Genomic DNA, 56,557 nt, shown 5'->3' with positions numbered 1-56,557 from the left:
AGGGTCAGAAACGGCTCGTGGTTGACCTCGACGGGGACCCGGGGGCGACCGATGGCACCAGAGACGGCCAGGTCAGCGCGTTCCCGAAGCAGACCGGCGTCGAGAAGAGCGGTGACCTGCCGGTTGACGGTGGCGATGGACAGCGAGGTGACCTGGGCGATCACATCGCGGGCGATGGGCCCACGCAGTCGCGCGGCGGCGAAGACACTGGCCGCGGCGCCGTCACCTATGCGCAGCGACGGGGCGACGATGTGGCGGCCGCGGCGGCCGGACTGTCCGCCGGCGGGCCGGGCGGTCGAGCGCGGCTTGGTGGTGGACTTCGCCGACAGGGCTGTCCGGGTGGAGGTGGAGGAAATTGTGGGAGTGCTCACGATGGATGTCCTTCGAAGTCGGGATGGTGGGACCGGGCCACACCGAGCGACTTGGAGGATGAATTCGCAAGCGACGTCAGGCGCGGCAGAAGCCGGGACAACAACACAGTCCCGTGCGCGCACTCATGACATCCGTCAACACAGTGGAGAACTTAGCACGGTTACTAAGGTTGACTCCATGACGACTTCTCAATCGGAAAACCGGGTGGCAGTGGTGACGGGCGCGAGCGCCGGCATCGGGGAGGCGACAGCGAGAACCCTTGCCGCCCTTGGCTTTCACGTGGTCGCGGTGGCGCGCCGGGCTGACCGCATCGAGGCGCTGGCAGACGAGATCGGCGGCACCGCGATTGTGGCAGACGTCACAGACGATGCGGCGGTGGCCAATTTGGCGACGGCGCTGGACAGCATCGCCGGGACAGTTTCGGTGCTGATCAACAATGCCGGCGGGGCCAAAGGACTCGAACCGGTGGCCGACGCCGACCTGGAGAACTGGCGCTGGATGTGGGAGACCAACGTCCTGGGCACCTTGCGGGTCACCCGCGCTCTGCTGCCGAAGCTGGTCGACTCCGGGGACGGCCTGATCGTCACGGTCACCTCCATCGCGGCTTTCGAAACCTACGACGGCGGCTCCGGCTATACCGCCGCCAAGCACGCCCAGGGGGCCCTGCACCGGACGCTACGCGGCGAGCTGCTCGGAAAACCCGTGCGGCTCACCGAGATTGCGCCGGGCGCAGTCGAGACGGAGTTTTCGTTGGTGCGGTTCGCCGGCGACCAGAAGCGGGCCGATTCGGTGTACGCCGGGATCACTCCGCTGGTCGCCCAGGATGTCGCCGACGTCATCGGCTTCGTCGCGGCCAGGCCATCACACGTCAACGTGGACCAGATCGTGATCCGGCCGCGCGATCAGGCGCCCAACGGCCGGTTCAACCGCCGGGCGCAGTAGGAATCGACGTCGCGGCGCCGGTGGAGGTCGGTGCCGTGGCGGAAGTGCTGGTGGTCGTCGTCGGCGTCCCCGAGTAAGTCGGGGCGTCGGTCGGCGTCGCCGGAGCCGTACTCGGGATGTTCGACGGCGCTTTCTCCGCCGACAATGCTGACATCGAAGTCCACTCATCCCAGGGCACGGCCCAGTCCCAAATGTCGCCGTCGGCGTAGGACAGGTCGATCGAGGTGCCGGTGACTTCCACCGGATCGCCGTACAGGGCGCTGTTGTAGTACTCCTGCGCGTTCTCGGTCGACAGGTTGATACAGCCGTTGGTCACGTTGCTGCTGCCCTGTGCACCCGCACTCGAGGGGTTGGCGTGGATGAACTCGCCGTTGTTGGAGATCCGGACGGCATACCGCTCGTGCGCGTTGGTGTAGCCGGCCGCAGGGTTGGACATGTAGAAGTCTTCGTACTTCTCCGTCACCACGTGGATCCCGCTGCGGGTGATGTTGCGTGGCAGGTCCGCCTCGCCGTAGCTGCACGGGAAGTCCATGATGACGCCCGCGTCGGTGATCACCTGGATGCGGTGACTGGAAGCCTCGGCCTTCACCACCTGCCTGCGGCCGATCGTGATGTCGAGCGTCGAGTCCGCAGCGCCGAACGCGCCATCCCCGAACGGCACTCCGTAAAGCTTGGAGTCGACGTGCACCGTGGTGCCCGCCGGGTAGTAGTCCTTGGTCCGCCAGTGCACCCGGGACCCGCCGACCTCGTCGGGCAGCCACGCCCAACCACCCTCGACGGGCGGGTTGGTGGTGACTTTCAGTGCGCGTTCGACGGTGGCTTTGTCACTGATGGAGGCGTCGAACTGCAGGATGATGGGTGCCGCGACGCCGACGGTCTGCCCGTCCGACAGCTGGAACTGACCGTTGACGGTGGCGACCGGCGCAACGGTGCTGAAACCGCCGGTGACGGGCACAGCCTTGCCGTCCTGCCCCACCACGGAGCCGGCCCACGTATAGCTGACGCCGAAACCGAGCGGCTCGGACGTGCTGAAGCTGGTGCGGTCCGGGTTCAGCACACCCGCCACGACCTTGCCGTCCGGGTTGGACAGCGCGATGTGCTGGAACCAGCCGTCGGTCACTTCGACGCGCACGGGCGCCGTCGGGACCACATCGGTGGCCGCGTTGGCGGGGGTGAGCTTCACCGACGGGGCGGGTGGCGGAGGCGGCGGCTCGTTGGTCAATTTGCTCTTCACCTGCGAACAGGCGGCGAGCGCACCGGGGGCGGCCAGACCCAATGCCAGCACACCCAGCGCCCTGCGCCGGGTGACCGGCGACACGGCGGAAGCGTCATGGGCAGGTCTCACGTATACCCAAGATACGGAACGCGCGGCCGGGCGCTAAATCCTGACGGTCAGATCACACAGCCGACCAGCACCGGTTCCGGCGTCAGCACGATGCCGAACGCGTCGCGAACACCGTCGCGCACCCGTCGCGCCAACCCGATGACATCGGCGCTGGTGGCCGTCCCACGGTTGGTCAGTGCCAACGCGTGTCTGGTGGACAGGCGGGCGGGTGCCCCTTCGCCGGGGAAGCCTTTTCCGAAGCCGGCGTGCTCCACCAACCAGCCTGCGGCCAGCTTCACCTGGGTGCCGGCGGGATAGTGCGGCACCGGACCGGCCGTCCGGGCGGCCAGGTCGGCGTAGACCTGTGGGGACACCACCGGATTGGTGAAGAAGGAGCCGACGCTCCAGGTGTCGTGGTCGGGCGGGTCGAGCACCATCGCCTTGTGGCGACGCAGCGCGAGCACCGCCTCGCGCACCGCGACGGCCTCGGCCCGGTCCCCCGGCCGAGCCTCGAGTGCGGCGGTCAGCTCGCCGTAGCGCAGCGGCGCGCTGCGCCCGGAGTCGTCGAGAGCGAATTCGACCTCGAGAGCGATCGCGTCGCCGGAATGCTTGAGGACGCTGGTCCGGTAGCCGAACTCGAGCGCCGGTCCCGGCACCCAGCGCACCTCACCGGTCCGCCGGTCGAGCAGCCGGACCCGGCTGATGGTGTCCGCCACCTCGGCGCCGTACGCCCCGACGTTCTGCACGGGCGTGGCCCCGGCCGAACCGGGGATACCGGACAGGCATTCCAGGCCACCCAGCCCGGCGGCCAGCGATGCGCTCACCACGTCGTCCCACACTGCGCCGGCCTCAGCGCGAATCACGTTGCCGTCCACCGTGATTCCCGGGCTGGCCAGTCGCACCACCGTCAGATCGGCCAGGTCGTCGGCGAGCACCACATTCGAGCCACCCGCCAGGATCAGGGGTCGTCCACCCACGGCGTCGAGTTCGCACACGGCGGCGACGATCTGTTCGGTGCTCACACAGGTGATCACCCGCTGTGCCACCGGTCCGACCCGCAGCGACGTCAACGGCGCCAGCGGCACCTCTTCGGTCACCGCCGCGCCCGCGAATTGCGAACCGGCCACGGCCGGTAACGGTAGCCTGGCCAGCTATGCCGAGATCATTCGACATCTCCGTGGACTACGACGGCAGCGTCGAGCACGTCCACCGCGCGTTCGAAGACAAGCAGTACTGGCTGGCCAGGCTTGCCGATTCCGGTGTCGATGACGCGTCACTCGATTCGCTGGAACTCGACCCGGATGGCGGGGTCACCGTCGCCACCACCCAGGTGCTCCGCAGCGACCGCCTGCCGGCCGTCGTCGTGCAGTTCCACAAGGGTGACCTGCGCATCGAGCGCCGCGAGAGCTGGCGCCCGGTTCGCGACGGGCAGGCCTCGGCGACCGTGGCCGGCGCGATCACGGCGGCGCCGGTCTCGCTCACGGGTGCGGCCACCCTGAAGACGAGCGCCGGCGGCGCCGGTGCGAGGCTGGATTTTCATGTCACCGTCGAGGTCCGGATCCCGCTCGTGGGCGGCAAGATCGAGAGTCTGATCGGCAAGCAACTCGTCGACCTGGTGGTCGCCGAACAACGATTCACGACGAAGTGGATCGCCGAGAACTCCTGATACGACAGTAAAGTCACCGGTCATGGGCCGCCGTATGGACTACACCATCGCCTTCGACGCCCCTGCCGAGAAGATCTACCGGGATCTGACGAGCCGCCCGTACTGGGAGGCGCTCACCGACGTCTACCTCGCGCTGACTCCGCAGGCCGAGGTCGCGGACTTCGCTTCCGCAGAATCCGGCACCGATATCGTGATCAAGCTTTTCCTGCCGCGCTCGGAGTTGCCGCCGATGGCGCGTGCGGTGCTGCCCGTCGACCTGGTGATCACCCGCGTCCAACACTTCGATCCGTTCGACACCGCCGCCAACCAGGCGACCGGCACCTACCGGGCCACCGTGCCGGCCGGACCGGGACACCTGGACGGCCGCTACTTCTTGACCGAGGCCGACGGCGGCGACCGCAGCCAGCTGCGCCTAGCCAGCGAATGCAAGGTGCACCTCCCGCTGGTCGGAGGCACTCTCGAGCAGTTGATCCTGTCGAATATCACCACGATGTTCGACGCCGAAGAAGCCTTCACCGCCGACTGGATCACCGACCATCACTAGTCCTTCAGATCCGCTGCGCCCGCAGGGGTCACCGCGACGCCCGGTGGGGTCCATCACCCGCGGCACGACGGGGCACAACCGGCTCCGCCGCTGCGATCGGTGGCTGGTGCATTCACCCCGGATACGCGAGCTGCTGGAATCGACCGCGCACCCGCTTGTCGTCGACCTCGGCTACGGCGCGTTGCCGGTGACGACGCTGGAACTGGCCACGCGGTTGCGCACCGTGCGCCTCGACCTGCACGTCGTCGGCCTGGAGATCGACCCGCAGCGGGTGGCAGCGGCGCGATCCGCCGTGCTGCCGCCGCGCGTCGAATTCGCCAGGGGCGGGTTCGAGCTGGCCGGCTTGCGGCCGGTGCTGGTCCGGGCGTTCAACGTGCTGCGCCAGTATCCGGCCGAGGCGGTGCCGCAGGCCTGGTCGACCATGCAGGCCGCACTGGCCCCCGACGGTCTGATCGTCGACGGCACCTGTGACGAGCTGGGACGCCGGTGCTGCTGGGTGCTGCTGGACCGCACCGGACCGGTCAGTTTGACGCTGGCCTGCGACCCACATCAGATCGAGCGCCCGTCGGACCTGGCCGAGCGACTGCCCAAGGTCCTCATCCACCACAACGTGGCGGGCCAACCCATCTACGAGTTGCTCAGTGCCGCCGACCGCGCCTGGGCCGCAGCGGCCGGCCACGGGGTATTCGGCCCCCGGGTGCGGTGGCGGGCGATGCTGGCGGGACTGGGTGAGGCCGGCTTCACGGTGGAATACCCCCGCCGCCGGCTGCGGGACGCGGTGCTGACCGTCCCGTGGTCGACGGTGGCGCCCTAGGCTGGCGGTATGCGGATTGCCCTTGCGCAGCTGATGTCCGGTACCGAGCCCGCGGCCAACCTGCGCCTCGTCGAGGATTACACCCGAAAGGCCGCCGACCAGGGCGCTGCCCTGGTGGTGTTCCCGGAGGCCACGATGTGCCGGTTCGGCACATCGCTGGCCCCGATCGCCGAGCCGCTGGACGGGCCGTGGGCCGACGGAGTGCGCGCCGCTGCTGCCCGGGCCGGGGTCACGGTCGTCGCGGGCATGTTCTGCCCGGCCGGGGACGGCCGGGTCACCAACACCCTGATCGCGGCAGGCCCCGACACGGACGCGTCATACGACAAGATCCACCTCTACGACGCGTTCGGGTTCACCGAGTCTCGCACTGTCGCCCCCGGCCACAATCCGGTCGTGATCACGGTCGAGGGCGTCGGCGTCGGCCTCACCACCTGCTACGACGTCCGGTTCCCTGAGCTGTACGTCGAACTGGCTCGCCTCGGGGCCACGCTGATCACCGTGAGCGCATCCTGGGGTTCGGGGCCGGGCAAGCTCGAGCAGTGGACGCTGCTGACCAGGGCCAGGGCGATCGACACCGCCGGCTTCGTTGCCGCGGTCGGTCAGGCCTATCCCGGCGACGAGGTCGCCGCACTCGGCCCGACCGGGGTCGGCGGCAGCGTGGTGGCGTCGCCGTTCGGCGATGTCGTCGCCTCCGCGGGCGCGGATCCGCAGCTGTTGCTCTGCGATATCGACGTCGATTCGGTGGAGAAAGCGCGGGAGACGCTCGGGGTGCTCCGCAACCGCTCAGAGCTCGCTCAGGCTGATAGGGCAGAATCGCGCGAGTGACGCAACCGCCACAGGGTCCCTCCTATCCCGGTGGGCAGGACGACCCCTCCGGGTGGTCGCGCCCTACCCCGCCGACCGAGCGCATCCCTGCCCAGCAGCCTCCTGTAGCCCCGACCGAACGAATTCCGAGTCAGGGCCAGCGTCCCGAGCAGCCCACGCAGCACTTTCCGCGCGCGGGCAGCCCGATGGACAACCCGACCGTTCAGTACCCGTCGGCTCAGCAGCCGCCGGTTCAGCAGCCGCCGGTTGCGCCCTACCCGGAAGAGCCCGCCGAGCCGGGCGGGCGGCTGCGCCGGTTCATCACCGATCCGCTGTCGATCGTGCTGATCCTGGTGATCGTGGTCGCGCTCGTCGCGGCCGGCCTCCTCGGCGGGGAGCTCTACGCGCGGCACCGCGCCGACTCCGTGGTCGCCTCCGCCGTCGAGTGCGTCGTGCAGGACAACGCCACCGTGTCGTTCGGTGTGACACCGCCGTTCCTCTGGCAGCACGTCACCGGGCACTACACCAACATCTCGGTCGAGACCGCGGGCAACCAGATTCGCGAAGCCAAAGGGATGAAGGTCAATCTTCAGATCGACGACGTTCGACTGCAGAAGACCGCGGACTCCAACGGCACGATCGGCTCATTGCAGGCCGTCATCAACTGGACCTCCGATGGCATCAAAAACACTGTGCAGAGCGCTATTCCGCTGTTCGGCGGCATCGTGTCGAGTGTGAAGACCAATCCAGGCGACGGCACGATCCAGTTGGAGGGCATGCTCGGCAGCGTGACCGCCAAGCCGCAGGTCGTCGACAACGGATTGGGCCTACAGGTCCTCAGCGTCACCGGTCTGGGTTTGACGCTGCCGAGCGAGACGGTCCAACCCGCGTTGGACGCGTTCACCTCGCAGCTGACGAAGAATTACCCGCTGGGGATCCACGCCGACAGCGTGCAGGTCACGGATTCTGGTGTGACAGCCCAGTTCTCGACGCAGAACGCCGCCATCCCGGCCGGCCAGCAGGACCCCTGCTTCGCCGGGGTGTAGTTACTAGCCCAAGCCCTCGAGCACGGCCCGTGTCCCGGACAGACCGAGGCGGGTCGCGCCGGCGTCGAGCATCGCGACCGCATCGGCGGCGGTGCGGATACCACCACTGGCCTTGACCCCGAGGCCCGGACCGACGGTGTCGGCCATCAGGGCGACCGCGGTCACCGAGGCCCCGCCGGCCGGATGAAAGCCCGTCGACGTCTTCACGAAATCGGCTCCGGCGTCGGCGGCCGCCCGGCAGACCGTGACGACCGTCTGCGGGTCGGCCAAGCTCAGCAACGCAGCCGATTCGATGATGACCTTGAGGACGACTCCGGGTATCGCCCCCCGCACAGCGGCGATGTCGAGGTGTACCGAGGCGAAGTCCCGGGCGAGCGCGGCACCGATGTCGATGACCATGTCGATCTCCGTTGCGCCTGCCTCGACCGCCAGCGCGGCCTCCTGCGCCTTCACCGCCGACTGGTGCTTACCGGACGGAAATCCGGCGACTGCGGCAACCGCCAGCCCGACAGGGCGCAGCGACGCCGCCGCGGCGACCAGCGAGGGCGAGACGCAGACCGCGTAGACACCGAGGTCGGCCGCTTCATCGACCAGGGTGGCGATGTCGGTGGTCATCGCTTCAGGTTTGAGGAGCGTGTGATCGACCAGGGCGGCGACGCTCTCCCGCGTCCAGGTGGTGCTGCTCACTCGACTCCCACTAGAACGGCTCTTCGGTACCGCCGGGGTTGCACCCGGCGTTGATCATCGCGTCTGGGCTGACGACCGGACGCCACGGTTCCAGGTTCCAGCTGACCTTGCCGGGCTGGCCCAGCTCGGCCAGTTGCCAGTGGCAGATGAACTGTTCACGCATGCCGGGCTGATCGGCGTCCGGCGAATCGGCCAGGACCTCCGTCCACGCCTCGTCACCGTTGGCTTTGGTGCCGATCACGCCACTGGCTTGCCGGCCTGTGGGGGTCGGGTACACCCGAAGGCTCGACAGATCGCCCCAGTGCACCCACTCGGTGTGATCGATGAACGGCGGGGCATACACCTGATCGGCTTGGGCCTGGCTGCTCAGCGGCACCGCCAGCGCCACGGAGAACGGCACCGCAAGCGCAGCGGTCAATAGACGTCGCATGCGCTCAGCGCGACTTTCCCTGAATCTCAAGAAGTTTCGGCCGAACATCGACCAGGTAGACGCCTGAGGCGACCGCGGCGATGGCCACCCCGGTGATGCCGAGGACCAGCGCCACCAGGATGCCGGCACCGAGGATGATCAGCCAGACCGGTTTGGTCAGCTTCTCTGCCGCGGTGTAGGCGTCCGGCCGTTGGAGCGCCGCATGCACCAGCGCGTAGAGCGCCATGATCAGGACGGCGGCCTGAACGAAGAAAAGGACGGTACCCACAAGCTGGTTCACACCAGCAAGCCTAGGCGGGTACCGTCCTGGACGTCGAGCTCACCCGGTGCCGATGGCGGCCGGGCGGGCCTGACATTACTTCTGCGTGACCTTCTTGGCCGGCGCCTTCTTGACCGGAGCCTTGGCAACCGGGGCCTTGGCCGGAGCGGCCTTCTTGGCCGGGGCCTTCTTTACGGGGGCCTTCTTGGCGGCGCGCTCGACGGCGATTTCGGCGTCGAGCACCGCCTCGTCGACCCTGCCGGGGAATTCCACACCGACCAGCTTGGCGGCCCGCTCCCCGACTGCGCGGGTCTGCGTGGCGACGGTACCCAGGGCGTCCTGGGTCAGCTCGACGGCCTGGTCGACGTAGCCCTCGGCGCGCTCGGCGGCCTCTTCCAGAGCCGGCTGGTTGCGCAGGCGCTCGAGCGCGGCCTCGCCACGCTCGATCAGCTTGCCGTAGGTGCTCTGCGCCTGCTCGGCGTAGCCTTCGGCAACCTTGCGCAGCTCTTCGGCGGTCAGCTTCTCGCGGAGCTCACCGATCTCCTTGGGCAGGTCTTCCTGCAGCTTGGTGATGCGGCCGCGAGTCTCGTCGACGGCGGTGGTGAGCTTGGCACGACGCTCGTCGGCCCGGGCGGTCGCCTCCGTGCGGGCTTCCTCGGCGCGCTCACGCAGCGTGGCAACGATTTCGTTGACGGTGGCCAGGGCCAGGTCGGCAGCACCGACAGCGGCAAGCAGTGGGGCCTTCAGTTCTTCGATGGTCGGGTTCTCGGCCATGGTGATCTTCCTTTCGACAGTTACAGACGTTTTGGGTGGTCAGGAGACTTCGTTAGTGATCAGTCGTCATTGATCAGGCGTGGTCTCCTCTGGTGGCACTTCGCCGGCGGTGACCGCCGTCAGTTCGCTGGTCATCTCGGAGGCAGCCTCGTTCTGCTGGAGAAACGAGGCGTAGATGTCGAGCAGCACCTGCTTCTGCCGCTCAGTGATCGCCGTGTCTGTGACGACGGCGTCCCGCACCTGGTTGGCCTCGCCGGGTTCGAGCATCCCGGCTTGCACGTAGAGCACTTCCGCCGAAACACGCAACGCTTTGGCGATTTGGTTGAGCACCTCGGCTGACGGTTTCCGCAATCCGCGCTCGATCTGGCTGAGGTACGGATTACTCACCCCGGCGTTGGTGGCCAACTGCCGGATCGAAACCTGCGCCGCCTCCCGCTGAGCCTTGATGAAACTGCCGATATCGGACGCGGCATGGGTCACCACAGCGGCAAGATTTTCTTCCTGCGGCATGGGTTTCCCTCTCGGCGGGTCGGGTAACCAACTCCGGTGAGTCGCTGGTTATCCGGCATGTCAAACACTGACAAATCCCACCGTACGGGACGGTGCTAACTTTTGCAAGCACTTGTTAGCGCAGGTCAGAATATGATTTGCACCACAGAGTAGATCACCAAGCCGGCCAGCGCGCCCACCACAGTGCCGTTGATCCTGATGAACTGAAGGTCTCGTCCGACATGCAATTCGATGCGCCGGCTGGCCTCGTCGGCATCCCAGCGCTCGATGGTCTCGGTGATGATCGCCGTGATCTCCACGCCGTACTGCGACACCAGATGCTGCGCCGCGCGCACGATCCAGTTGTCGACCTTGTCCCGCAATTCGACGTCGTCACGCAGCGATTCACCGATGAGCACAACGGAATCCGCAACGCGCGTCCGCAGCGCGCTCGACGGATCGTCGACACCCTCCAGGATCAGACGTTTGATGGTGCGCCACGCGGTGGCCGCGGCGTGGTTCACCTCATCGCGCGCCATCAGCTGGGCCTTGACCGTCTCGGCTTTGGCGATCGTCGCCGCATCATGTTGCAGATCGTCGGCGAATTCGAAGAGGAAGCGTGTCGCGGACTGGCGCAGCTCGTGGTTGGGGTCGCGACGCACCTTATCGGTGAAGTCCATCAGTTCCCGGTGGATCCGGTCGCCCACCAGCTGGTCGACGAAGCGCGGGGACCAACTGGGCGAATCCCGCGAGATGACGCGCTCGATCGTTTCGCCCGCGTTCAGCGACCACTCGAAGGCGCGGTCACACAGCAGCTGGATCAACGCCTCCTGCCGATGCTCGGCAAGCATCGTCGCAAGCACCCGGCCCACCGGCGGACCCCACTGCGGTTCCGCGATGCGCCGCACGATCATCTTGTCGATGACCTGCTGGACATCCTCGTCGCGCAGAAGCTCCACCAGCACCCGCAGCACAGTGGCCGTCTCCGCCGCGACGCGCTCGGCGTGCGCACGATCCGAGAGCCATTTACCCAGCCGGCCCGCGACTTCCGCCTCCCGCAGCTTCGTCTCGATAACCGCAGGAGCGAGGAAATTCTCGCGGACGAAGGTGCCGAGGCCCTCCCCCAGCTGATCCTTCTTGCGCTTGATGATCGCCGTGTGCGGGATCGGGATGCCCAGCGGATGTTTGAACAGTGCGGTCACCGCGAACCAGTCGGCGAGCGCACCCACCATCCCCGCCTCCGCGGCGGCCCGGACATAGCCCACCCACGGGGCGGCCCCGCGCGATTGCGCCCACGCGCAGGCCAAGAAGATCACCGTCGCGCCGAGCAGGAAACTGAGCGCCACCAGCTTCATCCGGCGCAGTGCGCGCAGGCGCTGCTCATCGGCCTTGGGGTCGACACCGGCGAAGGACTCCGCGAACGATCCGCGGGTCATCGCCGCTCCAGCCAGCAGCGCGGACAGATCCGAACCGTTGCCAGGTCCGCCCGGGCCTCCCGATTGGGGGGCAGGCAAATTTGCTCGTGGCGCCACTCCAACATCATCCGCTATCGCAGGCGCGGCCCTCTTCCTGCGCAACACCGAGGTGCAACCAGTTACTGTGACCCCCTTTTCGAGGCGGCGCGGAGCCGCCGTCTTCGCCGAGTGCCGGTTCGGGTCGTACTATTGAGTCCAACTAGTGAATGGAAATGGCGACAGTGGCCCAGACCCAGCCCGGAACCGTCAAAATCGACGGACGTAAACGGCGTTGGCATCAGCACAAGGTGGATCGTCGCAACGAGCTCGTCGACGGCACCCTCGAAGCGATCCGCACCCGTGGTCGTGACGTCAGCATGGACGAGATAGCTGCGGAGATCGGTGTCTCGAAGACCGTGCTGTACCGCTATTTCGTCGACAAGAACGACCTCACGACCGCAGTCATGATGCGCTTCGCGCAGACCACGCTGATCCCCAATATGGCCGCCGCACTGTCTGCGAAATCCGATGGTTTCGAACTGACCCGCGAGATCATCCGCGTGTACGTGGAGACCGTTGCGGCGGAGCCCGAAATCTACCCATTTGTCTTCGCAAACAGCTCGGCAGGCAAACAAAAGGTGGTTGCCGATTCCGAGCGGATCATCGCCGGGATGCTGGCGGTGGTGCTGCGTCGGCGCATGCACGAAGCGGGGATGGACACCAAAGGCGTCGAGCCCTGGGCATACCTGATCGTCGGCGGCGTGCAGTTGGCCACCCACTCGTGGATGTCCCATCGCCGGATGAGCTCGGACGAGCTGATCGACTATCTGACGATGCTGTCCTGGAGCGCATTACGCGGGATCGTCGAAGTGGGCGGTTCGCTGGAGACGTTCATCAACCAGCCGCATCCGTCGCCGGTCGTGCCGCCAATGCTGGACTGAACGGGCACTGCGGCGGTTAGTGTCACCGTCATGGCCGACTTACCCTCGCTGTGGACCCACGAACCTCACGACGTCCTGGTGTTCAAGCCCGGCGAGAAGGTGGCCGATATCGATGCCGGCTCCACCCCTGGTTTCACCGGCTCCAAAGGTGACGCACCCGATCTGCAGGACGAACGCAATGAACGTTTCGCCGGCCTGCAGGAGATGCTCTACGCCGGTAGCCGCGAGGGCGACACCCGATCGGTCCTGCTGGTCCTGCAGGGCATGGACACCGCAGGCAAGGGCGGAATCGTCAAACACGTTGTCGGCGCAGGTAATCCACAGGGAATCCGGTACAGCAGTTTCGGGGTGCCCACCGAGGAAGAGCGCAAGCACGACTACCTGTGGCGCATCCGCAAGGCACTCCCGACCGCAGGGCAGGTCGGGGTGTTCGACCGTTCCCACTACGAGGACGTCCTGGCGGTCCGCGTCCATGACCTGGTGCCGCCGGAGGTCTGGGGCGCGCGCTACGACGAGATCAACGCCTTCGAGAAGGAACTCGTCGAGGCCGGCACCATCATCGTGAAGGTCGCCATGTTCGTCTCGTTGAAGGAGCAGAAGAAACGGCTGTCCAAGCGTCTCGACCGGCCCGACAAATACTGGAAGTACAACCCGGGCGATATCGACGAGCGCCTACTATGGCCCGCCTACCAGGAGGCCTACCAGGCCGTGCTGGACAAGACGTCCACCGACTACGCGCCCTGGCATGTCGTGCCCTGCGACAGGAAATGGTACAGCCGTCTGGCCATCACGGAGTTGTTGATCGAGGCACTGAAGACACTCGACTTGTCCTGGCCGCCAGCGAGTTTCGACGTCGAGGCAGAGAAGAAGCGGCTCAAGGACGCGTGAAGCTCGACGCGCTACTTGGTCAGCGTGAACTGACCGATGTTGGTGATCCCGCGCCGGAAGAAGTCCGCGCAGCCCGTCAGGTACTTCATGTAGCGGTCGTAGACCTCGACCGACGTGACCTCGATGGCCGCGGCCCGGTTGGCCTGGAGGTTCTCGGCCCACATATCCAGTGTGCGGGCATAGTGCGGCCGCAGTAGATGGATACGTTCCACCCCGAAGCCGGCGGCCTGTGAGTAGTCGACGATGTCTTCCTTCGAGGGCAGTTCGCCGCCGGGGAAGATCTCTTTGCCGATGAACTGCATGAACTTCAGATCACTGAACAGCAGCGGAATATTGTTGTCCCGGAAGAATTTCTGTGTATGCGCGAGGATCGTGTGCAGAAGCATGCGGCCGTCGTCCGGCAGGATGTCATACGCCTTTTCGAAGAATGCCGGGTAGCGCACCTTCTTGAAGGCTTCGAAGGCGCCGATGCTGACGATCCGGTCGACCTTGTCGTCGAATTCCTCCCAGCCCTGTAGCCGAATCTCGACGAAACGCTGCGTCGAGATACCCGCCAGACGCTTCCTGCTGTACTCAGACTGGTTGCGGCTCAAGGTAATACCGATGACGTTGACGTCGAAGTTCTCGACCGCGCGTTCCAGCGCGCCACCCCAGCCGCAGCCGATGTCCAACAACGTCATGCCGGGCTTGAGGTCCAGCTTGTTGAGTGCGAGGTCGAATTTGGCATTCTGCGACTCGTCGAGGGTCATGTCATCGCGCTCGTAGTAGCCGCACGTGTATCCCATGGTGGAGCCCAAAAAGAGGGCGAAGAAATCGTCGGATAAATCGTAAATCGACTGCGATTCCTCGTAGAACGGCAGCAACTCGGACTTGACCTCAGACATTAACCCAATACCTTTTTGACGTCGTCCTGCTGACGATGGAAGGGGTGCCGTAGAAAGGCCGGCACTGCGAAAACGCTGCACCGGCCATGTTTCCCCGACCCAGACCGCAGGTCTTACCGATAGCTAGCTTAACTACTGACCAGGATACTTGCCAACGCGACTACCGGTGAATCGCAACGCCGCCGGGTGGGCCACCTATCTCAGTACGTGTAGAAACCCCGACCGGATTTCTTGCCGAGCTGACCTGCTTCGACCATGCGCAGAAGCAACGGCGGCGGCGCGAAGTTCGCGTCTTTGTACTCGTCGTACATCGAGTCCGCGATGAGCTTCATCGTGTCCAGCCCGATCAGGTCCGAGAGTCGCAGCGGGCCCATCGGATGCGACAAGCCGGCGACCACGGCGGTGTCGATGTCCTCCACGGTGGCCACCCCGGCCTCGGCCATCCGGATGGCCGAGAGCAGATAGGGAACCAGCAGGGCGTTCACGATGAATCCTGAGCGGTCCCCGCAGCGCACGACCTTCTTGCCCAGCGTGTCCGAGGCGAAGCTCGCCACCCGCGCCACCGCGGCATCGCTGGTGACAAGCGTGCTGATCAGCTCCACGAGCGGCAACACGGGCACCGGGTTGAAGAAGTGCAGGCCCAGTACGCGGCCCGGATTCTTGGTGGCCGCGGCGATCTTCATGATCGGGATGCTCGACGTGTTCGACGCCAGGATCGCGTCTGGATCGGTGACGATTTCGTCGAGTTGGGCGAACAGCTTGGCCTTGACGGCCTCGTTTTCGACGATCGCCTCGATGACCAGCTGACGATCCGCCAGATCCGACAGCGTCGAGGTGGAGGTCAGCCGCCCCAGCGCCGCGTCACGGTCGGTTTCGGTCAGCTTGCCTTTGCTGACGCCACGCTCAAGTGACGTGGTGATGCGGCTGCGACCCGCCGCTGCCAACTCCTCGGTAGGTTCGAAGATCACCACGTCGACCCCGGCGCGCAAGGACACCTCGGCGATTCCGGCGCCCATCTGTCCGGCACCGATGACGCCCACTCGCTCAATACTGGTCACGGTCACACTTTCTACTCCATTGCCGACCAGACGCAAAAGTCCCCGAAAACGCGGGGTTTTCAGGGACCTTTACGACTGCTCGCGCAGAGATGGTGCCTAGTGGAACTGGCCCTCTTCGGTCGAGCCCGCGAGCGCGGTGGTCGACGAGGTGGGGTCCACTGTGGTGGCGATCCGGTCGAAGTAGCCGGCGCCGACTTCGCGCTGGTGCTTCGTGGCGGTGTAGCCCCGCTCCTCGGCGGCGAACTCGCGCTCCTGCAGGTCGACGTAGGCGCTCATCTGGTTGCGGGCGTAGCCGTGGGCCAGATCGAACATCGAGTAGTTCAGGGCGTGGAAGCCGGCGAGGGTGATGAACTGGAACTTGAAGCCCATGGCGCCGAGCTCGTTCTGGAACTTCGCGATGGTGGCGTCGTCCAGGTGCTGCTTCCAGTTGAACGACGGGCTGCAGTTGTAGGCCAGCATCTGGTCCGGGAACTCGCTCTTGACGCCCTCGGCGAACTTCTTGGCCAACTCCAGGTCCGGGGTGCCGGTCTCCATCCAGATGAGGTCGGAGTACGGCGCGTAGGACTTGGCGCGGGCGATGCAGGGCTCGAGACCGTTCTTGACGCGGTAGAAGCCTTCCTTGGTCCGCTCGCCGGTGATGAACGGCTGGTCGCGCTCGTCGACATCGGAGGTGATCAGCGTGGCCGCCTCGGCGTCGGTACGGGCGATGACGACCGTCGGGACGTCAGCGACATCGGCCGCCAGACGGGCCGAGGTCAGGGTGCGGATGTGCTGCTGGGTGGGGATCAGCACCTTGCCACCGAGGTGGCCGCACTTCTTCTCCGATGCCAGCTGGTCCTCCCAGTGCGATCCCGCGACACCGGCGGCGATCATGGCCTTCTGCAGCTCGTAAACGTTGAGCGCGCCACCGAAGCCGGCTTCACCGTCGGCGACGATCGGGGCCAGCCAGTTCTCGACGGACCGGTCGCCCTCGACCTTGGCGATCTGGTCGGCGCGCAGCAGCGCGTTATTGATGCGACGGATCACCTGCGGCACCGAGTTGGCCGGGTACAGGCTCTGGTCCGGGTAGGTGTGACCGGAGAGGTTCGCGTCACCGGCGACCTGCCAACCCGACAGGTAGATGGCCTTGAGGCCGGCCCGGACCTGCTGGACGGCCTGGTTGCCGGTCAGCGCGCCGAGGGAGTTGACGTAGTCCATATCGTGGAGTTGCTCCCACAGCACCTCGGCACCACGGCGGGCCAGCGTGCTCTCCTCGACCACGTGGCCCTGCAGGGCGACGACGTCTTCTGCGGTGTAGGTGCGCTCGATGCCCTTCCAGCGCGGGTTGGTGTTCCAGTCGTGCTGGATCTGCTCGGGGGATTTGGGGGTTCCGACAGTTGACATGCGGGTCGAACTCCTAGCGTTCTTGGCTGTGTACTTTGCAAGTCGCTGGACGCTGCCGGGATCGCCGGGTTGTTAACGTCGCTGCGACTTCACTGGTGTGCTATTTACACAGTGCCATCACGCATACACGCAGGTCCACCCGTTTCAGTTGCCAATTTTCGCAACGACTTGGCAGAAATTTGCAAATCTTGTTAAGGATCGCTTGGGCTTGACCGGTTCAGTAGCTACCCGCTGGTAACATCATCGGCGCAGGTCAGTGCCCAGAAATACGGGACAGTTGTACTGCTAGAGCGGGAAGATCGACGCGATCGCTTTGGTCTCGTCGCCGACGACATATGTGAGCGTGGTAACAGTGCGGTCGACGAGATCGGCCCCGAACTTGTCGGTGGATCCGGCCGGGTACACATGCGAAAGGATCTCCAGCTTGTCCCCCAGCGCGACCGGGGCATCATGCTCGATCGTGACGCGCAGCGGGGCTTTGAGCAGCTCGGGGTACGAGAACAGGTAGTCCTCGATGACGGTCCAATACACCGAATTGTTCATGTGGTCGAACAGGTCGATATCGGTAACCCGCACCGGGTAGTCGCGAATCTCGTGGGCGTCCTCGCGGCTGCCGGCCTTCAGGTAGGCCTTCCATCGCAGCCGGTCCACCTCGGTGGTGCGCTGGAGTCCGGTAAGGAAGTCGTCGGAAATCCGCGCCGGGCCCTGGGTCTCCCGGTTGATGTTGATCCAGAACGCCTCGGATTCCATCAGTCCGCCTCCGCGTCGTCCGTCGATGCGGACCCGCATCTCGCACCAGCGGTTGGAGGTGCCCGAGCACCAGCGGCGCATCCGCAAGATGTCCTGGAACTCGATCGGCCGGATCAGATCCACCATGGTGCGTCGCACGATCCACAGCGGGTGGGTCTCCTCGAAACCCAGCTCGCGCAGTTGGTCGGAGCCGACGTCCTGGATGTGCCGGCAGGCGGCATCGAACCGCAGCCGCCCGACCCGGTCGATATCGCCCACCCGCAGGGGCCACTGCCGGTCGAAGACATCCGGATGCGGGTCGGGAACCGGCATCATCACCTTGCCCAGACCAGGTGCGGTTGGCTTGTCGCTGCTCATCGAACGCCCTTCTTCGGGATGTCCACGGGGTGGTCTTCTCTGCTGCTCAAAGGCACACCCGCGCCCCCGCGCGATCATGCCAAACGACCAGGCATACGGCTAGCACGATGCCAGTGCCAAGAATGCGAAGCCATGCTTAACACCGCGAGTACCCTGGTCGCCGTGTCCAAAACCTACGTCGGTTCGCGGGTTCGACAACTGCGTAGCGAACGTGGTTTCAGCCAGGCTGCGCTGGCGCAGATGCTGGAGATCTCCCCTAGTTATCTCAACCAGATCGAGCACGACGTCCGCCCGCTGACCGTGGCGGTGCTGTTGCGCATCACCGAGGTATTCGGCGTGGACGCCACGTTCTTCGCCTCGCAGGACGACACCCGCCTGGTCGCCGAACTACGCGAAGTCACCCTCGACCGGGATCTCGATGTCGAGGTCGACATGTCCGAGATCGCCGAGGTCGTCAGCGCGCATCCCGCAGTGGCCAAGGCCATGGTGAACCTGCACCGGCGCTATCGGCTGACGTCGGCCCAGTTGGCGGCCGCCACCGAGGACCGCTTCCACGACGGCGGCGGCATGAGCTCAGGATCGGGCTCGATCGCCATGCCGCACGAGGAAGTCCGCGACTACTTCTACCAACGCCAGAACTATCTCCACGAACTCGACACCGCCGCCGAGGACCTCACGGTGCGCATGCGTATGCATCGCGGCGAGTTGGCCGGCGACCTGGCCCAACGGCTGACCCAGGTGCACGGCGTGCGAATCGTGCGCCGGATCGACATCGGCCACAACGTGCTGCACCGCTACGACCCGGTCACCAAGACACTCGAGATGAGCAGCCATCTTTCCGGCGGGCAACAGGTCTTCAAGCTGGCCGCTGAGCTGGGCTACCTGGAGTTCGGCGATCTGATCGATTCGCTGGTCACCGAGGGCAAGTTCACCAGCGACGAATCACGCACGCTGGCCCGCCTGGGCTTGGCCAACTATTTCGCCGCGGCAGCGATCCTGCCGTATCGCCAGTTCCACGACGTCAGCGAGAAATTCCACTACGACGTCGAACGCCTCTCGGCCTTCTACTCGGTGAGCTACGAGACCGTCGCGCACCGACTGTCCACGCTGCAGCGTCCGTCGATGCGCGGGGTACCGTTCTCATTCGTCCGGGTCGACCGGGCAGGCAACATGTCGAAACGCCAGTCCGCCACCGGTTTTCACTTCTCCTCCGCAGGCGGCACCTGCCCGCTGTGGAACGTCTACGAGACATTCGCCAACCCCGGCAAGATCGGGGTGCAGATCGCCCAGATGCCCGACGGGCGGCACTACATGTGGGTGGCCCGCACCGTCGAGCGCCGCGCATCGCGGTATGGGCAGCCGGGCAAGACGTTCGCCATCGGGCTAGGCTGCGAGCTACGGCACGCGGGACGGCTCGTGTACTCGGAAGGCCTTGACCTCTCTGGAGATAACGCCACACCGATCGGTGCGGGCTGCCGGGTGTGCGAACGGGACAACTGCCCGCAGCGCGCCTTCCCCGCGTTCGGCCGGGCGCTGGATCTCGACGAGCACCGCAGCACCGTATCGCCCTACCTGGTGAAGGATTGAGTGCCTGGATGACCGCCGAACCCGCCCGCATCCCCGCGTCCAGCAGCATCCGCGATATCGGACTGATCAACTGGGCGATCTGCCGTCTCGGCGCCAGAGGGATCCGCGCCCCAGAGTTCCACCTCTTCAACGCGCTCGCCACACACAAGACGCTGTTCTGGACGTGGCTGCCGTTCTCCGGGGTGCTGCTGTACTGGGGCCGACTGTCCCGCAAGGATGCCGAACTGGTCATCCTGCGGGTCGGGCATCTACGCGAGTGCGAATACGAACTTCAGCAGCACCGGCGACTGGCCCGCAGCCGTGGCGTCGACGCTGCACAACAACAGCAGATCTTCGAAGGGCCAGACGCGGCGGGATTGAGTGAGCGAGATCGGGTATTACTCAGCGCCACCGACGAATTCGTCCTCGACCGCGCCATCACGGCGAAGACCTGGACCGCGCTGTCGGGTTACCTCAACACCAAACAACTCATCGAATTCTGTCTGCTGGCAGGGCAATACGACACCCTGGCCGCGACGATGAACACCCTCAAACTGCCGCTGGACTTCCCGGACTAACTCAGCTGCCGCCGAACGTCGTGGTGGCCTTCGGCGTCACCTGAAAGCCCTGCACCTTACCCGCGAGGCTGCCGTAGCAGGCCACCCCGCCCTCGGTCGCCATGCAGGTGCCGCCGTTCGAGTTGATGCGATATCCCACAGGCAGCTGACGGATATGCCCGGGATAGGCCGGTGTGCTGTACTTCGGGATATCGGTGCGGCGCATGCCGACCGGTCCCGGCAGCTGTGCGTAGACCTCGTTCTCGCCGGCCCGCACACCGGGAAGCTTTCCGTCGCAACCCATCTCACCGCCACTGAACAGAACCATGCTGCACGTCAGTCCGTCGCCAACAGTGAACACCGGAAAGATGTTCTTGGCCCCGACTCCGACGAGGTAGCTGTCGTCACCTGTCACGAATTCGTTCGGGTCAGGAAAACCTGGCGGCAGGCCCTCGGTCGCGGGCCCGATGCCGGTGTGCCCCGGTGAGATAACCATCCATTGCTGGGCACGATCTCCCTTGGTGCACACCGTGATTGAGCCCGCTCCGACACCACACTCGAAGTCGGCGAAAGAGATCTTACTGCCCTCCGGAAGCACCGGGGCCGCCGCTCCGGACGGCTTCACGAACAGTGAATTGGCAGTGGCCCGCAGACCACGCTGGACGACGTCAGCCGCCAGCACGATCTCGTTGACACCAGCCTGCGTAGCGGGCAGCGTCCCGTCGCACCCGGCCACGCCCGTCACCGGCCGGATGGCGCACAGCAAGCCGTCGGGCGTCTGGAAGTAGGCTTCGCCTCCCCCAGCGGCGCCATCGAGATACGGGTCGACGGGAATCGACTGGTAGCCGCTGAGATCCGGCGCTGCGACTGGTTCGGCCGCTGCCTGGCCGACGGGTGCGATGACCCCAAGGCCGAGCAGCACCGCCGCTATGCAGGTTGGCCAGCGCACGTCAGAAATTGATCATGTGGCCGGTCAGACCGTGGAAGCATTCCTGCAGGGCTTCCGACATGGTCGGGTGGGTGTGCACATTGCGGGCGAGTTCCGTGGCAGTCAGGTCCCACTTCTGCGCCAAGGTCAATTCGGGCAGCAGTTCGGAGACGTCGTGGCCGATCAGGTGGCCGCCGATCAACTCGCCGTATTTGGCGTCTGCGATCAGCTTGACGAAACCACTCGGGTCACCGACACCGTGCGCTTTGCCGTTCGCGGTGAACGGGAACTTGGCGACGACGACGTCGTACCCCTCGTCGCGCGCCTGCTGTTCGGTCAACCCGAAGCTGGCCACCTGCGGCTGACAGAAGGTCGCACGCGGCAGCATCCGGTAGTCACCGAGCGGCAAAGTCTCTGCGCCGGCGATGGTTTCGGCTGCGACGACACCCTGAGCCTCGGCGACGTGCGCGAGCTGGAGCTTGGCGGTCACGTCACCGATCGCATAGATATGCGGCACGTTGGTGCGCATGTACTCGTCGATACCGATGGCCTTGCGGTCGGTGACCTGCACGCCTGTGCTGTCCAGGCCGAAACCGTCGATATTGGGTGCGAAGCCGATGGCCTGCAGCACCTTGTCCGCTTTGAGCTCCTCGGACTTACCGTCCTTGCTCACGGTGACAGTGACCTGCGAGCCATCATCCACGATGGACTCCACCTTGGTGCCGGTGAGGATCTTCACACCGAGCTTCTTGTACTGCTTCTCGATCTCCTTGGACACCTCGACGTCCTCGTTGGGCAGCGCCCGCGGCAGGAACTCGACGATGGTGACATCGACGCCGTAATTCTTCATCACGTAGGCGAATTCCATGCCGATCGCGCCTGCACCGGCGATGACGAGCGAGCCGGGCAGCTCGCGGGTCATGATCAGCTCTTCGTAGGTGACGACGTTCTCCGACAGTGAGGTGCCCGGTACCAGCCGGGTGCTGCTGCCGGTGGCGATGATCGCGTTGTCGAACGTGACCGTCTCGGATCCGCCGTCGTTGAGCTTGACGTTGATGGTGCTGGCATCGGTGAACGTGCCGTAGCCCGCGATCTCGGTGATCTTGTTCTTCTTCATCAGGAAGTGCACGCCGGCGACGCGGCCGTCGGCGACCTTGCGGCTGCGATCGAACGCCGCACCGTAGTCGAAGGTGGCCTCACCGCTGATCCCGAAGACCTTGGCTTCCTTGGTGAAGATGTGGGCGAGTTCCGCGTTGCGCAGCAGCGCCTTCGACGGGATGCAGCCGACGTTGAGGCAGACCCCGCCCCAATATTTCGGTTCGATGATGGCGGTGTTCAGCCCGAGTTGGGCAGCGCGAATGGCCGCGACGTAACCACCGGGGCCTGCTCCGAGAACGACGACGTCATAGTGAGTCACGGCTACATACCCTAACGGTGCGAGTAATCGGACGCGGAGCTGTCCACCAAGCCCGCGCCTGGGAACGCCCAGGAGGGCTTCCTACTCTGTCAACGGTCGACGGTTCCGCTAAGGCACGACCAAGCCAAAAGCAAACATGCCGTACAGCGCCGCGGCCGCAAGCCCCGACGCAAACGGCGCCGTCATCGTCGCGATCGACGTGGCCGAGACCATCGGTCTGTCCTGCACCATCGAGATCACCAGCGCGGCCACCGTGCAGAACAGCACATACATCAGCACGGCGGTGTCAGGCCAGGTCTTGTCGAGGGACTGAAACCACCAGTAGTAGAGGCCGGCGCCGGCCGCCGCGGCGACGACCCACACCCCCAGCAGCGCCAGCGCGAACTTCCAGCGCCGCAGGTACTGGTACTGGGCGGCCACCACGATCGGGTGCGCCGGGATCAGCTGCGGTTCCGGGGCCAGTTCGTCGGACCAGCTGACGGGCTCCGGCGTCGAGGACGGCATGCGCCAGGGGTTGTGGTCGGGATCGCGCTGCAGCTCCGGCGCGGGTAGCGGTTCGGGTTCGGGTCGCGGGGCCGACAACGGCTCCGGGTGCGGGCCGGTGTCGAAGATCGGCGGCCAGTGCGGTTCGGTGAGTGGCATCGACTCCGTGTCGAGACGTTCAGGCACCGTGCACCACCTGGATCAGGACGAGCACGGCGAACCAGCCGGGCGCGAACGCGATGAGGAACGCGCCCAGCGCCGTCACCCAGCGCTGGCCCGCGATCATGACCATCAGCAGACCGAGCACGCTGGGCACGCCCAGGACGAGGGCGATGACCATATCGGGGCGGATCGACGCCTGGATGAGCAGCGTGCTGAGCACGGCCGCGACGACACCGACCGCGGCACCGACCAGCATCGAACTGGTCAGCAACCACGCCCTTGGTAGGGGAATCACGTCACCGACGGTACGGGCGAATAGCGTCCGTCACCCCACCCGAAGGCGGGGTGACGCAGGGTCGTTATCTGATCGGTATCGCGCAGACATCGGCGGCCTCGGCCACCACCTCACCGCGCGGACCCGGCGGCCGGGTGCCGTTGGCGTACTGCGCGCCGGTAACCGGAGGCAGCGCTGTGAGCTGCAGGTTTTCCTGTTCGGTGAAGGCGCGGCCGCGGGAGAGGAAGCGCATCCCCTCGGGAGCTTCGAGGCTGAAACCGCCACCACGTCCTGGCACCAGGTCGATTACCAGTTGGGTGTGTTTCCACGCGTCGAACTGTGGCCCCGAGATCCAGATGGGCACGCCGTCGGGCTGCTTGTCCCCGGTCACGTCCAGCAGGCCGAGGAGGATGTCTCGATCCCCGACGACGAAGTCTCCGTCCGGGTAACACATCGGCGACGACCCGTCGCAGCAGCCACCGGACTGGTGGAACATCAACGCCCCGTGGCGCTGCTGCAGCGTCGACAACAGCTCGGCCGCGGCCCGGGTGATCAGGGCGCGTGGTGGTGCATCACTCATCGTCAGATATCCCTGCGCCTCATCGGTATCGGTGTAACACAGCTCACAGTACGCGCGCGGACACAATGGTGTTATGCCCGACCAACAGAGCTCCGCTTACGAAGACCCGTATCTCTGGCTTGAAGACGTTACCGGCGATGCGGCGTTGGGATGGGTCCGCGCGCACAACGACCCGACATTGACGGAGCTGTGTGACGACCGGTTCGACGAGATGCGCCGCCAAGCGCTCGAGGTGCTCGACACCGACAGCCGCATCCCGTACGTGCGGCGTCGCGGCGAGTACCTCTACAACTTCTGGCGCGACGCCACCAACCCGCGCGGGCTGTGGCGTCGCACGACGCTGGAGTCCTACCGAACCGACGATCCGGACTGGGAGGTCGTCATCGACGTGGACGCCCTCGCGGCCGGCGATGACGTGAACTGGGTGTGGGCGGGCGCCGATGTCATCGAGCCCGACCACACCCTGGCTCTGGTCAGTCTGTCCCGGGGTGGCTCCGACGCCGCTATCGTCCGCGAATTCGACATGCGGACAAAGGAGTTCGTCGCCGACGGATTCGAGGTCCCGGAAGCCAAGACCGACATCACCTGGGAGAACGAGCACACGGTGCTAATCGGCACCGACTTCGGTCCCGGCTCACTGACTGACTCCGGATATCCGCGGGTGGTCAAGCGGTGGCGACGCGGCCAGCCCCTGGCCGAGGCGGAGACGGTTTTCGAGGGCACTGCCGCGGATGTGAGCGTAGGCGCGGGCGTGGACCGGACGCCCGGCTTCGAACGCATCACGCTGGTGCGCGCGACGGACTTCTTCAACCACGAACTCTACGAGCTGCGCGGCGACGAGCTGATCCGCATCGACGCGCCCACCGACGCGGGGGTCTCGATTCATCGCGAGTGGATCCTGATCAAACCAAAGAGTGAATGGTCCGTCGGCAACTCCAGTTATCCCGTGGGGTCGCTGCTGGCCGCCAATTACGACGAATTCCTCTCCGGCACTGCGAAACTCACCGTGGTGTTTGCACCGGATGAACACACGTCGCTGGAGAGTTACGCCTGGACCCGCGATCGGCTGGTACTGCTGACCCTGCACGATGTCGCCAGTCGTGTCGAAATCGCCACTCCCGGATCGTGGAATCGCGAGCCGGTGCCGGGGATACCGCCGAACACCAACACCGTGATCGTCGCCGCCGACGATATGGGTGACGAGATCTTCCTGGACTACAGCGGTTTCGACACTCCGTCCCGGCTGCTGCAGGGCGCCGCCGGCGAAGAGCTGACCGAGATCAAATCGGCGCCCGCCTTCTTCGACGCCGACGATATCGAGGTATCCCAGCATTTCGTGGCATCGCTGGACGGCACGATGATTCCCTATTTCGTTGTGGGACATCGCTCTTCGACCGGACCGGGGCCTACGTTGCTCGGCGGATATGGTGGCTTCGAGAACTCGTCGACGCCGGCCTACGGCGGCGTCCTTGGCCGGTTGTGGCTCAACCGGGGCGGCACCTACGTGCTGGCCAACATCCGTGGTGGGGGCGAGTACGGGCCGGCCTGGCATACCCAGGCGATGCGCGAGAACCGACACCGCGTCTACGAGGATTTCGCGGCCGTGGCAAAGGATCTGGTGGGACGCGGCATCACCACCGTCGAACAGCTCGCCGCGCAGGGCGGCAGCAACGGCGGCCTGCTGATGGGTGTCATGCTGACCCGCTATCCCGAGCTCTTCGGCGCGCTGGTCTGCCAGGTGCCGCTGCTCGACATGAAGCGTTTCCACCTGTTGCTGGCCGGGGCGTCCTGGGTGGCGGAGTACGGCGACCCCGACAACCCGGACGACTGGGCCTTCATGGCCGAATTCTCGCCGTACCAGAATATTTCGGCCGATGCCGAGTACCCAGCTCTGCTGATGACGACCTCGACCCGCGACGACCGGGTGCATCCCGGCCATGCCCGCAAGATGACCGCCGCTCTGGAGGCGGCCGGACATCAGGTCCGGTACTACGAAAACATCGAAGGCGGGCACGCCGGTGCCGCCGACAATGCGCAGACCGCGTTCAAGACGGCGTTGAGTTATTCGTTCCTGCACCGGGTGCTGGGCATTGGGGTGAATTGAGCGGGAGATGCCCTGTGAGTAACCTTGCGTGAAGAGATTAGGGGAAGCATGTTCGTTGATCCTGCAGAGATGCGCACAGGCGCCAATACGACTTTCAAGGCCGCCGATCACGCCAACGACGGAGCGGGATACCTTCGCCGAGCCTCAGTAAATTCAGGGATCTTCGGGGATTTCGACGCCGCTCAAGAGTTTCACGATGCGGTCACCGACGCTCACAGTCGCCATACAGAGATGCTCAATAAGCACAGTGAAATCCTCGATCAGTTGGGCAACAACGCGCATAACGCGGCATCGGAATTCGCCGAGATGGACGCCGATAACGGCAAGCGACTACACGATGTCGCGAAACAGCTATAGACGAATGCCGTGGCACCGTATCCAGCGCTAACCCACATCGATATCGGCAGCTTGATCAACGCCGCCGGCGGAGACCCGTGGAAACTGGATGAGACTTTGCAATCAGGCGACCCGGGAGCAATCTCTAGCCTTGCTGGCGCGTTTCGGGCCGCGAGCGATTGCACGAGCGCGGCCCATGACGCCTATTTAGATGCCCTCGCACGGTTTCGCGCCTCGTGGAACCACGAGGACGGTGGGCACCCGATCAACGACTCAGCTGAGGTACAACGAGTCCAGCGATCCGTGACATTTCAGAAGGATCAACTGCCGAGAATCGCGATCGATCTGGAGGGCCTCGCCGCAGCCCTCGCCGAGGCGGAAAGATTCGCAAGTAATGACATCAGCGTCCTGGACAGCCAACTGCACTATCTCGATGCGCTGATCGACGAGGCGCTAGCGCATGATGAAGACACGTCTGCACTCGAATCCGATGCAATTAATGTCACCACCCAAATCTTGGGTCAGATTGGTGCGATTCGTGATGACTACTCCGCGAAACTGACCAGCGCGTTGACGACACTGCGTGAGGACGGATACGACCCAGGTGCACTTCAGGGCCTCGATGACGATGGCAACCGCACACATGCTCAGCAAGACCAAGCCGCGGTCGGCAAATATGGGGACGGCCAGAGAGTCAAAGACCAAGCCATGGTCGACAGTCCTGGTCCGTGGACACCGGAGAAGGCCGATGCTGCCAAGCGCCTTCAAGATTTCGCGACCGCGACGAATCCAGGCGCGACAGCGGATTCACGACACCTCGCCAGCGAACGACTCGACGATTACGATAAGTCCCGGTTCACCGGTCCTCTCTCTGTTGACCCGCTCCTGGGTGGTACCGCCGCAGACCGTGCGCGAATGCGCCTCGACTGGCAAAAGAAAATGGAGCAGGGTCTGCTGGGAATGCCGCCCATGACTGCCGATCAAGCAACACAGGCTCTCGACGATGCCGAGCACGGAGCACGGGTTCTGGTGACACAGAAGGCGATCGAAGCGTTTCAACGGCAAGGACTATCCGCGGATGGCGCTAAGACCGCCGTTGAGGCGCTTGGTCAGGGAGTGCCGTGGCGAGACTTGCTGAATCAAGATTCACAGTTGCTCGGGGGGCTTGGCGCGGGTGCAGACGCTGGCACCCGTGTAATCAAGTCGGAGTCGGAGACTGCGCACGCGCTGGGACGATTTTCAGAAGCGGATCTCACCCAGTTGAAGAGCATCTCGGGAAAGCTCGGCCTGGCCGGTCTCGGGTTAGATACAGGGCTGGGTCTCTACGATATCGTCGCCAATCATGCCCCCGCTTGGCAGACTGCCGGCCAGGTCGCTGGGGGCGCGGCTACCAGCTACGCGGTCGGTGTCGGCGCCTGGGCACTCGCCGGCACTTGGATCGGACCCGAGGGCGCGGTGTTAACTGGTCTCGTTGGGGCGGTGGTGCTTTCGCCATATGGCAGCAAGTACGTCGGAGAGCTGTTCGGTAACCTTGATGGCTGAATCCACACACACCGCCCTGCAACCCTGGCAGACCGCGGCCTTTGTAGCCGCAATCATCTGCGTCATCGTGGGCTGTATACCGGCTTTCGTCAAACTCGATATTCCGAGTGCGCGCCGAATTTATTGGGTTGGCTGGCTGGGGGCGGCGGCATTCGGCGCCACAGCAGCCTCGAGCCGAGGTTGGTCGGCAAGTATCGCTGTTGTCGTGATGTTTGCTTTGCCCGCGACCCTGAGGGCTTACTTCGCGACGCCCTATATCAAGATCGGTGGGCGCGTCATCGCGCACAGCATCACTGACACCCTCGCCGAGGAGTCGGAACAATCGCCTGGCGCTCGCCAAGGCTCGCCTGCAGACAGCTATGGCGGACTTGTCACCGCATCGAAACAGTGGTGGGTGTTTGCAGCGCTGGCGTGCATTCTCGGCGGCGCCGTCTACAGCCTTGGCTGGGAGTGGAGAGGTATCTTCGCTGTCGTTTTCCTCTCTTTCCTCGGCGCGGCCACCGGCCATGACGACAGTTCCCGTCAGCTTCCCCTTGTCCGCGGCCAGCGCGTTCAAGCCCTGATCGTGGTGGTCGCTTCCATACCCATGCTCTTGATACCCCCAGCTGCATATTTCCTCGGGTATGAGCTTGGAAAACGCCACCCGCACAACCGATCACGGCATGGTCGATGACGGTGTCGATCCCTACCTTCTGTAGTGGAATTTCCATCATCGAGTTGGCTACAGCTGGCAGCATGTTCCCGTTGTGGCGATCGGCAACGCTGTCACCCGATTCGATTGAGCGGCGGGTCTATTGGACCGGCTCCGCAATCGGCGTTGCACTGCTGTTCGCGTCTCAGCTGCCCGACTGGGAATCAGCAACAATCCTGGCTGTCGCGATCGGTGTCAGCCTGGTTGTCGTCGCCCTCAAGTGGACGAACCATGTAAAGCTCGGCGGCCGCATCTACTCGGTGTTCAGCAACAACCGGGGACCCGAACGACCACCTGCGCTTCGATCTGACGATTAATCCGCCGCCCGGATCGCCTGTCTCGTCCCGCAGCCGTCATCAATTGATGACGGCTCGCAACCGACTACCCCGACCTCCTCCGCAGCGAACCCAACACCGCCCGCTAGCCCAAGCTGTCCAGTTGGAAGTCGACGATCTTTATATCCGTCGCCTTCGCGATCGCGTTGGTGTCGATCGCCTTCCTTCGAACCAACCACATAAGAACTGGCGGTAAAACCTACGCCGCTCGCCTTCCTTCGGACACCTGATCGCCCACAGCGTTGCGCTCAGATGACTAGAAAGCTCTCCATCCGATGCGTTCAGCTGTCAAAGTCGTGATTTGCCAGGATTTCGCGATGCGCGAGAATACGGGCCGGCTTTCTGCGGCGGCCGCCGTGGCGGCGGCCGTGTTTTGAGTAGCGCTCCGACCGGCGTAGAAATGCAGCTAATGTCGCAGAGATGTGGCTGGATATCGCCAAGGGTGCGCTGCTGCTCTTCGTTGTTGGCGGTGCACTTTTCTACATCACCGCGGTTTTTCGCAAGTCGCGGGCTGCAGGTTCACGCAAGTTTAAGAACCCATATATATCCGATCGATCGCTTGGGCGACTCCAACCGCCGGAGTGGGTCGACTGGGACGACGACGGCGAAACTCCAAGACGCAGTAAGCCTTAGAGGATCTTCTTATCGCGTACCGGACGGGGCGGCGCGGGGCGCTCGAGCGATTTACTGTAGCGATACGGCCAGCGCCTGCCAGCGAGATACGCCAGCAGATAGAGAACTATGAAAGCACCGCCGGTAATGATCCCGATCAGCACGAACTGCACGTACTGGCCGCGAGCCACTCGGTAACCCCAACTAGCCTCGCTGGCATACCCAACGCCAAAGCGCTCAGGATCAGGAAACCCGCCGCAGTGAGCATTACACTAAGGTTCCTGTCCGAACCGACGTTGCTCACGACACTGGCGGAGCACAGGCCCATAGCGGGGACCGACAACCACCACGCTTTCTTCGCCGTGACGTCACTCCCGCAATGATCTTCGGCTGGGTCGTAAACGACCGGCTGACGCGGCACGGTCAGGCTGGCCGTCGCGGGTGTGGAATGCGTAGATCTTGCCGGCAATCTTGATATAGGAGCTCGTGAAATATGCTGCGAGCGCCATAGCGAACAGCCCAGCAGCCGCAAGTCCCAAACCTCCAGTCCAGTCAGGAAGCAATCCGATAAAGGTGAACAGGGCCGCTCCCGCGGTGCCACCCCAGTAAATGCGCCGCTGAGCCTCAATACTTTTGGCAAGCGACGACAGCACAGTGACGGCCAGACACACACCTGCCAAGGCGAAAAACACCTTCACGTGCACAGATGCGTGCACCACCCGATCAGTAATGATCCCAGCGGATACCAATGTCACGCTGTTCCCCTTCAACGTCCAGCGCGTTGCTAGCGGGACTTTTTATTCCGCACCGGACGCGGCGGGGCCGGCCTTTCGAGTGAGCGTTTGAACCGATGCGGCCAGCGCTTACCGGCGACATATGCCAGCAAGTAGAGCAGCGTGAAGAGGCCCGCGGTAATGATCCCGAGGAGGACTAGTTGCACATACTGGCCGCGAGCGACCCGGTAGCCCCAACTGGCGTCAGCGGCATACCCGAATCCGACTGGGAAAAGAAACAAAAAACCTGCCGCACCGATCAACAGGCCGCGACTACTGCCGCCGGTCATGTTGGTCGCGACCGAAAAAGAGCACAGTCCGACAGCTGGGACCAGTAGCCACCACAATTTTTTCGCTGATACATCCGCTCCGTACGTCTGTTCAGCCGGATCGTAAACAACAGGCCGAGGTGGAGAGCCGGGGGAACGGTCAGGCTGGCCGTCGCGGGTGTGGAATGCGTAGATCTTGCCGGCAATCTTGATATAGGAGCTCGTGAAATATGCTGCGAGCGCCATAGCGAAGACCCCAGCAGCCGCAAGTCCCAAACCTCCAGTCCAGTCAGGAAGCAATCCGATAAAGGTGAACAGGGCCGCTCCCGCGGTGCCACCCCAGTAAATGCGCCGCTGAGCCTCAATACTTTTGGCAAGCGACGACAGCACAGTGACGGCCAGACACACGCCTGCCAAGGCGAAAAACACCTTCATGTGCACAGATGCGTGCACCACCCGTTCAGTAATGATCCCAGCAGCTATCAGAGTCACGAAGCTCACCTCCATTTATCAAATGGATATGCTCACTCCGCCGATACCCCTTCGACCTATGGCGGCCTCTTCGCACGCGACAAAGAGAAGCGCCGTAAAGCGATACGAGGGAACGGCCTAGCACAGAAATGCTCGCCTCTAACGCGGCTTTTTATCGCGCGTCGGGCGCGGCGGGGCGGGGCGCTCGAGCGATTTCTTGAACCGATATGGCCAGCGCCTACCGATGATGTATGCGAGCAGATAGAGCACTGTGAAGACACCTGCGGTGACAATGCCGACTAGAACGAATTGCACGTACTGGCCGCGAGCGACTCGATAACCCCAACTGGCATCACTGGCGTAACCCAATCCCACGGCGCCAATGACCAAAAAACCTGCCATAGCAATCAACAGTCCCAGGCTGCCACCGGTACCAACATTGGTCACGACGGTGCCCGAACACAAACCCATCGCCGGGATCATTAGCCACCAGGCCTTTTTCGCGGTGACGTCAGTCCCGTAATGCTCTTCCGCGGGGTCGTAAACGATAGGTTGACGTGGCGAACCGGACGAACGATCAGGCTGGCCGTCGCGGGTGTGGAATGCGTAGATCTTGCCTGCAATCTTTATATAGGAGCTCGTGAAATACGCCGAGAGCGCCATGGCAAAGACACCGGCGCCAGCCAGCGCCAAACCCCCAATCCAGTCCGGTAGGCCACCGAGGAAAATGAAGAGTGCCGCCCCGAAAGTGCCGATCCAAAAGGTGCGGCGCTCCCAACCGTGACCCTTTGTGATGAACGGCGACAGCACGGCGATCACGAGACAGACGCCCGCCAAAGCGAAGAACAACTTCATCTGCACCGACGGATGCACCCGTTCGGTAATGAGTCCGGCCGATAAAACCTGAGATGGCAACACCATTACTCACCCGCCAAATATTTGTAGAGCGCGTCGGCGCCCTTCTCCCCGGCAACACCGCCTGCGATCGCCCCAACCGAACCCAGGACAAACGACCCTACGGGTCCGGCCGGCGCCCCTAGGAATACCCCTGCTTGTCCCAAGGCCCAGGCGCCTCCCATACTCGCCCCGACATCCATTGTCCCCTGCACAAGCGTCTTATCTCCATTAGCTACCTCATACAGCGTCATGCCGATCTCGAGTGCGCTGCTGGCACGCCCCAACGTCTTGCCCACCTTCCCCAGCGACTCAATATCACCATCGGACAACGTAATTCCTAGTGCATTACCCGGAGGCGCCTCTTCACTGAAACGTTTGAGGATCTCTCCCATCCCCTCCATATTTTTCCCGGTGCGCTTTGTCTCATCCAAAAACTCCTGCGGAATCACCCCATGCGCGATACCGTCCGCGACCTTCGCCGCCCCTTCCGGGCTCACGCCGTTGGCCTGGAGCTGTTCTTGCAGCCTCGTGAGCGCAGCAGCTCGATCCTGCACCTCCAGCTGGTCCATCCTTCTGGTGGCGTCGTCGGCATGCATCGGTATCTGGCTCCAGTCGAGCTGCGCATCCTCCAGTTGTCTCTGCAACAGAAGCCGCCGATTCGCCCGATCACGCATGTCCCCGCCGAGCACCGGGTCCTTGCCCACCGGGCCAACAGAATTCGCCATGTTGAAGTCTGCGAGGCGCTCGCCGGCGAGGCGGGCCGCCTCGTCCTTTGCGTGGGCATCACCCCATTTGGCCGCCCCGTTCGAGGGGTCGGTGACGCTCGCGTAGTCGGCTAACCGACGTTGGGCCTCCGTCTCGTCGAGGTCCCAACCCAGCCCATTGGCATGCTCCCGTTTAGCTTTGTCAACGAGCGCTTGATCTTTCGCGCGCTGACCAGAGGTGTCGTACTTACTCGCCGAATCCTGGGGAGAATCACCAGGGATCCCGTCGCCGGCGTCCAATCCGTCCGGCACATAGCCCGAGGCGATCATGGCCGTCTCGGCACCTCGGAGCTGGTCGGCATAGGCGCCCTGGATGTTTTCGATATGGTCCAGCGCAGTCTTGGTGACTTCGACGGCTTCGTTGTGGAATCCGACCATCAACCAGGGAGCGTCCGAGCATTCGGTCGATATCTCTTCGTCGACCGCGTGCAGGTGCTCATCGAGTGCGTCGATCATTTCGGCGCTCTCGCGTTGGGCCATCGCCAGCGCGGCCGCAGTCTGCTCCAGATCAACGGCGATCTTGGTGAGCTCTTCGGGATGCTTCGCGAGCGCTGCGCTGACCTTCTGGACTTCAGCCCCATCGTTGATGGGGTGCTGCGTGCCGTTGTTGCGGCTGTAGGAGTCCTCGAATTGCTTCTTCGCCGCGGTGAACTGGTCATCGGCATCCTTGACCCGGGCACCGGCTTGGTGGAAGGCGTCAGCCAGGCTGTTTATCGAGGCGGGGTCTCCGGTCTGCAGTTCAGCGTTCATCTGCCACGGATCGCCGCCGGCCTGACCGGCCAGCTCTTGGGCCGTGAAGTGCTCGAACTGCGGATAGGTCAGCAATCTCCACCTCCCCTTCCAGTACGGCCGCGACGACGCTGCGCACTCCCCTGCCCGTACTTTACTGTTTGCTCATTTAGGTGCAAGTCACCGCTGGCATCGACTTTTATGCCATCTATAAAATTGCTGTAAGTTGACTGTGAACGATTGCGCGGTGACTTGGCAACGCGTCGACACGCGACGAGGATGGACCTGACAGCCAGCTAGATAGGAGGAGTCATGGAGGTCCACGTGGCAGGCCTACACTCCGGGGCGAACACTTCGTACGACGCCGCCGACCACGCCGATGGAGCCGCGGCCACCCTCTCCAGAACAACGCCCGATTCGGGGATGTTCGGCGACTTCGCTGCAGCCCACTCGTTTCATCAGTCGCTGGAAGCCGCCCACACCCGCCACGTCGAGCTGATCAAAAAACACACCGCGAACCTGGGCACCATCGGCGACAAAGCCCACAAAGCCGCCGCGGCTTTCGCGGAAATGGATCAAGACAACGCAGAGAAGCTGAAAGACGTCTACTAAGACGGCCGCCCCAGTCAGAAGAGCTGCATATCGTCTCTCAGCCGTCATTATGGTTGATGCTCCAGGAGCAACTCTCAGCCTCAAAGCTGCTCGCGCTGCAGTTCGTCTGCCTACCGAGCGCGAACTTGAGAACTGTTTCCTCGCGTCAGGCGCGACTCAACTCCACATTCAGAGTCCAGTTGATGCGCGCGTTCTTACCACTTGCGGGTCGTAAGTGGACGTTGAGCCGTCATCATCGAGCCCATCGCCGAGGGACGCGACATGTGAGCCTGACCGATTGCTTGGGCGACTCCAACCGCCAGTTTGGGTCAATCGGTCCAGGGTGGCGACGACGTCGCTACCCGGGGCAGGCCGCGTGTAGGTCATTGGCCTGCGCGGCGAACTGTTGACCTACTTCAAAGTAATCACTGTCCCACTGCCCCGCCGGCCGATTCGGATCCGGTGAACCGGAGGCGCCGGCCTGCTCTCGCTTTAGCGCGTCGATTTGTTGGTCGGCCAAGTCGGCTAAATGACTGGTCTGCGCAGCAAGTTTCTGGTCGCGGATCTGGTCGGCGAAGCCGTGCAGCCGAGTCGCCCATTCCTGATCGTCAGAGATACTCGGCTGGCCCTCGTCGACGTTGGCCTTGGCTATGAGCAATTCGTTGTGTTGTTTCGTATACGCGAAAAGCTCCCTGACAGTGTCACAGTCCGTGCGAGATTGCTTGGGCCACAAAATCACTCCCACCGCGACGATCACGCACGCGAGAACGACAACTGTCGCACCGGTTATCCACCAGGCGCGCCGCGTCATCCGCGCGGCGCAGTCATGCTTGAGCTACTCGATACGAGCCGAGTGACTTCGGTGAGCACTCCTCCAACACATTGGAGATGCCCAAGATCGGGCCGAGCAACCGACTAGACCGACTTCCTCCGCAGCGAACCCAACACCGCCGCCAATACGCCCAACGCCACCAGCCCACCGCCCGCGGCCAGCGTCAGGTTCAGGTACTGGTGCAGGCTGCCGATGGCATGACCGACCAGCGCATCGGCGAGCCGACGGACGTCGCCGCTGGTGTTGTTCAACGCGTTGCTGACGTAACGCCGGCCGATCTCCAGCCCGGCCCAGCCCGCGGCACCGACCATCAACGCCGACACCCCGAGTGCCGCCAGGGCCTTGCCTCGGCTGCGTGCGGCGGCCAGCGTCAACAGGGCGAACACCCCGGTCAGGATGGTCGCCGCAACGCTGACCCATGGACCCCAGCGCCCGACCTGCCGCAACTGTCCGGGCCGCAGCGACTCCGACGCGCGGTCGGTCAACGGAACTTCGAGTGACGAGGGCGCCGTGATGCCGTAGTCCTGCAGAGTCTGCTGGAACGAACTGTCCGCCAACATCGGCGAGAGGTCGACCACCCAGCGCCCCGAGGAATCGGACTGCTGAACAACGTCGGTGAACATCCACCGGTGCGCGATCCGGTTCACCGTCGCGAACTGGCCCGGAAATGCGGCGCTTCGGGTGTAGCCGGTGGCGGCCGCACTGAGCAGTTCGGTGCGCGTGTCGTAGCCGCTGTTGCTGGCCAGGTTGACCAGCTGAGAGGTCAGTTCGGCGGCCATCGCATCCTGCACCGCCGGATCCGCCGCGGCATTCTGCGCCAGCCGCGCGTATCCGTCGACGTCGACGACATTCTGCTGCGCCCACGCCGCAGGAACCGCGACCGCCAACAAGACCGTCGTGACGATCCACAGCAGCGCAGTCAGCACGAAACGCACACCTGGCTCCTCGTCTGGATCTGATCCATCGGCTGTGGCGCGCCAGACGGATCAGCCAAATCAGTCAGCCAGAGCGCGTCCCACGATAAGCGGATCGGCCCGGCCGACCACCCCATGGTCTTTGTTGTCGTAGTCAAACTTACCGAGCACGTGGCGCATGGCGTTGATCCGGGCGCGCTTCTTGTCGTTGCTCTTGACCACGGTCCACGGCGCGATCTCGGTGTCCGTCCAGGCGAACATGTCTTCCTTGGCCGCTGTGTAGTCGTCCCACTTATCCAGCGACGCGAGGTCCGTCGGCGACAGTTTCCACTGCCGCACCGGGTCCACCTGGCGAATGGTGAACCGCGTGCGCTGCTCGTTCTGCGTCACCGAGAACCACAACTTGGTCAGGCTGATGCCGTCATTGACCAGCATCTGCTCGAACAACGGGACCTGACGGATGAACTCGGCGTGTTGCTTGTGGCTACAGAAATCCATGACCCGCTCCACCCCGGCGCGGTTGTACCAGGACCGATCGAACATCACGATCTCGCCGGCCGCCGGCATGTGCTTGACGTACCGCTGGAAATACCACTGAGTGCGTTCGCGCTCCGTGGGCTTCTCCAGCGCCACGACGCGAGCCCCGCGCGGGTTGAGGTGTTCCATGAAGCGCTTGATGGTGCCGCCCTTGCCGGCAGCGTCGCGGCCCTCGAACACGATGACGTGCCGCAGCCCGTTGTTTTGGCTCCACTTCTGCAGCTTGAGCAGTTCGATCTGCAGAAGTCGCTTCTGCTCCTCGTACTCGTCGCGCTTCATGCGCTCGTCGTACGGGTAGTTCTCGCGCCAGGTGTCGACGACCTCACCGCTGGGCAGGAGGATCAACTCTGGATCGTCATCGTCATCGTCGCGAACGGTGTACTGACTGCCATCTTCGAGGAGCACGGGCAAAAGGTATCGAGCGCCGGGTACACGCGGGTGTCCTCCGAGTGAACGAACGGTGCCGCTCCCCGCGCGCTAGGTGCCCGTGCCCTTGAGAGTGCGCTTGGGCCGCGCCAACGCCAGCGTGGTCATCAGCCTGTTCATCCGGGTCAGCGTCTTCAACGAGTTGTTGTAGTAGTTGCCGCCGGCACCGGCACTGGTGCGAGGCACCACCACCGTCTCCTGCCGGCAGAACTTGCGGATCCCGTCGGCACCGCCGAACCGGGCGCCGATCCCCGAGGTCTTCCAGCCACCCATCGGCGCCGTGGTGCACATCAGGTTCGAGATCACGTCGTTGATGTTGACGGCACCGCAATCCAATTGCACCGCAATATCTTTGGCGCGGTTCACATCCTTGGAAAACACCGCCGCACTCAACCCGTAGGGGCTGTCGTTGGCCAGCCGAATCGCCTCGGCAACGGTCGCCACCTTCATGATCGGCAGCGTCGGACCGAACGTCTCCTCGGTCATCGCGGCCATCGAATGGTCGACATCCACCAACACCGTCGGCGGGTAGAAACTGCCGGGGCCGGAGGGCCGTTTGCCACCGGTGAGCGCCCTGGCCCCGGCGGCGACGGCGTCGTTGACGTGCCGTTCAGTGACGGCGACCTGCGCCTCGTCGATCAGCGCACCGAAGTGCTTGCCGTCACCCGCACCGACATCGAGCGCCTTGACCGCACGCACAACCGCGGCGACGAACTCGTCGTACACCGGTTCAAGGACGTAGACCCGCTCGGTCGAGACGCAGGTCTGCCCGGCATTGAACATGGCGCCCCAGACAGCGGCGTTCGCGGCGAGTTCGATATCGGCGTCCTCGAGCACGATCAACGGATCCTTGCCGCCGAGCTCAAGACTGACCGGTGTGAGCCGACGGGCGGCCCGCTCCATCACCTTGGTGCCGGTGGCGCTGGAGCCGGTGAACTGGATGTAATCGGCGACGTCGATGACGGCCTCGGAAACCTCACGGGCCCCCTGGGCCAGCGCGAGCACGTCGGAACCGCCGGACTCCTGCCAGCCGCGCAGCAGCACCTCCGCGGTCAACGGTGTGCGCTCGGACGGCTTGAGCAGCACGGCACACCCCGCTGCCAGTGCACCGATCGCGTCCATCAGAGCGTTGGCCACCGGGTAGTTCCACGGCGCGATGATGCTGACCAGAGCGCGTGGCCGGTAGTGCACGGTGATCTTCTTGATCGCGAGAAACGGCAGCGCCGCGGGCCTGGTCTCCGGCGCGAGCGCCTTCTCCATCGTCTTGATGTAGTACGACAGGATCATGATCGCCAGCGGCACTTCCTGCGCCGCGTCGACAGTCGATTTACCGGTCTCATCGATCAGTAACCGCTCGATCTCGTCGCGATGCTCACCGAGCCAGGTCGCATAGCGGGCCAGGACCCGGGCACGCCCCTTCGGTCCGCGTTGCTCCCAGCCGCGCTGCGCCGCCCGCAGGCCGGCGGCGATGGCAGGGATGTCGGCAGGATCGGTCCACTGCACCCGACCAGCCACGTCACCGGTCGCGGGGTTGATGATCGTCCCGGTCGTGGCTGTTTTGCCTGACGACGCGACTTCTGGGGTGGCAGTCATAACGCCATGGTAACCACGGCCTGTGACGCACGTCTCGGCGGGTTTGACACCCGTCAAGTTTTAGCGGATTACGGCGCGATGCCCCGCACGTAGGCCGCCGCGCCGAGGTGTTGGGCGCAGTCGTCGATCACACTGATCAGGCGGGCGCTGGCCGTCACCGCGGGCGTCCAGCGCTTGTCGACGATCTTCGCCAGATCCTCTGAGGTCGCCTTGGTGACGTAGTCGAGCGTCATGGCATGCACGGCCTGGTAGTAACCGGCCAGCAGGTCCGCCGGGGCGTGCACCTTGCCCGACGCTTCGGCGTCGTGTCCATAGCCCGTATCGCCGCGGGGCAGATCCAGCCCGAACCGGTCCACCCACCCCTCGTCGGTCCACACCTCGGACACCCCCGCCAGCGGGGCGACCTGCGCGTCCTGCACGCGGGCGCTGTGCCAGATCAGCCACGCGATGCTGTTGGCGTCAGGGGTGGCGCGATAGTCGGCCAGCTCGTCGCTCAATCCATCGGTGAGATCGGTGACATGTTCGATCAGCCGGGTGAAGGCGTCGCGCAACAATTCCTGGGCAGCAGTATCTGAAGCCATGCCCACGACGCTACGCGCGCCGTGTCAGGCCGGCCCGCCACCGTGGAAGACCGCCTCGACATTGTTACCGTCGGGATCACGGACGAAAGCGCCGTAGTAACCCGGGTGATATTCGGGCCACAGCCGCGGCTCGTGCAACGGTTCCACGCCCAGCGCCACGGCGGTGTGGAAGAACGCCTGCACGTCTTCTGGTGAGTTCGCGGTGAATGCGATGTGCACCTCACGGTTGGGGCCACTCGCCTCGCCCGCGCCGGCATCGCTGATCCAGAACGTGGGCTTTCCGCCGGTGCCATAGCCGATCGACACTCCGACGTCCATCTGCCGGGAAAACCCCAGCACGTGAAGCACCTTGTCGTAAAAATCTTGTGAGGTAGTCCAGTCGCTGCAGTTGATTCCGAAGTGATCGATCACCCGATCATCGTAGATTCCAGAGATGACATACGACCTCATAGTTCGTGGCGGCACCATCGTCGACGGGCTCGGCGGCGAGCCCTACCTCGGCGACGTCGCAATATCCGACGGAGTCATCGCCGCGGTCGGCACCGTTACCGGCGACGCCACCCGGGAGATCGACGCGACCGGCCTGTTGGTCACCCCCGGCTTCGTCGACCTGCACACTCATTACGACGGCCAGGCGATCTGGTCGGACCGGATGACACCGTCCTCGGCGCACGGTGTCACCACCGCGGTGATGGGTAACTGCGGCGTCGGGTTCGCCCCGTGCCGCGCCGCCGATCACGACGTGCTCGTCGACGTGATGGCCGGTGTCGAGGACATCCCCGGCGTCGTCATGGTCGACGGCCTGCCGTGGAACTGGGAAACCTTCCCCGAATTCCTCGACGCCGTGGACGCGGGCCGGCGGGACATCGATGTGGCGGCGTTCCTGCCGCATTCCCCGCTGCGGGTGTACGTGATGGGACAACGTGGAGTCGACCGCGAACCGGCAACCACCGAAGACCTGGCGCTGATGCGCAAGCTGGCTGCCGAGGCGATTCAGGTTGGCGCCCTTGGCTTTGCGTCGTCGCGACTGACAATCCACAAGACCGAGAGCGGCCAACCGATCCCCAGCTACGAGGCCGGCCACGACGAGATCGAAGCCATCGCCCGCGGCATCGACGATGCGGGTGGCGGCCTGATCCAGTTCGTTCCCGACCTGCTGGCCGCCGACTACGAGGGTGCCCTGCAGGCGGTGTTCGACGTGGCCGCCGACGTGGGCCTGCCGGTGACCTTCACCCTGGCGATCGGAAATGCCGGACCCGAGCTGCATCTGGATGCTCTGCGGATGGTGGAGAAGGCGAACGAAAGCGGCGGCGCCGATGCAAAAATCACAGCCCAGATCTTCCCGCGGCCCATCGGGCTGGTCATCGGTCTCGACCTGTCGGGCAACCCGTTCATCACCTACCCCAGCTATCAGGAGATCGCCGACCTGCCACTGGCGGAGCGCGTGGCGCAGATGCTCAAACCCGAAGTGCGCGAACGTATTCTGCAAGACAAACCGGGCAGCAACGGGCACCCGCTGATGTTCGCCTCGCAGGCCTGGGACTACATGTTCCCGCTGGACGATCCGCCGAACTATGAACCGTCGCCAGCCGACAGCATCGGTGCTCGCGCCCGGGCCCGCGGCGTCAGCCCGCTGGAAGAGGCGTACGACCGCTGCCTCGATGACGATGGCCACGCCATGCTGCTCGTCACGCTGGCCAACTTCCGCGACAACTCGCTCGACACCATCGCCGAACTGCTGCATCGCGACGACGTCGTGCTCGGCCTCGGCGACGGCGGGGCGCACTACGGAATGATCTGCGACGCAAGCTTTCCCACGTACCTGCTGGCGCACTGGGCGCGTGACCGGGCGACCGGGCGGTTGACGGTCCCGCAAGCCGTGCGCGAGTTGACGTCAGTGCCGGCCCGGGTGGCGGGGTTGGCCGATCGCGGCCGGATCGCCGTGGGTTACAAAGCCGACCTCAACATCATCGACCATGCCGCACTGAAGGTGCACCGCCCGGTCATCGCCCACGACCTTCCCGCAGGCGGGCGCCGACTGGATCAGGCCGCCGACGGGTACGTCGCGACCGTCGTGTCCGGGGAAGTGATCGCGGAGAACGGCGTGCCCACCGACGCCCGGCCGGGCCGACTGGTGCGGGGCAGGCAGCCGGCACCCGCCTAATCTGCACAGGGTGCATTAAAATCGACACTGTGTCGATTAGCGCGCTACTGTGAAGTCATGACCCCCAAGACGTTCTTCATCACCGGTGTCAGCACCGGACTCGGTCGTGCCTTCGCCCGAGGTGCATTGGACGCCGGGCACACCGTCGTCGGAACCGTGCGCCGGGCAGCCGATGTCACCTCGTTCGAACAGATTGCACCCGGTTCGGCCCACGGTCGGGTGCTCGACGTCACCGACGACCAGGCGGTCTTCGATACCGTTGCCGAGGTCGAGGCATCGATCGGACCGATCGACGTCGCCATCGCGAATGCGGGCTACGGCCTGGAGGGGGTGTTCGAGGAGACACCGCTCTCGCAGGTACGGGCCCAGTTCGAGACGAACGTCTTCGGCGCCGCGGCCACCGTGCAGGCAGTACTGCCCCATATGCGGAGACGACGCAGTGGGCACCTCATGGCCGTCACGTCGATGGGTGGGTTGATGACGGTGCCGGGGCTGTCGGCCTACTGCGCCAGCAAGTACGCGCTCGAAGGCCTGCTGGAGAGTATCGGCAAGGAGGTCGCCTCCTTCGGAATCCACGTCACTGCAATCGAACCCGGCTCCTTCCGCACCGACTGGGCCGGCCGGTCGATGGTTCGCGCCGAGCACACCATCGACGACTACGACGCGGTGTTCGAGCCCATTCGCAAGGCGCGACTTCAGGCCAGCGGCAATCAGCTCGGCGATCCCACGAAGGCCGCCGCCGCAGTCCTGGCAATCCTCGACGCCATCGATCCGCCCAAGCACCTGGTGCTGGGCTCGGATGCGCTACGGCTGGTCGCCGCTGGCAGGCGCGCACTCGAAGCCGATCTCGAGGCCTGGGAATCACTCTCGCGGAGTACAGATTTCGCCGACGGACATCAGATCCCCGCAAATTGACCAGACGACGATCCAGCGCGCCGCGCAAGGGCGACCTCAGGGAAGCCGCGATCCTCGACGCCGCCGAACGACTGCTCGAGGCGCCTGGCTATGACGCGATGACCATCTCCGATATCGCAGAAGGGGCGGGGATCACCCGCGGGGCACTGTATTTCTACTTCGGCTCCAAACCAGAGGTCCTCACTGCACTGTTCGCCCGCACCGTCGAGGCTCTTCACGAAAAGTCGCGCGTCGCAACCGAAGATGCCGCCAGCGGGATGGCGGCGATCGACACCGCGATGAAGCGGACCGAGGAGCTGTGGCGTGACCACGGCGTCGTCATGCGCACCGCAATCGACCTTGCGGCAACCATTCCCGAGCTGGACGCCCTGTGGAACGACACCGCCGACATCTTCATCTCCGCGATCACCGCCATCCTCGAACACATGGGCGTTCCGCCGGGTAAGCGAGCTGATCAATCCTCGGCGATCGCCAGGGCGCTGTGCTGGATGATCGAACGCAACTTCTATCAGGCCTCACGGGTGTCGGGCGCCGAACTGACACGGGCGCGTCAAACCTGCACCGAGATCTGGCGGCGAGCGGCCGGCACGGAATGAGTGCCGAATCCTCAGTAGGCTCGGCCTATGAGCGTGCAGGTAGATCTCGACCAACTCGCCGATGCACTGGCGGATTACAGCTTCGCCTACCTCGTCACCGTCAGCGACGACTACCGCGCGCGGACACTCGCAGTGAACCCGGTACTCGTCGACGGCCGCGGGTTGCCCAGCGGCGCTGACACTTCCCTGCAGATCGCGCCGACTCACGCCGTCCTGCATCGGCCCGCACCGCCGAACTCTCCGCCATCGGCGACCGGCTGTGGCGACGATTGCGTTCCGGTGGGCTGAGTCAGGCCGCGCCCGACGACTTGGATGCGCCACCCGGTGCGGCTTTGGCCGTCTGGTCCTTCGCTCCAGTCAGCGCACGGGTCGCCCGGTCCTTCGTCGACCCAACCTTGGGGCGATGGGTTGCCTTGGTTGAGTCGACCGGCGAGCCCTCACTCGAAGCCAACGCTACACTCGTTGCTGCGCTTCGCTTTTGAACCGACCTCGGCGACACAGTCACCGTGTCGGCACCATACGCGGTCGACGTTCCCGTCGGCAGTATCGCAGGTGGGGACTGCGCCGCCGACGGCGACACCGGCCTGGGAAGCATCGACAGAAGCCCGTCGGCCGAATCTGCGACGAACGTACGAATTTCGTTGGCCAGGCCGACGTGTGGATCCGGGGACTGACCGATCGGCGCGGGCAGCCACGTGAGCGGAGCCACGGCATTGTCGAGCAGCCGGCCGAACAGACCGACGTTCACATCCGGAGAGAGCAAGCCGTAGACGAGATTGCTTGCCAGAGCAGGAATCTGGGCCGGGTCCTGGATGGCCGATTCGACCGTGGCCTCCACCGTGGCAGGCAGATAGCCGAGGTAGTTGGCGATGTTCCAGGCCATGTACAGCGGGGCGCGGGCGGCGAGCTGAGCGGCAACCACCGTGCCACCGAGCGCCGTGTCGTGCACGATGTCCTGCACCGCGGCGAATCCGGGGATCGGATCAGGGAGCTGGCCGAACACGCTGTTGAACGCGTTCGCGAACGCCAGCCGCGCCTCGTTGACCAGGCCGGGCTGCGTGACACTCGGGCCGAGCGGATACGGGAACAGCGTCGCGAGCACGGCGAAGGCCTGCTCGGTGTCATAGGGATACGCATGAATCGGATCGCCGACGGCCGGGTTGACGAAACGCTGGACCAGATAGCTCAGCACGTTGGGGGCGATCGTCGGGTCCTGCGCCGCAGCCAGTGCGGCCAGTGTCGCTTCAAACGGCAGCGAGATCGTCGCGTCGACGTGGATGCCGACCAGGCTGGTGAGGAAGCCGACACCGTCACCCAGGCCGTACAGCGCATCGGTGACGACGGATGCGTTCGCGACGTTCACGGTGATCGACGGCAGCCAGCGCGACTCGGGCAGGGTGGCAGCAGAGGCTGTGGCCACCACCCCGGCGGCCATCAATGCGGCCGCGAGCCTGGCGGGCGAAAGTGGGTGAGCGCTCATGGGATTCCCCCTGGACGGTGGTGTGTGGCAGCGGCCACCCGAGCAGTATGTCTCCAGCCGTTGACTTAAGTCAACAGTTGGAGACATGACCACATGCCGCGCGCTCGCCACTGTGAATGTGGCGACGAATTCCGCCCCAAAACGTCGCCAGATTCACACTCGGGGGGGCGCCGCATACGAAAAGGCCCCGACTCGCCAAGCGAGCCGGGGCCTTCCCGAAAAAAGTTGGACTTAGAAGTCCATACCGCCCATGCCACCGGTCGGGTCGCCCGCGGGAGCGGACGCCTTCTCCGGCTTGTCGGCGACGACGGCCTCGGTGGTGAGGAACAACGCCGCGATGGACGCCGCGTTCTGCAGCGCCGAGCGGGTGACCTTGACCGGGTCGGCGACGCCGGCCTTGAGCAGGTCTTCGTACTCGCCAGAAGCAGCGTTCAGGCCGTGGCCGGCGGGAAGGTTCGAGACCTTCTCGGCGACGACGCCCGGCTCCAGGCCGGCGTTGAACGCGATCTGCTTCAGCGGAGCCGACAGCGCCACGCGGACGATGTTGGCGCCAGTGGCCTCGTCACCCTCGAGCTTGAGCTCCTCGAGAGCAGGAGCTGCCTGCAGCAGCGCCACGCCGCCACCGGCGACGATGCCCTCTTCGACAGCAGCCTTGGCGTTACGCACGGCATCTTCGATGCGGTGCTTGCGCTCCTTGAGCTCCACCTCGGTGGCAGCTCCGGCCTTGATCACCGCAACACCGCCGGCCAGCTTGGCCAGGCGCTCCTGCAGCTTCTCGCGGTCGTAGTCGGAATCGCTGTTCTCGATCTCGGCGCGGATCTGGGCGACACGGCCCTGGATCGCGTCGGCATCGCCGGCACCCTCGATGACCGTGGTCTCGTCCTTGGTGACGACGATCTTGCGCGCCTGACCAAGCAGCGAGATGTCAGCGGTCTCCAGGGAGAGGCCGACCTCTTCGCTGACGACCTGGCCACCGGTGAGGATGGCGATGTCCTGCAGCATGGCCTTGCGGCGGTCACCGAAGCCGGGGGCCTTGACGGCGACCGACTTGAAGGTGCCACGGATCTTGTTGACCACCAGGGTGGAAAGGGCTTCGCCCTCGACATCCTCGGCGATAATCAGCAACGGCTTGCCGGACTGGATGACCTTCTCCAGCAGCGGCAACAGGTCCTTGACCGTCGAAACCTTCGACGAGACGAGCAGGATGTACGGATCCTCGAGGACCGCTTCCTGACGCTCGGCGTCGGTGACGAAGTAACCCGAGATGTAGCCCTTGTCGAAGCGCATGCCTTCGGTGAGCTCCAGCTGCAGGCCGAAGGTGTTGGACTCTTCGACGGTGATGACACCCTCGTTGCCGACCTTGTCCATGGCCTCGGCGATCAGGTCACCGATGGTCTGGTCACCGGCCGAGATACCAGCGGTGGCAGCGATCTGCTCCTTGGTCTCGACCTCCTTGGCGGACGCGAGCAGGGTCGAGCTGATCTTCTCGACAGCCTTTTCGATGCCACGCTTCAGGCCGAGCGGGTTGGCGCCGGCCGCGACGTTGCGCAGGCCTTCGCGAACCAGTGCCTGGGCCAGCACGGTAGCGGTGGTGGTGCCGTCGCCAGCGACGTCGTCCGTCTTCTTGGCAACTTCCTTGACCAGCTCAGCGCCGATCTTCTCGTACGGGTCCTCCAGCTCGATCTCCTTGGCGATGGAAACACCATCGTTGGTGATCGTGGGGGCGCCCCACTTCTTCTCCAGGACGACGTTGCGACCCTTGGGGCCCAACGTCACCTTCACGGCGTCGGCGAGGGCATTGAGACCCCGCTCGAGGCCGCGACGGGCCTCTTCGTCGTACGCAATTATCTTGGACATTGCGAAGTGATTCCTCCGATTAGGGGGTGACACGTTCTTGGGCCGGGCGCAGTGCCCGCGACGGACGACCGCAGTTGTGTACGGACTGCGCTCTCACCGTCCCGACCTAGCACTCACCGATCGCGAGTGCCAACGTCATTTTTAGCACTCGCCCCAGGTGAGTGCAAGGTCCCTCGACTCGCCGAAGGGGCCCGCAGACCGTCGATGATCACCTTCGTCACCCCATCGGACACCGTGCCGCCGTACTCCCCGCTCGTCTTGCACACCAGCAACAGCGCCTTGACTTCCGGCACGCCGACATCCCCGCGGACCGTGCCCGCGTGCTGCGCGGCCGCCAGCAGCTCGCCCAACACCCCGAGGAATTCCGCCTCCGCACTCGACGTGGCCGCGGCGACATCGATCCCGTAACCGGCCAGTGCGTCGAACAGCCCGTGATCGGCAGCACCGGTGCGGACCATCTCCCGCATGAACGCGAACAACGCTTCACCGGGCCCGTCGGATGCCAACATCGCGCGGCCGTCCTCGACGATATGGCGCACCCGGTCCTCGAACACCGCCTCGAACAGCGCTTCCTTGGTCGGAAAGTGCCGGTAGACGGTGCCGGCACCGACGCCGGCCCGACGCGCGATCTCGTCGATCGGCACCGCCAGGCCTTCCGCGGCGAACGTCTCGTACGCGACTTCGAGCACCCGCGCCCGGTTACGGACGGCATCGGCACGCAACGGCCTGCCGGGTTCGGTCACGTCACACACCTCCTAAACGGGGCCATCGTTCCGTATAGTCGAATCAAACGGAGCGCTCGCCCCGTTTGATCACATTCTAGGAGATGCCGTGACCAACCCGAAGACTCGCTGGACCGCCAATGCCATTCCCGACCAGACCGGCCGCACCGCCGTCGTCACCGGCGCGAACACCGGCCTCGGATTCGAGACAGCCAAAGCACTGGCCGCCAAGGGCGCCAACGTGGTGCTCGCGGTGCGAAACCTCGACAAGGGTCGCTCGGCCGCCGACCTCATCGCCAGGCGCCACCCTGGAGCCGACGTATCGCTGCAGGAGCTGGATCTGACGTCGCTGGACTCCATTCGCGCCGCCGCCGACGAACTCAAGGCCCGCTACGACGGGATCGACCTGCTAATCAACAACGCCGGGGTGATGTGGACACCGAAATCGACCACCACGGACGGCTTCGAGCTCCAGTTCGGTACCAACCATCTCGGGCACTTCGCACTCACCGGTCTGCTCCTGGACCGGCTCCTACCGGTGGCGGGTTCACGCGTGGTCACGGTCAGCAGCATCGGCCATCGCATCCTCGCCGACATCCACTTCGACGACCTGCAGTGGGAACGCAGCTATCACCGGGTCCCGGCCTACGGCCAAGCCAAGCTCGCCAACCTGCTGTTCACCTACGAGCTGCAGCGCCGGCTCACCGCCGCCGGCCAGGACACGATCGCCGCCGCGGCGCACCCCGGCGGGTCGGACACCGAACTGGCCCGGCACCTGCCTGACTTCCTCGCCCCCGTCTTCTCCCTGATCAGCCAACCGGCCGCGATGGGGGCGCTGCCGACACTGCGAGCGGCGATCGACCCCGCCGTCCTCGGCGGCCAGTACTACGGTCCGGACGGCTTCGGTGAGATGCGCGGTTACCCGAAGGTCGTGGCCTCCAGCGACACGTCGCACGACGCGGACCTGCAGCGTCGGCTGTGGACGGTGTCGGAGGAACTGACCGGCGTGACCTACCCGATCGGGGTTCCTGCCCGGTAGCGCCCCCTTATCCTGGGCTCCATGTCGTTCACGGGACCCGGTTACCCGCCGCCGCGCTACACCGGAGACACCGGCGAAATCACCGCGACGGTGCGCTCCGGCGAGCGCCCACCGGACTACTCCTCATGGGGCGTGGACTACCACTATCTGGCCACGAGTGAGTCCACCGACGGCGACTTCGGCCTGTATCGGGTCGACCTGGGACCGGCGGCGGGTGGGCCTGGCCCGCACTTCCACAAGGCGATGTCGGAGTCGTTCTTCGTGCTGTCGGGCCGGATGAACCTCCACGACGGGAACGACTGGATCGACGGCACTGCCGGCGACTACCTGTATGTGCCGCCGTGCGGGATCCACGGCTTCCGCAACGAAGCCGACGAGCCCGCGTCGATCCTGATGTTGTTCACGCCGGGCGCGCCCCGGCAGAACTACTTCGAGGGGCTGGTCGGGCTGGCCGGGATGACCGACGACGAGCGTCGCCAGTTCTTCATCGACCACGACAACTTCATCGTCTAGCTCTCCAGGTGTAGCTCTCCCGAAAACCGGACACGGCCCTGCGACGCGCCGGTGAAGATGCGTGCGCGTAACCGCTTGGGATAGTTTGGGTCTCGATCAGGAGGGAGTAACGGGTGCGGGCTGATGCAGCGCCCAGCACCCAGGCTTTGCGGGGCTGGCAGCGGCGAGCGCTGGTGAAATACCTGGCGGCCAAGCCGCGAGATTTCCTGGCTGTGGCCACCCCCGGATCCGGCAAGACCACCTTTGCGCTGCGACTGGCCGCCGAACTGCTCAACGAACGCACCGTAGACATGGTGACGGTCGTCGTGCCGACCGAGCATCTGAAGATCCAGTGGGCCGCCTCGGCCGCCAACAACGGGATCGCACTGGATCCCAAGTTCAGCAACTCGAACTCCCAGACCTCGTCCGAATACCACGGCGTCGTCGTCACCTACGCGCAGGTGGCCAGCCATCCCAGCCGGCACCGGGTCCGCACCGAGAACCACAAGACGCTGGTCATCTTCGACGAGATCCACCACGGCGGTGACGCCAAGAGCTGGGGCGACGCCATGCGGGAGGCATTCAGCGACGCCACTCGCCGGCTCTCGCTGACCGGGACCCCGTTCCGCTCCGACGACAGCCCCATCCCGTTCATCAACTACTCCCCCGATGCCAACGGGCTGATGCGCAGCCAGGCCGACCACGTCTACGGCTACTCAGAAGCGCTCGCCGACGGGGTGGTGCGGCCGGTGATGTTCATGGCCTACTCGGGTGAGTCGCGGTGGCGCGACAGCGCAGGCGAAGAGCACGCCGCCCGACTCGGTGAACCCCTCAACGCCGAGCAGACCGCCAGGGCGTGGCGCACCGTACTGAATCCCGCCGGTGACTGGATGCCCGCGGTGATCGCCGCGGCCGACAAACGGCTGTCGCAGAAGCGTCAACACGTACCTGATGCCGGCGGCATGATCATCGCGTCGGATCAGACCGCGGCGCGGGCGTACGCGCAGCTGTTGACCACGATCACCGGAGAAGCGCCGACTGTCGTACTCTCCGACGACCCCGGCTCCTCGGACCGGATCACCGAGTTCTCCAAAGGCACCAGCCGGTGGATGGTGGCGGTCCGAATGGTGTCCGAGGGCGTCGACGTGCCGCGACTGGCCGTCGGGGTCTACGCCACGAGTGCGTCGACACCGCTGTTCTTCGCGCAGGCGATCGGCCGCTACGTGCGGTCGCGGCGCCCCGGCGAGACGGCCAGCATCTTCCTGCCCTCGGTACCCAACCTGTTGCAACTGGCCAGCGAGCTGGAGGCCCAGCGCAATCACGTGCTGGGCAAACCGCATCGCGAGTCTCAGGGCGAATGGGACGACGAACTCCTCGAGGACGCGTCGAAGACCAAATCCGAAAAAGACGAGATGGACAACGGCTTCGAAATGCTCGGGGCCGACGCCGAACTCGACCAGGTGATCTTCGACGGCTCGTCGTTCGGCACTGCAACCCCGGCCGGTAGCGACGAAGAGGCCGACTACCTCGGCATCCCCGGACTGCTCGACGCCAATCAGATGCGCGATCTGCTGCGCAGCCGTCAGACCGCGCAGCTCGAAAAGCGCACGGCATCCGGCGAACAGGTACCGCGGCCCACCCACGGCCAGCTTCGCGACCTGCGCAAGGAACTCAACGCGCTGGTGTCGGCCACCCATCACCGGCTCGGCAAGCCGCACGGCTGGATCCACAACGAACTGCGCCGGATCTGCGGCGGCCCGGTGGTCGCGGCCGCCAACAGCGATCAACTGAAAGAGCGGATCGAAGCAGTCAGGAAGTTAGGGCGGGAAGGCTGAGGTTCTGCGAGTATCTGCAGGTGAAGTCGGTACGCCTGGGCATCGCAGCAGCCCTGCTCATCACGCCGGTCCTGGTCGGGACCCCGACGGCGGCAGCTGACGAGCCCTGCCCGGACGTCGAGTTGGTCTTCGCTCGCGGCACCGGGGAACCACCCGGACTCGGGCGGGTCGGTGACGCGCTGGCCACTGCGCTGGCACTACAGCTCGGCGGTCGGAGCTTCGACACGTACGCGGTGAATTACCCGGCCAGCTACAACTTCCTCTCGACCCAGAACGGCGCGAACGACGCCACCGCCCGCATAGCCGATATGGCGGGTCGCTGTCCCGGCACCCGGATCGTGCTCGGCGGGTTCTCCCAGGGCGCCTCCGCGGTGTCCATGCTGGCCGGGGTGGCACCCATCGGTGACCGCATCGGAAGCATTGGCTCGGCACCGCCCCTGCCGCCCGACCTGGCCGGCAGTGTCGCCGCGGTCGCGGTCTTCGGCAATCCCGGTGCGCGGTTCGGCACCCCGCTGTCGTCCGCCGGCCAGTTCGCCGGGCGCGCAATCGATGTGTGCAGCGGCGGTGATCCGATCTGCTCCGCAGGCCGCGACCGGTCCGCGCACAGCAATTACGAGCTGCCGCCCTATCCCGGCCAGGCGGCCGGTTTCATCGCCGGACTGGTATAGCTGACTGGCATGACCGCGGTGAAGTTCGATACCGAAACCGAGAAGACACTCGCCGAGCTGTACCGGCAGTTGCACAACGACCCCGAGCTGTCACTACAGGAACACCGGACCGCCGCGCGCGTGGTTGATGCGTTGGCGGACAAGGGTTTTGAGATAACAACGGGGGTCGGCGGCACCGGCGTGGTCGTAGTCCTGCGCAACGGCGACGGCCCGGTGGTGATGCTGCGCGCCGACATGGACGCGCTACCGATCGCCGAAGACACCGGGCTGCCCTATGCCAGCACCAAGGTGACCGTCGACCCTTCCGGCAAGGAGCAGCCGGTCGCTCACGCGTGCGGCCACGACATGCATGTCACCTGTCTGGTCGGGGCGCTGCAATCGTTGTCGGTTCAGCGCACGCAATGGTCCGGCACGATCGTCGCAATTTTCCAGCCGGCCGAGGAGTTGGCCAGCGGCGCTCAGGCGATGATCGACGACGGCCTCTTCGACCGATTTCCCCGTCCGAGCATCGTGCTGGGCCAGCACGTCGGGCCGCTGCCCGCCGGGGTGATCGGCTACGGGCAGGGACCGATGATGGCCGCCGCCGATTCGGTGCAGGTCACGCTGCACGGCCGCGGCGGACACGGCTCGCAGCCCGAGAACACGATCGACCCCGTGCTGATGGCCGCCTCGGTCGTGGTGCGGCTGCAGGGCATCGTGGCCCGCGAGGTCGCACCCAGCGAACGAGCCGTCGTCACCGTCGGACGTCTGCAGGCCGGCACCAAGGAGAACATCATCCCGGCTACCGCACAGCTCGGCATCAACGTGCGGACCTACACGCCGCTGATTCGCGAACAGGTCAGGGCCGCGATCGAGCGCATCGTGCGGGCCGAGGCAGCAGCGAGCGGCTCCCCGAAAGCGCCGGATTTCGACTGGAATGTCAGTGCCCCGGTGCTGATCAGCGACCCCGCGGCGACCGCGACGACGGTGGCGGCGTTCGAAAAGGCTTTCGGCATCGAGCGGGTGATACCGATTCCGCAGCTGGCGGCCAGTGAGGATGTCGGGTTGTACGGTGACCTGCTCGGTGTCCCCACGGTCTTCTGGTTCTGGGGCGGGGTCGACGCGGACGTATTCGCCACGGCGGTCAGCGCCGGGCACCTGCCACCCGGTAATCACTCCCCCGAGTTCGCCCCGGAGATCGAACCGACGTTGACCACCGGCGTGCAGGCCCTGACGACAGCCGCGTTGACCTGGCTGGGTGAGGGTTAGAGCCCCAGCAGCTCCGGCAGCTCCGCCACCGAGTCGATGACGTTGTTGGGCTGCATAGCGAATTCGTCAGCGGCCCAACGGTCCAACGTGTCCTGCCGGAATTTGCCGGTGCGGACCAACACTCCGGTCATTCCGACCACCTGCCCGGCCAGCACGTCGTTGTTGAGATCGTCACCGACCATGTACATCTCGTCGGGCTCGACGCCGAGGCGTGCCGCCGACGCCAGGAAGCCCTCCGGTGCGGGCTTGCCGACCGCAGTGGCCTTGCGGCCCGAGACTTCTTCCATCCCAAGCAGATACAAGCCGGTATCGATCCGAAGGCCCTCGGTGGTCGTCCACGAGGTACTGCGGTGCATGGCGACGACGGGTACGCCCTGGGCCATCCAGTCGTAGACCCACGACAGGGTGACATGGTCATATTCCGGACCGGCGCCGCCGAGCAGCACCACATCGGGTGTCTGCGGCATGGGCCCGCCGCGCGTGTCGACCGAGGAGACCAGGTCGATGCCTGGCATATCGTCGGCGATCACGCCGCTGTTCACCAGGAAGCAGTGGGCATCGGGATATCGGTCACGGACGAAGTCCGCGGTCAGCACGGCGGCGGTGATCACCTCGTCCGGGGTGACGTCCATGCCGGCGTCGGTGAGCAAGCCGGCGATCTGCGTGCGGGTCTTCGTGGTGGTGTTCGTCAGATAGGACCGGGCGATCTGATGGTCGGCCAGAGTGCGCAGGGTTTCTCGCGCACCCGCTATCGGTTTCCACGAGGTCACCAGGACACCGTCGATGTCGAAGAGCACTCCACCGGTCGCCATGGTGCGACAGTAAACGCACGAGGTTCGTGCGCAACTTGGGGGAGCCATCTAACAAAGCGCTATTTGACCGACCAAGCACAGTTTTTCACCCACGGTGACGCCTCCGCGGCCACCGCCCACGCCAATTCCACCGGGATGTCCAGCACCTCGTAGCGTTTGGTCCCCGCCGCCGTGGCCGCCACCAACGTGGCCACCCCCGCCCGGCGCTGGAAGAACGTCTGACGGACGGTCCAGCCGATGACGCCGGCTCCTGCGATGCAATCCCGCCGGCGTTCCACGCTGCCGCTGCGGGCGACCAGCCAGTCGCCGTCGACGCGGTGACCGAGAGCGCGCACCCGGTCGGCGGCCAGCGCCGCGCAACAGCCCGTCAACAACGCCACGGCCGGCCAGACCCACAGCGGCACCCCTGACCACAGGTCCACTGCCACCAGCCCAAGGGCGACCACCGCGGGCACCGTCAGCGCGCGGGTCCAACGCCGCCGCGCGGCCGCCGGCCCGTGCGGGCGCAGTGGTGCAGCGACGGCGTCGGCGCCGTCGATCAGCTCGGTCAAGACGCGCGCCGCGGTGTCGGCCGGGCACGGCGGCAGCAGCAACGACGACTCCCCCACCCCGTTGACTCCCGTCATCACGGCGTCGAGTCGGGCACCACCGAGCGCTCGTACCAGCAGTGGCTCACGCAGGGTTCCGCCGCGCAACCGGCGCATGTCGAAGGTGCGCTCCCGCACCCGCACCAACCCGTGCCGAAGGTGCAGGGTGTGACCACCTGGGCCTGGCCGGCGGGTCAGGACCAAATTGCCGAAGGTGACCAGCGAGCGGACGACCGCGAGGAGCACCGAGGCCAGCACGATCACCACTGTCACCACCACGGCGGTGGCGGCAAACCCGAACCGTTGCGCGGCGTCCAGACCCGACTCCGCAATCTGCGTGCGCCGCAATCGTGGTCCGAACCCAGCTTGGTAGAACAGCCCGACAACGGCGGCGATCATCACCAGCCCCGAGAAGCTCAGTGGGCTGTAGCGCAACCACGTCGGTGCCCACCGGGCCAGTTGAGTCCCGGCAGCTTGGGCCGTCGGGCTACCCGGCACCGCGGTGGCCAACAAGATAGCGCGCAATCGCGACACCTCGTCGACCTGGACCGCATCCAGCTCAAAGCTGTTGTCACCCTTGCCTTCCTGACCCGTGCTGACACGCAACACCGTCAAGCCGAGAAGGCGGTGCAGTAGTCGCGCATCGGTCTGCACCGAGCGGATCCGGTTGCGCGGCACCGAAAGCACATTGCGCTTCAGCACGCCGGAGCGCAGTTGCACGTCGTCGGCGTCGATCCGGTAAGCGGTGGTGAACCAGCGCGCAATACCCAGCCCGATGATCACGGCCAGCCCCAGCAGTGACCACAGCGGGTTGTTCGTCGCCGAGCCCAACACGATCGACCCCACCAACAACGGCACCTGGCGTAGCACCTCATGCACCGGATGCACCAGCAGCATCCGGGGACTCAGCCGCAGCCAGTCCGGTGGCGGGGTGCCCGGGTAGCCGGTCATGTTCCTTCGTCGGTGGTGCTGGCCGCGATATCGGTCAACCACGCCGCCACATCGTCGGCGACCGCCGAATCCAACGCCACGATCCGCACCGCGCCGGCCGAAGATGCCGTCGTCACAGTGACATTGGCCAGGCCGAACAGCCGGTCAAGCGGGCCACGGTAGGTGTCGACGGTCTGCACCCGCGAAATCGGGGCGATCCGCCGCTCTTGCACCAGCCAGCCCGTCCTGGTGTAGACGGCATGCGCGCTGACCTCCCACCGATGCACGCGATAGCGCCAGCGCGGCACCACCCCGATGCTGATCACCGCACCGAGCACAGTCAGCCCGGCGGCCGCACCGTGCATCCACAGCCAACGCTGACCGACTGCCAACCAGATCAACTGCGCACCGGCGATGACACACCACGGGATCGCCGCCTCAACCGCCCACGCCATCGGAGCCCGCCGGCTCGCCCGGTGCGCAGGGTCCACCAGAGCGACGAGCCGCGGTGCAGTCATAGGTTCATGCTGCCGTCAGGCACCACACATTGCCCACTCCTCCTCGGGCTCGTTCCTCGCCCGCATCGGTCGTCAGGCGCCACACATTGCCCACTCCTCCTCGGGCTCGTTCCTCGCCCGCATCGGTCGTCAGGCGATAGTCGGGACCAGCCCACCCTCAGCCCGGATGGCCGCACCATTGGTGACCGCGGACAGTGGACTGGCCAGATAGGCGACCAGCGAACCGATCTCGTCGGCTTCGATCAACCGCCGGATCAACGATCCCGGCCGGGCTTTCTCGAAGAAGGCGGCCTCCCGCTCGGGCTCGGGCGCGTCCTTATCGTCGACGACCGACCGGATGAACTCGACGATCCCCTCCGAACGCGTCGGGCCGGGCATCACCGAGTTGACCGTGACGCCGGTGCCCGTCGTCTGCTCGGCCAGGCCGCGCGAGATCGCCAGCTGGGCGGTCTTGGTCATCCCGTAATGGATCATCTCGCCGGGCGGCATCAAGGCACTCTCGCTGGCGATGAAGATGACTCGGCCCCAATCCCGGTCGAGCATCCGGGGAAAGTAATGCCGGGACAGCCGCACACCGCTGAGAACGTTCACCTCGAAGATCGTGAGCCAGTCGTCGTCGGTGATCTCGGTGAAGGGCTTTGCTTCGTAGATACCGAGGTTGTTGACCAGGATGTCGACGTCCGGCACGGCGGCGATCAGGGTGGCCGCTCCCGCCGCCGTCCCCGGATCAGCGAGCACCTGCTGGACCGACCCGACATGTGTGATCTGGCCAGCCACCTCCGCCGCGGCCGAGTCCAGCTTGTCCTGGCTGCGGCCGGTGACTACCACGTGCGCTCCCTCGGCAGTCAACTTCTTCGCGATGGCCAGCCCGATCCCGGCGGTCGACCCCGTCACCAACGCCGTCTTTCCCGCCAGCTGCAAATCCATGTCATGCCTTCCGTATCGTTTTGAACCATGACCGCCAACAAGTGGACCGAAGCCGATGTTCCCGATCAGAGTGGCCGGGTAGCCATCGTCACCGGCTCCAACACCGGCCTCGGCTATGAAACCGCGCGGGTGCTGGCCGCTCGCGGCGCACACGTGGTGCTCGCGGTCCGCGACGTCGAGAAGGGTCGGGCCGCCGCGGCGAAAATCGTCGGTCTGAGCCCGCGGGCGGATGTGAAGGTGCAACCGCTGGACCTGGGCTCCCTGCAGTCGGTGCGCACCGCTGCGGAGGAACTGAAGACCGCCTACCCGCGCATCGACCTGCTGATCAACAACGCCGGCGTCATGTACCCCTCGCCACGCCAGACCACCAAGGACGGTTTCGAGCTGCAGTTCGGCACCAACCATCTCGGCCATTTCGCGTTGACCGGGCTGATCCTGGACCACCTGTTGCCGGTGCCAGGTTCCCGGGTGGTCGTCGTGGCCAGCATCGCCCACCGGATCCAGGCGGCCATCCACTTCGACGATCTTCAGTGGGAGCGCAGTTACAACCGCGTCGCCGCTTACGGGCAGTCCAAGCTGGCCAACCTGATGTTCGCGTATGAACTTCAGCGCAAGCTCGCTGCTCAAGGTGGACCGACTATCGCGGTAGCCGCCCACCCCGGTGTCTCCAACACCGAGCTGACCCGCCATTCACCCAGCTGGATGATGCCGGCCTACAACCTCATTGCCCCTCTGGTGCTCAACTCCGCGGAGATGGGCGCACTTCCGCAGCTGCGCGCGGCCACAGATCCCGCCGTGCAGGGCGGCCAGTACTACGGGCCCGACGGCTTTCAGGAACTGCGTGGCAACCCCAAGCTGGTGAAGTCGACCGCGCAGTCGCACAACGAGAGCATCCAGGACAAACTCTGGACTGTCTCCGAAGAGCTGACCGGCGTCA

The 56,557-nt window shown here is 65.1% G+C and carries 61 protein-coding genes (2 of these 61 cut by a window edge); 26 read left to right on the top strand and 35 right to left on the bottom strand.

The annotated features are described in order from the left end of the window. A protein-coding gene (locus H7J73_RS30420) for an ROK family protein (protein ID WP_264071537.1) crosses the window boundary here: on the bottom strand, positions 1-371 show its beginning. Its footprint begins 955 nt before the window's first position; the window shows 371 of its 1,326 coding nt (coding positions 1-371); its start codon is at positions 369-371; its stop codon lies beyond the left edge, outside the window. A gap of 178 nt (positions 372-549) precedes the next feature. Here H7J73_RS30420 and H7J73_RS30415 point away from each other — a divergent pair, with 178 nt between their 5' ends. Beyond that, on the top strand, positions 550-1,314 hold the full coding sequence (locus H7J73_RS30415; protein ID WP_264071536.1) for an SDR family NAD(P)-dependent oxidoreductase: 765 nt from the start codon (positions 550-552) through the stop codon (positions 1,312-1,314). Here H7J73_RS30415 and H7J73_RS30410 read toward each other — a convergent pair. Together H7J73_RS30410 and H7J73_RS30405 are read right to left on the bottom strand one after the other, a co-directional pair. Then, positions 1,295-2,659, bottom strand: a complete 1,365-nt coding sequence (locus tag H7J73_RS30410) for a L,D-transpeptidase (protein WP_264071535.1) — start codon at positions 2,657-2,659, stop codon at positions 1,295-1,297. The genes H7J73_RS30415 and H7J73_RS30410 overlap by 20 nt on opposite strands. Positions 2,660-2,706: 47 nt before the next feature. Then, a complete protein-coding gene (locus H7J73_RS30405) occupies positions 2,707-3,765 on the bottom strand; it encodes a UDP-N-acetylmuramate dehydrogenase (protein WP_264071534.1) in 1,059 nt (352 codons plus the stop codon). Positions 3,766-3,791: 26 nt separating this feature from the next. Between H7J73_RS30405 and H7J73_RS30400 the strand changes: the two genes are divergently transcribed. The 5 genes from H7J73_RS30400 to H7J73_RS30380 all read left to right on the top strand — a co-directional run bounded on the left by H7J73_RS30400 (position 3,792) and on the right by H7J73_RS30380 (position 7,512). Further along, positions 3,792-4,304 carry a DUF2505 domain-containing protein gene (locus tag H7J73_RS30400; RefSeq protein ID WP_264071533.1) on the top strand — a complete coding sequence of 171 codons (513 nt, stop codon included), beginning with the start codon at positions 3,792-3,794 and terminating at the stop codon, positions 4,302-4,304. Positions 4,305-4,326: 22 nt separating this feature from the next. Then, the gene (locus H7J73_RS30395) at positions 4,327-4,848 is read left to right on the top strand and encodes a DUF2505 domain-containing protein (RefSeq protein WP_264071532.1); all 522 of its coding nucleotides are present in this window, start codon (positions 4,327-4,329) and stop codon (positions 4,846-4,848) included. A 43-nt stretch (positions 4,849-4,891) separates the two neighbouring features. Continuing rightward, positions 4,892-5,662: a class I SAM-dependent methyltransferase gene (locus H7J73_RS30390; protein WP_264071531.1), complete on the top strand. Its 771-nt coding sequence runs from the start codon at positions 4,892-4,894 to the stop codon at positions 5,660-5,662. Between the two features lie 9 nt (positions 5,663-5,671). Next, entirely contained in the window at positions 5,672-6,487 is an 816-nt protein-coding gene (locus H7J73_RS30385; RefSeq protein ID WP_264071530.1) for a carbon-nitrogen hydrolase family protein, read from the top strand. Between the two features lie 185 nt (positions 6,488-6,672). Further along, on the top strand, positions 6,673-7,512 hold the full coding sequence (locus tag H7J73_RS30380; RefSeq protein ID WP_276031969.1) for an LmeA family phospholipid-binding protein: 840 nt from the start codon (positions 6,673-6,675) through the stop codon (positions 7,510-7,512). 3 nt (positions 7,513-7,515) lie between these two features. Here the strand turns inward: H7J73_RS30380 and deoC are convergent, their stop codons facing one another. From deoC to H7J73_RS30350, 6 genes are all read right to left on the bottom strand, one after another. Continuing rightward, the gene (deoC, locus tag H7J73_RS30375; protein ID WP_264071529.1) at positions 7,516-8,199 is read right to left on the bottom strand and encodes a deoxyribose-phosphate aldolase; all 684 of its coding nucleotides are present in this window, start codon (positions 8,197-8,199) and stop codon (positions 7,516-7,518) included. Positions 8,200-8,209: 10 nt separating this feature from the next. Then, positions 8,210-8,629 carry a DUF2599 domain-containing protein gene (locus H7J73_RS30370; RefSeq protein WP_264071528.1) on the bottom strand — a complete coding sequence of 140 codons (420 nt, stop codon included), beginning with the start codon at positions 8,627-8,629 and terminating at the stop codon, positions 8,210-8,212. A gap of 4 nt (positions 8,630-8,633) precedes the next feature. After that, a complete protein-coding gene (locus H7J73_RS30365; RefSeq protein WP_264071527.1) occupies positions 8,634-8,909 on the bottom strand; it encodes a DUF2516 family protein in 276 nt (91 codons plus the stop codon). Between the two features lie 75 nt (positions 8,910-8,984). Further along, the gene (locus H7J73_RS30360) at positions 8,985-9,662 is read right to left on the bottom strand and encodes a heparin-binding hemagglutinin (protein WP_264071526.1); all 678 of its coding nucleotides are present in this window, start codon (positions 9,660-9,662) and stop codon (positions 8,985-8,987) included. 66 nt (positions 9,663-9,728) lie between these two features. Next, positions 9,729-10,172 carry a helix-turn-helix domain-containing protein gene (locus H7J73_RS30355; RefSeq protein WP_264071525.1) on the bottom strand — a complete coding sequence of 148 codons (444 nt, stop codon included), beginning with the start codon at positions 10,170-10,172 and terminating at the stop codon, positions 9,729-9,731. Positions 10,173-10,297: 125 nt separating this feature from the next. Next, positions 10,298-11,587 (bottom strand): DUF445 domain-containing protein, encoded by a 1,290-nt coding sequence (locus H7J73_RS30350; RefSeq protein WP_435405604.1) that lies wholly within the window; start codon positions 11,585-11,587, stop codon positions 10,298-10,300. A 251-nt stretch (positions 11,588-11,838) separates the two neighbouring features. On the opposite strand from H7J73_RS30350, the gene H7J73_RS30345 reads away from it, so the two are divergent. Continuing rightward, complete coding sequence (locus tag H7J73_RS30345) at positions 11,839-12,546, top strand: TetR/AcrR family transcriptional regulator (RefSeq protein WP_276031920.1); 708 nt, start codon at positions 11,839-11,841, stop codon at positions 12,544-12,546. Between the two features lie 30 nt (positions 12,547-12,576). Continuing rightward, positions 12,577-13,434, top strand: coding sequence for a polyphosphate kinase 2 family protein (locus H7J73_RS30340; protein WP_264071524.1), 858 nt, complete (start codon positions 12,577-12,579; stop codon positions 13,432-13,434). Between the two features lie 11 nt (positions 13,435-13,445). On the opposite strand, the gene H7J73_RS30335 is transcribed toward H7J73_RS30340, so the two are convergent. The 4 genes from H7J73_RS30335 to H7J73_RS30320 all read right to left on the bottom strand — a co-directional run bounded on the left by H7J73_RS30335 (position 13,446) and on the right by H7J73_RS30320 (position 17,866). Beyond that, positions 13,446-14,318, bottom strand: coding sequence for a cyclopropane mycolic acid synthase family methyltransferase (locus H7J73_RS30335; protein WP_264071523.1), 873 nt, complete (start codon positions 14,316-14,318; stop codon positions 13,446-13,448). Between the two features lie 200 nt (positions 14,319-14,518). Further along, a complete protein-coding gene (locus tag H7J73_RS30330) occupies positions 14,519-15,376 on the bottom strand; it encodes a 3-hydroxybutyryl-CoA dehydrogenase (RefSeq protein ID WP_264071522.1) in 858 nt (285 codons plus the stop codon). 96 nt (positions 15,377-15,472) lie between these two features. After that, on the bottom strand, positions 15,473-16,759 hold the full coding sequence (gene aceA, locus H7J73_RS30325) for an isocitrate lyase (protein WP_264071521.1): 1,287 nt from the start codon (positions 16,757-16,759) through the stop codon (positions 15,473-15,475). Between the two features lie 285 nt (positions 16,760-17,044). After that, complete coding sequence (locus tag H7J73_RS30320) at positions 17,045-17,866, bottom strand: acyl-[acyl-carrier-protein] thioesterase (RefSeq protein WP_264071520.1); 822 nt, start codon at positions 17,864-17,866, stop codon at positions 17,045-17,047. A 162-nt stretch (positions 17,867-18,028) separates the two neighbouring features. Between H7J73_RS30320 and ramB the strand changes: the two genes are divergently transcribed. Next, positions 18,029-19,453, top strand: a complete 1,425-nt coding sequence (gene ramB, locus H7J73_RS30315) for an acetate metabolism transcriptional regulator RamB (protein ID WP_264071519.1) — start codon at positions 18,029-18,031, stop codon at positions 19,451-19,453. Between the two features lie 8 nt (positions 19,454-19,461). Next, entirely contained in the window at positions 19,462-20,010 is a 549-nt protein-coding gene (locus tag H7J73_RS30310; protein ID WP_264071518.1) for a carboxymuconolactone decarboxylase family protein, read from the top strand. 1 nt (position 20,011) lies between these two features. Here H7J73_RS30310 and H7J73_RS30305 read toward each other — a convergent pair whose 3' ends face one another. The 5 genes from H7J73_RS30305 to H7J73_RS30285 all read right to left on the bottom strand — a co-directional run bounded on the left by H7J73_RS30305 (position 20,012) and on the right by H7J73_RS30285 (position 23,833). After that, positions 20,012-20,938: a hypothetical protein gene (locus H7J73_RS30305; protein WP_264071517.1), complete on the bottom strand. Its 927-nt coding sequence runs from the start codon at positions 20,936-20,938 to the stop codon at positions 20,012-20,014. A gap of 1 nt (position 20,939) precedes the next feature. Beyond that, positions 20,940-22,334, bottom strand: a complete 1,395-nt coding sequence (gene lpdA / locus H7J73_RS30300; RefSeq protein ID WP_264071516.1) for a dihydrolipoyl dehydrogenase — start codon at positions 22,332-22,334, stop codon at positions 20,940-20,942. Between the two features lie 108 nt (positions 22,335-22,442). Beyond that, positions 22,443-23,003: a hypothetical protein gene (locus tag H7J73_RS30295; protein WP_264071515.1), complete on the bottom strand. Its 561-nt coding sequence runs from the start codon at positions 23,001-23,003 to the stop codon at positions 22,443-22,445. Next, entirely contained in the window at positions 22,996-23,274 is a 279-nt protein-coding gene (locus tag H7J73_RS30290) for a putative holin (protein ID WP_264071514.1), read from the bottom strand. The genes H7J73_RS30295 and H7J73_RS30290 overlap by 8 nt, the downstream gene beginning before the upstream one ends. Positions 23,275-23,338: 64 nt before the next feature. Next, positions 23,339-23,833, bottom strand: a complete 495-nt coding sequence (locus tag H7J73_RS30285) for a DUF779 domain-containing protein (RefSeq protein ID WP_264071513.1) — start codon at positions 23,831-23,833, stop codon at positions 23,339-23,341. Positions 23,834-23,906: 73 nt separating this feature from the next. Here H7J73_RS30285 and H7J73_RS30280 point away from each other — a divergent pair, with 73 nt between their 5' ends. Genes H7J73_RS30280 through H7J73_RS30260 form a run of 5 tightly spaced genes read left to right on the top strand, consistent with a single transcriptional unit; the run spans position 23,907 to position 28,823 of the window. Next, the gene (locus tag H7J73_RS30280) at positions 23,907-25,937 is read left to right on the top strand and encodes a prolyl oligopeptidase family serine peptidase (protein ID WP_264071512.1); all 2,031 of its coding nucleotides are present in this window, start codon (positions 23,907-23,909) and stop codon (positions 25,935-25,937) included. 48 nt (positions 25,938-25,985) lie between these two features. After that, a complete protein-coding gene (locus H7J73_RS30275; RefSeq protein WP_264071511.1) occupies positions 25,986-26,294 on the top strand; it encodes a DUF2563 family protein in 309 nt (102 codons plus the stop codon). 9 nt (positions 26,295-26,303) lie between these two features. Beyond that, the gene (locus H7J73_RS30270; protein WP_435405603.1) at positions 26,304-27,815 is read left to right on the top strand and encodes a putative alpha/beta hydrolase; all 1,512 of its coding nucleotides are present in this window, start codon (positions 26,304-26,306) and stop codon (positions 27,813-27,815) included. Further along, the gene (locus H7J73_RS30265) at positions 27,808-28,488 is read left to right on the top strand and encodes a hypothetical protein (protein WP_264071509.1); all 681 of its coding nucleotides are present in this window, start codon (positions 27,808-27,810) and stop codon (positions 28,486-28,488) included. The genes H7J73_RS30270 and H7J73_RS30265 overlap by 8 nt, the downstream gene beginning before the upstream one ends. Positions 28,489-28,532: 44 nt before the next feature. Beyond that, positions 28,533-28,823, top strand: a complete 291-nt coding sequence (locus H7J73_RS30260; RefSeq protein ID WP_264071508.1) for a hypothetical protein — start codon at positions 28,533-28,535, stop codon at positions 28,821-28,823. 998 nt (positions 28,824-29,821) lie between these two features. On the opposite strand, the gene H7J73_RS30255 is transcribed toward H7J73_RS30260, so the two are convergent. The 4 genes from H7J73_RS30255 to H7J73_RS30240 all read right to left on the bottom strand — a co-directional run bounded on the left by H7J73_RS30255 (position 29,822) and on the right by H7J73_RS30240 (position 33,452). Continuing rightward, the gene (locus tag H7J73_RS30255; protein WP_264071507.1) at positions 29,822-30,208 is read right to left on the bottom strand and encodes a hypothetical protein; all 387 of its coding nucleotides are present in this window, start codon (positions 30,206-30,208) and stop codon (positions 29,822-29,824) included. Positions 30,209-30,237: 29 nt separating this feature from the next. Continuing rightward, entirely contained in the window at positions 30,238-30,987 is a 750-nt protein-coding gene (locus H7J73_RS30250; RefSeq protein ID WP_264071506.1) for a hypothetical protein, read from the bottom strand. A 138-nt stretch (positions 30,988-31,125) separates the two neighbouring features. Further along, a complete protein-coding gene (locus H7J73_RS30245) occupies positions 31,126-31,887 on the bottom strand; it encodes a hypothetical protein (RefSeq protein ID WP_264071505.1) in 762 nt (253 codons plus the stop codon). Next, on the bottom strand, positions 31,887-33,452 hold the full coding sequence (locus H7J73_RS30240; protein WP_264071504.1) for a putative alpha/beta hydrolase: 1,566 nt from the start codon (positions 33,450-33,452) through the stop codon (positions 31,887-31,889). The genes H7J73_RS30245 and H7J73_RS30240 overlap by 1 nt, the downstream gene beginning before the upstream one ends. Before the next feature lie 216 nt (positions 33,453-33,668). On the opposite strand from H7J73_RS30240, the gene H7J73_RS30235 reads away from it, so the two are divergent. Further along, positions 33,669-33,968 carry a DUF2563 family protein gene (locus tag H7J73_RS30235; protein ID WP_264071503.1) on the top strand — a complete coding sequence of 100 codons (300 nt, stop codon included), beginning with the start codon at positions 33,669-33,671 and terminating at the stop codon, positions 33,966-33,968. A gap of 337 nt (positions 33,969-34,305) precedes the next feature. On the opposite strand, the gene H7J73_RS30230 is transcribed toward H7J73_RS30235, so the two are convergent. From H7J73_RS30230 to H7J73_RS30205, 6 genes are all read right to left on the bottom strand, one after another. Beyond that, positions 34,306-34,758, bottom strand: coding sequence for a hypothetical protein (locus tag H7J73_RS30230; protein WP_264071502.1), 453 nt, complete (start codon positions 34,756-34,758; stop codon positions 34,306-34,308). Between the two features lie 104 nt (positions 34,759-34,862). After that, on the bottom strand, positions 34,863-35,714 hold the full coding sequence (locus H7J73_RS30225; protein ID WP_264071501.1) for a hypothetical protein: 852 nt from the start codon (positions 35,712-35,714) through the stop codon (positions 34,863-34,865). A gap of 60 nt (positions 35,715-35,774) precedes the next feature. Beyond that, complete coding sequence (gene ppk2, locus H7J73_RS30220) at positions 35,775-36,635, bottom strand: polyphosphate kinase 2 (RefSeq protein ID WP_264071500.1); 861 nt, start codon at positions 36,633-36,635, stop codon at positions 35,775-35,777. 72 nt (positions 36,636-36,707) lie between these two features. Continuing rightward, positions 36,708-38,249, bottom strand: coding sequence for an aldehyde dehydrogenase family protein (locus tag H7J73_RS30215; RefSeq protein ID WP_264071499.1), 1,542 nt, complete (start codon positions 38,247-38,249; stop codon positions 36,708-36,710). A 68-nt stretch (positions 38,250-38,317) separates the two neighbouring features. Further along, positions 38,318-38,830 (bottom strand): mycothiol transferase, encoded by a 513-nt coding sequence (locus H7J73_RS30210; protein ID WP_264071498.1) that lies wholly within the window; start codon positions 38,828-38,830, stop codon positions 38,318-38,320. 24 nt (positions 38,831-38,854) lie between these two features. Further along, a complete protein-coding gene (locus H7J73_RS30205) occupies positions 38,855-39,241 on the bottom strand; it encodes a VOC family protein (RefSeq protein WP_264071497.1) in 387 nt (128 codons plus the stop codon). A 22-nt stretch (positions 39,242-39,263) separates the two neighbouring features. On the opposite strand from H7J73_RS30205, the gene H7J73_RS30200 reads away from it, so the two are divergent. The 4 genes from H7J73_RS30200 to H7J73_RS30185 are packed head-to-tail and all read left to right on the top strand — an operon-like array spanning position 39,264 to position 42,793. After that, on the top strand, positions 39,264-40,994 hold the full coding sequence (locus tag H7J73_RS30200; RefSeq protein WP_264071496.1) for an N-acyl-D-amino-acid deacylase family protein: 1,731 nt from the start codon (positions 39,264-39,266) through the stop codon (positions 40,992-40,994). 57 nt (positions 40,995-41,051) lie between these two features. Then, positions 41,052-41,909: an oxidoreductase gene (locus tag H7J73_RS30195; RefSeq protein WP_264071495.1), complete on the top strand. Its 858-nt coding sequence runs from the start codon at positions 41,052-41,054 to the stop codon at positions 41,907-41,909. Further along, positions 41,906-42,505 carry a TetR/AcrR family transcriptional regulator gene (locus H7J73_RS30190; RefSeq protein ID WP_264071494.1) on the top strand — a complete coding sequence of 200 codons (600 nt, stop codon included), beginning with the start codon at positions 41,906-41,908 and terminating at the stop codon, positions 42,503-42,505. Before H7J73_RS30195 ends, H7J73_RS30190 begins: the two co-directional genes overlap by 4 nt. A gap of 27 nt (positions 42,506-42,532) precedes the next feature. Continuing rightward, a complete protein-coding gene (locus tag H7J73_RS30185; protein ID WP_264071493.1) occupies positions 42,533-42,793 on the top strand; it encodes a pyridoxamine 5'-phosphate oxidase family protein in 261 nt (86 codons plus the stop codon). A gap of 1 nt (position 42,794) precedes the next feature. On the opposite strand, the gene H7J73_RS30180 is transcribed toward H7J73_RS30185, so the two are convergent. The 3 genes from H7J73_RS30180 to H7J73_RS30170 form a co-directional block, all read right to left on the bottom strand. Beyond that, entirely contained in the window at positions 42,795-43,985 is a 1,191-nt protein-coding gene (locus H7J73_RS30180; RefSeq protein WP_264071492.1) for a hypothetical protein, read from the bottom strand. A 231-nt stretch (positions 43,986-44,216) separates the two neighbouring features. Continuing rightward, positions 44,217-45,842, bottom strand: coding sequence for a chaperonin GroEL (gene groL / locus H7J73_RS30175; protein ID WP_264071491.1), 1,626 nt, complete (start codon positions 45,840-45,842; stop codon positions 44,217-44,219). Positions 45,843-45,955: 113 nt separating this feature from the next. Continuing rightward, a complete protein-coding gene (locus H7J73_RS30170; protein WP_264071490.1) occupies positions 45,956-46,585 on the bottom strand; it encodes a TetR/AcrR family transcriptional regulator in 630 nt (209 codons plus the stop codon). 88 nt (positions 46,586-46,673) lie between these two features. On the opposite strand from H7J73_RS30170, the gene H7J73_RS30165 reads away from it, so the two are divergent. From H7J73_RS30165 to H7J73_RS30145, 5 genes are all read left to right on the top strand, one after another. Next, entirely contained in the window at positions 46,674-47,603 is a 930-nt protein-coding gene (locus tag H7J73_RS30165; RefSeq protein WP_264071489.1) for an SDR family NAD(P)-dependent oxidoreductase, read from the top strand. Positions 47,604-47,624: 21 nt separating this feature from the next. After that, positions 47,625-48,116, top strand: coding sequence for a cupin domain-containing protein (locus H7J73_RS30160; RefSeq protein ID WP_264071488.1), 492 nt, complete (start codon positions 47,625-47,627; stop codon positions 48,114-48,116). Between the two features lie 113 nt (positions 48,117-48,229). Further along, on the top strand, positions 48,230-49,930 hold the full coding sequence (locus tag H7J73_RS30155) for a DEAD/DEAH box helicase (protein WP_264071487.1): 1,701 nt from the start codon (positions 48,230-48,232) through the stop codon (positions 49,928-49,930). Between the two features lie 53 nt (positions 49,931-49,983). After that, positions 49,984-50,598 (top strand): cutinase family protein, encoded by a 615-nt coding sequence (locus H7J73_RS30150; protein WP_264071680.1) that lies wholly within the window; start codon positions 49,984-49,986, stop codon positions 50,596-50,598. 9 nt (positions 50,599-50,607) lie between these two features. Then, positions 50,608-51,846: an amidohydrolase gene (locus H7J73_RS30145; protein WP_264071486.1), complete on the top strand. Its 1,239-nt coding sequence runs from the start codon at positions 50,608-50,610 to the stop codon at positions 51,844-51,846. On the opposite strand, the gene H7J73_RS30140 is transcribed toward H7J73_RS30145, so the two are convergent. From H7J73_RS30140 to H7J73_RS30125, 4 genes are all read right to left on the bottom strand, one after another. Continuing rightward, positions 51,843-52,658, bottom strand: coding sequence for an HAD-IIA family hydrolase (locus H7J73_RS30140; protein ID WP_264071485.1), 816 nt, complete (start codon positions 52,656-52,658; stop codon positions 51,843-51,845). The two genes, H7J73_RS30145 and H7J73_RS30140, sit on opposite strands and share 4 nt — an antisense overlap. A 59-nt stretch (positions 52,659-52,717) precedes the next feature. Then, positions 52,718-54,196: a PH domain-containing protein gene (locus H7J73_RS30135; RefSeq protein ID WP_264071484.1), complete on the bottom strand. Its 1,479-nt coding sequence runs from the start codon at positions 54,194-54,196 to the stop codon at positions 52,718-52,720. Beyond that, entirely contained in the window at positions 54,193-54,693 is a 501-nt protein-coding gene (locus tag H7J73_RS30130; RefSeq protein WP_264071483.1) for a PH domain-containing protein, read from the bottom strand. The genes H7J73_RS30135 and H7J73_RS30130 overlap by 4 nt, the downstream gene beginning before the upstream one ends. A 129-nt stretch (positions 54,694-54,822) precedes the next feature. Continuing rightward, positions 54,823-55,620 carry an SDR family NAD(P)-dependent oxidoreductase gene (locus tag H7J73_RS30125; RefSeq protein WP_264071481.1) on the bottom strand — a complete coding sequence of 266 codons (798 nt, stop codon included), beginning with the start codon at positions 55,618-55,620 and terminating at the stop codon, positions 54,823-54,825. A 27-nt stretch (positions 55,621-55,647) separates the two neighbouring features. On the opposite strand from H7J73_RS30125, the gene H7J73_RS30120 reads away from it, so the two are divergent. Beyond that, positions 55,648-56,557, top strand: partial view of an SDR family NAD(P)-dependent oxidoreductase gene (locus H7J73_RS30120; protein ID WP_264071480.1) — the 5' portion only. It continues 14 nt past the right edge of the window; 910 of the gene's 924 nt are visible here — the first part of the coding sequence; its start codon is at positions 55,648-55,650; its stop codon lies beyond the right edge, outside the window.

Origin of the sequence: Mycolicibacterium komossense, from assembly GCF_025822605.1 — a bacterium.
GTDB classification, from domain to species: domain Bacteria; phylum Actinomycetota; class Actinomycetes; order Mycobacteriales; family Mycobacteriaceae; genus Mycobacterium; species Mycobacterium komossense.
This window is presented reverse-complemented; position numbering and strand designations above follow the sequence as displayed.

Bases quoted from the DNA above. Each gene is read 5' to 3' on its own strand.
- H7J73_RS30415 (WP_264071536.1), top strand. From the start codon at position 550: ATGACGACTTCTCAATCGGAAAACCGGGTGGCAGTGGTGACGGGCGCG.
- H7J73_RS30400 (WP_264071533.1), top strand. From the start codon at position 3,792: ATGCCGAGATCATTCGACATCTCCGTGGACTACGACGGCAGCGTCGAG.
- H7J73_RS30395 (WP_264071532.1), top strand. From the start codon at position 4,327: ATGGGCCGCCGTATGGACTACACCATCGCCTTCGACGCCCCTGCCGAG.
- H7J73_RS30385 (WP_264071530.1), top strand. From the start codon at position 5,672: ATGCGGATTGCCCTTGCGCAGCTGATGTCCGGTACCGAGCCCGCGGCC.
- H7J73_RS30380 (WP_276031969.1), top strand. From the start codon at position 6,673: ATGGACAACCCGACCGTTCAGTACCCGTCGGCTCAGCAGCCGCCGGTT.
- H7J73_RS30370 (WP_264071528.1), bottom strand. From the start codon at position 8,629: ATGCGACGTCTATTGACCGCTGCGCTTGCGGTGCCGTTCTCCGTGGCG.
- H7J73_RS30360 (WP_264071526.1), bottom strand. From the start codon at position 9,662: ATGGCCGAGAACCCGACCATCGAAGAACTGAAGGCCCCACTGCTTGCC.
- H7J73_RS30355 (WP_264071525.1), bottom strand. From the start codon at position 10,172: ATGCCGCAGGAAGAAAATCTTGCCGCTGTGGTGACCCATGCCGCGTCC.
- H7J73_RS30350 (WP_435405604.1), bottom strand. From the start codon at position 11,587: ATGACCCGCGGATCGTTCGCGGAGTCCTTCGCCGGTGTCGACCCCAAG.
- H7J73_RS30345 (WP_276031920.1), top strand. From the start codon at position 11,839: ATGGCGACAGTGGCCCAGACCCAGCCCGGAACCGTCAAAATCGACGGA.
- H7J73_RS30340 (WP_264071524.1), top strand. From the start codon at position 12,577: ATGGCCGACTTACCCTCGCTGTGGACCCACGAACCTCACGACGTCCTG.
- H7J73_RS30335 (WP_264071523.1), bottom strand. From the start codon at position 14,318: ATGTCTGAGGTCAAGTCCGAGTTGCTGCCGTTCTACGAGGAATCGCAG.
- aceA (WP_264071521.1), bottom strand. From the start codon at position 16,759: ATGTCAACTGTCGGAACCCCCAAATCCCCCGAGCAGATCCAGCACGAC.
- H7J73_RS30320 (WP_264071520.1), bottom strand. From the start codon at position 17,866: ATGAGCAGCGACAAGCCAACCGCACCTGGTCTGGGCAAGGTGATGATG.
- H7J73_RS30310 (WP_264071518.1), top strand. From the start codon at position 19,462: ATGACCGCCGAACCCGCCCGCATCCCCGCGTCCAGCAGCATCCGCGAT.
- H7J73_RS30285 (WP_264071513.1), bottom strand. From the start codon at position 23,833: ATGAGTGATGCACCACCACGCGCCCTGATCACCCGGGCCGCGGCCGAG.
- H7J73_RS30280 (WP_264071512.1), top strand. From the start codon at position 23,907: ATGCCCGACCAACAGAGCTCCGCTTACGAAGACCCGTATCTCTGGCTT.
- H7J73_RS30275 (WP_264071511.1), top strand. From the start codon at position 25,986: ATGTTCGTTGATCCTGCAGAGATGCGCACAGGCGCCAATACGACTTTC.
- H7J73_RS30265 (WP_264071509.1), top strand. From the start codon at position 27,808: ATGGCTGAATCCACACACACCGCCCTGCAACCCTGGCAGACCGCGGCC.
- H7J73_RS30245 (WP_264071505.1), bottom strand. From the start codon at position 31,887: ATGGTGTTGCCATCTCAGGTTTTATCGGCCGGACTCATTACCGAACGG.
- H7J73_RS30235 (WP_264071503.1), top strand. From the start codon at position 33,669: ATGGAGGTCCACGTGGCAGGCCTACACTCCGGGGCGAACACTTCGTAC.
- H7J73_RS30230 (WP_264071502.1), bottom strand. From the start codon at position 34,758: ATGACGCGGCGCGCCTGGTGGATAACCGGTGCGACAGTTGTCGTTCTC.
- H7J73_RS30215 (WP_264071499.1), bottom strand. From the start codon at position 38,249: ATGACTGCCACCCCAGAAGTCGCGTCGTCAGGCAAAACAGCCACGACC.
- H7J73_RS30210 (WP_264071498.1), bottom strand. From the start codon at position 38,830: ATGGCTTCAGATACTGCTGCCCAGGAATTGTTGCGCGACGCCTTCACC.
- H7J73_RS30200 (WP_264071496.1), top strand. From the start codon at position 39,264: ATGACATACGACCTCATAGTTCGTGGCGGCACCATCGTCGACGGGCTC.
- H7J73_RS30195 (WP_264071495.1), top strand. From the start codon at position 41,052: ATGACCCCCAAGACGTTCTTCATCACCGGTGTCAGCACCGGACTCGGT.
- H7J73_RS30185 (WP_264071493.1), top strand. From the start codon at position 42,533: ATGAGCGTGCAGGTAGATCTCGACCAACTCGCCGATGCACTGGCGGAT.
- H7J73_RS30180 (WP_264071492.1), bottom strand. From the start codon at position 43,985: ATGAGCGCTCACCCACTTTCGCCCGCCAGGCTCGCGGCCGCATTGATG.
- groL (WP_264071491.1), bottom strand. From the start codon at position 45,842: ATGTCCAAGATAATTGCGTACGACGAAGAGGCCCGTCGCGGCCTCGAG.
- H7J73_RS30160 (WP_264071488.1), top strand. From the start codon at position 47,625: ATGTCGTTCACGGGACCCGGTTACCCGCCGCCGCGCTACACCGGAGAC.
- H7J73_RS30145 (WP_264071486.1), top strand. From the start codon at position 50,608: ATGACCGCGGTGAAGTTCGATACCGAAACCGAGAAGACACTCGCCGAG.
- H7J73_RS30140 (WP_264071485.1), bottom strand. From the start codon at position 52,658: ATGGCGACCGGTGGAGTGCTCTTCGACATCGACGGTGTCCTGGTGACC.
- H7J73_RS30135 (WP_264071484.1), bottom strand. From the start codon at position 54,196: ATGACCGGCTACCCGGGCACCCCGCCACCGGACTGGCTGCGGCTGAGT.
- H7J73_RS30130 (WP_264071483.1), bottom strand. From the start codon at position 54,693: ATGACTGCACCGCGGCTCGTCGCTCTGGTGGACCCTGCGCACCGGGCG.
- H7J73_RS30125 (WP_264071481.1), bottom strand. From the start codon at position 55,620: ATGGATTTGCAGCTGGCGGGAAAGACGGCGTTGGTGACGGGGTCGACC.